We start from the raw sequence: 52,643 nt of genomic DNA on the forward strand, positions 1-52,643 counted from the left end.
CATGAACAGCGCCGTGATGACGCCGCGCAACTGGCCCTCTATGTGGTCGGACAGGATCGGCGATTCCCCGACCAGTATGCCGGCGACGAAGGCGCCGAGCACGGTGTGGACGCCGATCAGATTGGTGATCAGCGCCATCACGCCCATAATGATGATGATGACGGTGACGACAGCATACTCGCTGCGGAAGGAGTCGTTGCTCCAGCGGATCAGGGTGAACACCAGGCGGCGGCCGATGGTGAAGGAAAACACCATGAACAGCGCCACTTCGACCACCGTGATGATGAGCGGCAGCACCTGCAGGCTGCCATTGGTGGCGATGCCGAAGGTGACGGCGATGATCAGCCAGCCGATCGTGTCCTCGATGATGGCGGAGGAGACGATGACCTGACCGAGATTGCGGCGCATGAAGTTCATCTCGCGCACCACCATGGCGACGATCTTGACCGAGGAGATCGACAGCGCGGTGCCGAGGAACAGTCCGGCGACGATGCGCTCACCCGGCTCGGGCAGGAGGGAATCCGGCAGCACCTGCGCCAGCGCGAAGCCGCAGACAAAGGGCACGACGACGCCGGTGATCGAGATCGAAAAACAGGCCGCGCCCACCCGCCGCACGAGGCGCAGATCCGTCTCCATCCCGGTAAGCAGGAGAAGCAGCAGGATGCCGAGCTGCGAGACGGCATCGATCATGCTTTTCTGCGCGGGATCGGTGGAGAAGATCAGATGCTGGGCGTCCGGCCATATCCAGCCGAACAGCGACGGCCCGAGCAGGATGCCGCCGATCAGCTGGCCCATGATCGCCGGCTGGCCATAGCGCTGGAAGATTTCGCCGAGGCCACGGCCGACCAGAAGCAGGAGTACGATCTCGGCGACGAATAATCCCTCCGCCGAGCCGCCGATGCCCGAGGCGTGGCCGGCCGGCTGCGCGGCCAGCGCGTGGTTTGCCGGCGCCAGAACGAAAATGGCCAGCGAAAGGGCGGCCGCTGTACCGTGCGGCCTCGTTGCCGATGGATGGATCATGGGTCCCTTCAAGACGCCGCCGCGGACTGACCATCACAACGCGCGGCCGACGTTTGCGTTGCAGCCATCCGTCGCGAGTTGTTGGCGTCCGGCATCGAGGTCAGACGTGGACGTTACCGAAGGAGAGTTCGCCGTCGTCGCCTGGCGTCAGGAAGGCGGCCGCCAGCAGGCCGGCATAGAGGAGGGCAACCACGGCGACGATGGCCGCGCCCGGTATGGGACCGAGCGCCGCCGCGCCGACGGCCTCGCGCAACGTGCCGACAAAGCCGACCGGCACGCCTTGATCGATGAGGCTCGGGGTCGACAGTTTGAGAATCCAGGCGAGCAGCAGGATCAGCATCATGTGCACGTAGTTGCGGCGCAGACGGCGCGCCAGCGCCACGCGCTGCGAAACCAGGAATTTTGGGGTGCGCAGGCTGTCGCCGACGACCAGCAGCCAGTCGGAGGCGAAATCGGGCTGCGGCGAGAAGATCTGCGCGAAATAATGGCGCTCGAACTGGCGCACGCGGGCGCGGTAGACGTCGAAGAAGCGGTAGCGGCGCGCCTCGATCCACAACAAAAGCAGCACCAGCAGCATGGCGAACAGCAGCACGCCGTGATGGGCGCTGGCCGTCGACAGCGACACCGACAGCATCGCCGCGACAACGGTGATCGCCCAATTGCTGGTGCGGTCGAGGCGGTCGCGCCAGCCGGCCATGCGGGCGATCTCGGCGCGATGGAAATGGGACATAACGGTGACCAGTTCGCCTGGCGAAAGCGGTCTGCCGACGGGCGTTGCCGGCGCATCGTTCATGACTTCCTCCCAGCCGACAACGCTTATGAGGCAATGTCGTTCCGGCAGGCGGTCATTCCGGGCCGCCGATCCAGTCGAGCAATGCGACGAGCCCAAAGGCGCCGCCGATGGCGCAGACCGCCGGCCACCCGGCCCAGGCCCAGGCAACACCGGCCAGCAATGAGCCGATGGCGCCGCCGATGAAGAAAATGCCGACGAACAGGCCATTTAGGCGGCCGCGCGCCTCGGGCCGCAGCAGGTTGATGGCGCGGCGGCCGAGCGTCTGATCGCCGGTAACGCCGATATCGAGCAGCACGGCGCTGATGCCCATCAGCACGAGCGGCGTCCAGGACGTTCCGGACAAGAAGGAGCCGGCCCAGGCCGCCAGCGCCATCGCACCGATCAGCACGAGATGGCAGAAGATGGTGGCGGAACGCGTCCAGCCCTGATCGCCGGCGCGGCCGAACAAAGGCGTGACCACCGCACCGCCGGCGCCGACCAAAGCGAACAGCGCGATACCGCGCTGGCCAAGGCCGAAGGGTGGCTGCGCGAGGCGCAAGGCGACCGCCGTCCAGAACAGGCTGAACGCCGCCATCACCAGGGCCGCCGTCAGCGCGCGGCGCCGCAGCACCGGCTCCTCGTGCAGCAGATGGAACAGTGAAGCGATCAGCTTGCCATAAGACGATTTCGCCACCGGCCGCCGGCGCGGCAGCGTGAAGGCGAGCACGATGGCGAGCAGCGTCAGGGCGGCGGCGCTGAGGCCGTAGAAGGCGCGCCAGCCCCAGGCGTCGGCGACGAGGCTGGCCAACGGCCGCGCCAGCAGGATGCCGATCATCAGCCCGCTCATCACGTCGCCGATGACGCGGCCTGCCTCGCCGGGCGGGGCCATCGAGGCGGCGATCGGCACCAGAATCTGGATCGCCGAACAGGCGGCGCCGAGCACGAACAGGACGATCAGCAGCGAGGCGATGGTGGGCGCCAGCGCCGCCACGCCGGCCGCCAATGCCGCCGCGACCAGCATGCGCAGGATCAGGGTGCGGTTCTCGGCGAGGTCGGCCATCGGCACCAGGAAGAACAGGCCGGCGGCATAGCCGAGCAGCGTCACCATGGCGACAAGGCCAACGCTCGCGGCGCCAGCGCCGAGCGACGGGCCGATCAGCCCGACAAGTGTCTGCGGCGCGAACAGATTGGTGACGATGATGCCGGTGGAGGCGGCAAACAGCAGCGTCTGCGGGCCGGTGATGGTTTGAACCGGAAGCCGGCCGGCTGTTTGGCCGTCATTGGAATCGAGCATGAAGTCCTCAATGAAGCTGCATATCGTGCAAGGACTTTATGCCAAAGCATTATCATGCTACAATTCAATCAATTCGATAATGATTATGCGAGGTGCGCATGAACATCCATGATCTCGAAGCCTTCGTCGCCGTTGTGGAAACCGGCTCGATCGTCGGCGCCTCGGCCAGGCTCAACCTCACCCAGCCGGGTGTCACGCGCCGCATCCAGAACCTCGAGGACGGGCTGGCGACAGCACTTCTCGACCGCCAGTCGAAGCCGCTGAAGCCGACCGCCTCCGGACGCGAGGCCTATGAGCATGGCCGCCGCGTGCTGCGCTCGCTTGAGGATCTGAAGGCCGGCGTCTCGCCGCAAGGCGAGGTCAAGGGCGAGTTCCGGCTGGGCATCATGCCTTATCTCTCGGATGCAGCACTTGCGCTGCCGCTCGACAGCCTGCGCGCCGCCTTTCCGCACCTGACGCTGCGCATCAGTTCGGGCTGGTCGCCAAGGCTGGTGGAGCAGGTGGCGCGCAGCGAGCTCGACGCGGTGGCGGTGTGCCTTGCCGAAGGCCTGGCGCCGCCGGACGAACTGGTCTGCGACGATCTCGGCGCGCAATCGGTGCTGCTGGTCGCGTCCCCCAGCCTTGGCGTGCCGAAGCCGGCGAAACTCGCCGACCTGTCGCGCTTCGCCTGGGTGATGAACGAAAACGGCTGCGGTTTTCGCGCCTTCATCAAGCAGAGTTTCGAGGCCGCGAGGCTGCCGTTCCAGGTCGGTGTGGAGGCGCTCAGCGTCGACCTCCGAATGTCGCTGGTGGCGCGTGGCCACGGCATCGGCATCGTCACCCCGGGCGCCTTCGCCGACAGCCGCTGGCGCGACGCGGTAGAGGTGATCGACTGCCCCGACTTCAAGCCGCAAGTGCGCGCCTGGCTGCTGCACCGCCCGCCGGCCGGGCGGCTGGGGCGTCCGATCGCGCTGTTCCGCGACGCGCTGATCGACGGGCTGAAGGTGCCGATGCCGCTGGTGTCGTAGCTGGAGGCAAGCTGGCCGTTGCCGTGAGAAAAACTCCCCAATAGGATGGCCACGCCGGGGGAGGGGATGCCGTGTCGGTCAACATCTGCGTGTATTGGGGGGCCAGTCAACGCCCTCTCGAGGAGTTGGTACCGCAAGTCGCAGCTTATTTTCACGTGCTGGGGAAAGCCGCTGACGGGTTCTCCCGTTGGGCGCCCAAGGGCCGGTCGATTAAGCAGGCGATGCTATCCGAACCTGTCGATACATCGTCGCCGGAGGTTTTGCGAGGTTTGCTGTTGAAGGGGCAGAACAAGACGGATATTGCGCCGCGCCAGCCCATTCCGGAACTTGGGTACACGCTGTCGCTTTGGAACCAGCGCCATGGAAATCTAGAAGCGTCGACCTCGGTCCACTGCGGTGCCTATTCGCAATATCTATCCGAAGACAGCCAGTACAATGCCTTGCTCAAACTGAGTTACCTGGACGGGCGAGCTCTCGGCGCCGCGATCCTGCTCGATGTGTTCTCCAAAACGACCGAAATCTGGCGGCCGGTTTGGGGGGCGATCTGGCGATATGCCCATGGCGGGCATCCCAGTGGCGCACCTTGGGATCCGAGCTATGTCCAATACGCTTTCTACCAGTCGCAGAGCGGGCTGGGGCCGGCAGGCCGTGATATTGGAAGACAACACGCGGTACCCGGTGGAGGACGTCTTTGGATCAACGATGCGACGACGTCTTTTATGGAGACGGCATAGACATCGATCGCATTGCCCGTCTCCGAGCACTCCAGTCGGTCCGGTTGACAAGCCACTCGCTGTCGCGGACCTTCAGCCGATGAAGAACTCATGGACAAGCATCGTCGGCTCCATTCGAGACAGGAGTCCAAACGATGCAACCGGGCCATTTGCCTCCGCATTCTGCGGTGTGGAGGTGCTTGCCCTGTTCATAGCAAATGGCTCTTTAAGCTCGGTTCTGTTCGGATGGACGTCCATGTTCGACCTGTGCATCCAGCAGGTCGAAGTGGAGCCCTTTTCTGGACCATATCTTAGGGTCAGCCCGTTGCATTCGGGGCAGATCGAATTCCGGTATGTCGATACGGCAATCGCGAAACGGCAATGGCGCAGGGAAGTGATGCCTGATGCGGCCGTGGCGCGGTTCGTCGGCTTCATGGATCAGCTCGGATGGGTTGGTCAGCCGACGTCTACCATTTCGGCCGCGAGTTCAAACGCTCGGTCGGAATCTCGCCGGCCGCCTCGCGGCGCAGCGAGGTGAGCACGGCGCCGGGGTGATAGGAGAGACGGGTCCTTTCCGGCGCTTGGGTCGGATGGTTCAGGTTTTGAGACGGCGAAAGTTGGCGATTCGTCGTTGTATCCGCCGACTTCCAGCGTCATCGCCGCCCCTCACTGTCCTGCCGGACATCTCTCCTCGTAAACGGGGCGAGAGAAGCTGGCCGCGACGCTGGCGCCCTGGCGTTCAGCCAGCCCTTGAGAATCTTCGAGCCTTCGGCAACATGGCTGCCATGGCCGAGGCACGAAAATGAACAAGCCGATTTCCGCCGCACCGCGCAAACCCGCGCCACCCAAACCGCCGATGGCGCTCACCGAGGCGCTGGTGGCGCGCACCATGCGCGTGGTCGAGGATGCCGGGCCGACGCCAGGCATGGTCTATATGACCGACCAGGATTATGCGCGGTTTCGCGACGAGATCCTGGCCTCGGCACCCGCCGGGCCGCTGAAACTGTTCGCCTATGGCTCCCTGCTGTGGAAGCCGGCCGGCGAGGTGAAGGGCGGCGAACGGGCGGTGGCGCGGGGCTGGCACCGGTCGTTCTGCTTCACCGTGCAACGCTTTCGCGGCACGCTCGATCAGCCCGGCCTGATGATGGCGCTCGACCGTGGCGGCCAGTGCCAGGGCATGGTGTTCGAGATCGCCGAGCCGGTTGCCGACAATCTGGAGGCGCTGCTGCGCCGCGAAATGACCATCCTGCCCGCCGTCAACGTGCCGCGCTGGCTGCGGGTGAGGACCGAAGGCGGGATGAGCCGGGCGCTCGGCTTCGTCGTCGACCCGGCCAATTCGCGCTACGCCGGCAAACTGGACAAGCAGGCGGTCGCCGCGACGCTGGCGAGCGCCGTCGGCCATTGGGGCTCGGGCGCGCAATATCTGTTCGAGACGATCCGCCACCTCGACGCCTGCGGCATACGCGACCGCAATCTGTGGCAGCTGCAGGAGCTGGTGGCGCAGGAGATCGGGCGGGTGCATGCGGCCGGCTAGTGGTTTTGCACGAAACCAGACGCCGCGTTGACCGATCGCCTGCCTTGGCGATTGGCGGATCCGCCCACCGCTTCGTCATCCACGGGCGGAGCAAGGAGCGAAGCGACGCGGCGCAGACCCCTGGAGCTGCTTCGCAGCCCAAGGGATCCATGCCGTGACACATAAGCGCCGCCACGGTGCTGAATTCTGCTCCGCTGCACTCTACGTCCAAGGTCACGGAATGGATCCCAGGGTCTCCGCGACGGAGCTTCGCTCCTGCTTCGCCCTGGGATGACGAAGTTTGGGGGCTTCGGCTAACCGCCCATCCAATCTTCCGCTTGACGAACATATATCTCTGTGGTTATACGTCAACCAATAGCCAACGGGTTATCGATCTCGGATGCCGGACGCTCATGAAATGATATTCAGGACGCTCGCCGACCCAACAAGGCGGGCGATCTTCGAACGGCTGTGCCGCCAGGGGGAGCAGACGGTCCGGGCGCTGACGATACAGGCCGGCGTCTCGCAGCCGGCGGTGTCGAAGCATCTGGGCGTGCTCAAGCAGGCGGGGCTGGTGCGCGACCGCCATGAAGGCCGCCAGACGCATTACAGCGCGCAGCTTGCCGCGCTGGCGCCGCTGATGGACTGGACGCGTGAGATGGCCGGGTTCTGGGAAAGCCGGTTCGACGACCTCGAGGATTTACTCAAAAGGATGGACCAGTGAACGATAGGGCCCAGGAGACCCGCACTGTCGTCGTCGAGCGGCAGATTTCCCATCCGCCCGAAAAACTCTGGCGCGCCCTGACGCAACCGCATCTGATCGAGGAGTGGCTGATGAAGAACGATTTCAATCCCGTCGTCGGCCACCGCTTCAACATCAGCGCCGATTGGGGCGGCGTGCTCGATTGCGAGGTGCTTGCCGTCGAGCCGCACAGGACGCTGTCCTATACCTGGAACCTGGCGCACCAGGATCCGGCCTTCGATCTCAGGAGCGTGGTGACTTTCACGCTCACCCCGACTCCAACGGGAACCCATCTGCGCATGGAGCAGGCCGGTTTCCGGCCCGACCAGAGACGGGCCTATGGCGGCGCCAAGATGGGATGGCCGCAATTCCTGGAGAAGCTGGAAGCGCTTCTGGCCCGAACGGACTGAGAGTTCCCGGCCAGGCTGAAAACCACACAGCACTATCAAAGGGCGGTTCCGCGCCAGCAAAACCCATGGAGAAATGCGATGAAGATCAAACTGACCAGCATCTATGTCGACGACCAGGAAAAGGCGCTCGCCTTCTACACCGGCGTGCTCGGCTTCACCAAGAAGGCCGATTTCAGCAATGGGCCGTTTCGCTGGCTGACGGTCGTCTCGGCCGAAGAGCCGGACGGGACCGAATTGCAGCTGGCGCTGAACGACAATCCGGCGGCAAAAACCTACCAGCAGGCGATCTTCAAGCAGGGCCAGCCGGCGCTGATGCTGTTCACCGACGACATCAAGGGCGATCATGAGCGCATCAAGGCGAAGGGTGGTGCCTTCGCCATGGCGCCGACCGCGGTGACCGGCTCAACCATCGCGCAGGTGAACGATGGCTGCGGCAATCTCATCCAGATCACGGAGCTGGCGCGCTGGTAAGGCGCCGGGTTTCAACGAATAGTGCAAGAGGAGGCAGAATTGGACTGGAGCAAATGGATACGGCAGGCGCATCGCTGGCTGTCGATGATTTTCACGATCACCGTCGCCGCGAATTTCGCGACCATGGCGTTCGGGCAGCCGCCCGCCTGGGTGGTCTATTCGCCGCTCCCGCCGCTCTTCCTTTTGCTGTTCAGCGGCCTCTATATGTTCGTGCTGCCCCATGTCGCGAAAGCGCGCGTCGCGCAGCGCGCCAACGGATAGGAACGGATGGCGAAATCGACCAAACCAGCCGCCAAGGCTGAACCGAAGCTGCTTTCCGGCGGCAACCCGCGGATCGCCAAGGGCCATGGCGATGCGCCGGTGCAGGCCTATATCGCGGCCATGCCCGGCTGGAAGCGCGAGGTCGGCCAACGCCTCGATGCGCTCATCGAACGCGCCGTGCCCGGCGTGCGCAAGGCGGTCAAATGGAACTCGCCGCTCTATGGCGTCGAAGGCGAGGGCTGGTTCCTCGGCATCCATTGCTTCACGCAATACATCAAGGTGGCTTTCTTTCGCGGCCTAGCGCTGGACCCGGTGCCGCCGGGCGCGTCCAAGAGCGGGGATACGCGCTATCTCGACATCCGCGAGGACGACGCGTTCGACGAAGCGCGGTTCAGCGCCTGGGCGAAGCAGGCCAGCCAATTGCCTGGCGAGCGCATGTAAGCGCTCTATTTGTCAGTTCGAAGGAGAAACATCATGACGACCACGGAAGCGCAGGCGAGCAAATCTCCCTCCGAACTGATCGACGGCAGGATCAAGGAATTGGGCGACTGGCGCGGCGAGATGCTCGCCAGGTTGCGCACGCTGATTCATCAAGCCGATCCCGACGTGGCCGAGACGTGGAAATGGCGCGGCGTGCCGGTGTGGGAGGATGCCGGCATGATCTGCACGGGCGAGACCTACAAAGCCGTCGTCAAGCTGACCTTCGCCAAGGGTGCGGCGCTGCCCGATCCGGCGCGGCTGTTCAACTCCAGTCTCGAAGGCAACACACGGCGCGCCATCGACTTCCAGCAAGGCGAGGAGATCGACGAGGAGGCCTTCAAGGCGCTGGTGCGCGCCGCCGTGGCTTTGAACAAGTCGAAGGCGCGAAGGTAGTCTGCCGCGTGATAGTCATAGCGCGTGACGGTCAAAGCTGTAATGGTTTGGTCGCCGCGAGCGATCGGCCCCGTTTACGATCTGGGAAGCTTGATGGTGCTAGATAGCGCCGGATGAAGGCTGGCCTGCCGGGCCGGCCGGGTTTGGATTCGCCGCCATGAACAGCAGCCCTATGCGCATGCCGTGGGTGGACACGGCCAAAGGCCTCTCGATCATCCTCGTGGTCATGATGTACTCGGCCTACAACACCGGCGAGTACACGGGCGGGGTGGGCTTTCTCCACTATGTCATCGGCTTCGCGACGCCGTTTCGCATGCCCGAATTCTTCCTGATCTCCGGACTTTTCCTGTCGCAGGTGATCGACCGGCCATGGCGGCGCTATGTCGACCGGCGCGTCGTCCATTACCTCTATTTCTACGTGCTGTGGGCGATTATCTCGATCGGCCTGAAGATCGGCATCTTCAGCAGGGACCCCGCCGGCATGCTGCACGACCTCGCAATGGCCGTCGTGCAGCCCTATGGCGTCCTGTGGTTCATCTACATGCTGGCGGTGTTCGGCCTTGCGGCGAAACTGCTGCGCCAGTTTACGGTCCCCGCCTGGATCGTCATCCCGATCGCCGCCTGCCTGCAGATGTGGGCGCCGCATCCCGATAGCTACGCGGTCGAACAATTCGCGGCCTATTTCGTCTTTTTCTACGTCGGCTTCGTCATGGCGCCGCTGGTGTTCAGGCTCGTCGAATGGACGCAGGCCCGCCCGGCGCTGGCCGTCGCCGGGCTGCTCCTGTGGGCTGTTGTCAACGGCCTGCTGGTCTATTCGCCGGGCTATGCCATGCAGCCGGTCGGCATGCGGATGGGCTTGGCGGCATGGCCGCCGCTGCATCTCACCTTGGCGGTCGCCGGCGCGGTGGCGCTGTGCGTGCTTGGCGGCTTCCTGTCGAAATTCCCCGCCATGGAATGGCTGCGCTGGCTGGGCGAGCACTCACTGGTCGTCTATGTCGCCTTCACCATCCCGATGTCGCTGTTTCGCGGCGCGGCACTGGCAAGCGGCCTGCTGACCGACACCGGCATGCTCAGCCTGGCGGTGCTGCTGGTGTCGATCATCAGCCCGGTGATCCTCTACTTCATCGTCCAGCGCATCGGTTTCGGCATGTTCCTGTTCGAGCGGCCAGCCTGGGCGCATGTCGACGACGGCAGCGCCGCGCAAGCGGCGTCAAAAACACCGCTGCCTGCCGCCGCCACCCAGTCAAGCCGGACATAACAAAGCCGCAAGAGGCCCTGCCGCCAACCTCAGCCGTCCCGCAGCCACACCAGCATCTCGCCGGGCTCGCGGTTGTCCCAGGCGAAATAGGGGATGGCGGTCAGGCGCGTCTCGACCTTGGCCGGCGGTTCGGAGCGATAGAGCCCGTCCTGCCAGCCGTCGCCGGCATCGGCTTGCGCCGTGGCTGCAAGCGTCACCACGCCGCCGAGCAGGTCCGGTTCGTCATGCACCTCGATGCCGGCTGTGCGCGGCAGGGTCAGCCGATGCAGGCTGGTGTCATTGTCGGTCGCCTCGACGCAGTAGATCAGCGGCCCGCGCGACAGCGCGACGCGGCCGGCATCCTGCCGCACCTCGGGATTGGCATAGAGCCGCTCGATCGGCATTTCGAGATCGAGCCGGACACGGTCGCCTTTTTTCCAGTTGCGCCGGATGGCGGCGTAGCCGTCGCTGGTCACGTCCTCGATGTCGACCGTCTCGCCATTGACGGCGAGGCCCGCTCTGGAGCTCCAACCCGGCACCCGCAGATGCAGCGTGAACTCCACTGCGGCCTGCGGCTCGACCGTGATCTCGACAGCGCCGTCCCAGGGATAGCGGCTCGCCTGCGTCAGCGTCACCGGCACGCCCGCTATGTCGAAGCGGGCGGTGGAGTCGCCATAGAGGTGCACGGCCAGCGCATCGTCGGACAGGCTGTAGAAATAACTGCCGATGGAAGCGACCATGCGCCCGATATTGGGCGGGCAGCAGGGGCAGCGGTGCCATTTCCATCTGTTGTGCTTGCCCCGGCTTTCCAGCGGGTTCTCGTAGAAGAACAGCGAGCCGTCGAGCGACAGGCCGGAGATCGAGCCATTGTAGAGCGCGCGCTCCATCATGTCGGCATAGCGGGCGTTCGGTCCCATGCCGAGCATGCGGCTGGCCCAGAACACCAAACCGACCGAGGCGCAGGTCTCGGCATAGGCGGTTTCGTTGGGCAGGTCATAGTCGCTGGTGAAACCCTCATTGTGCGCCGACGGCCCGAGCCCGCCGGTGATATAGAGGTTTTTCGTGGTGAGGTCGTCCCACAGCCGGTCGAGCGCCACGCGCAGCGTGTCGTCGCCATATTCGGTGGCGATGTCGGCCATGCCAGAGTAGAGGTACATGGCCCGCACCGCATGGCCGACGACCTTGTCCTGCTCGCGCACCGGGATGTGCGACTGGCTGTATTCATAGGTCTTGAAATGATAGGCCTTCGGATCGGCGCCGCGAGCGCGGGCCTCTTCGTCGAAATAATGCGGCTCAAGGCCACGCTGGTCGATGAAGTATTTGGCCAGCTCCATGTATTTCCGCTCGCCGGTCACCCGCGCCAGCTTGACCAACGCCAGCTCGATCTCCTCATGGCCGCAATAGCCCTTTTTCTTGCCGGGCTCGGGGCCGAGTACCGAGGCGATGTGGTCGGCATAGCGGCACATGATGTCGAGCAGCTTGCGCTTGCCGGTCGCCTGGTAGTAGGCGACCGCGCCCTCGATCAGGTGGCCGGCGCAGTAAAGCTCGTGGCAGTCGCGCAGATTGGTCCAGCGCTTGCCGGGCTGGATGCGCTGGTACCAGCTGGAGAGATAGCCGTCCTCCTGCTGCAGTCTGCCATACATGTCGATGACGGCGTCGATCTTCTTCTCCAGTTCGGGATTCTTGCGCCGGTAGAGCGAATAGGCTGATGTCTCGATCGTCTTGCCGAGATCGGAATCCCAGAACATCTGCGTGGTCACCGTCGACCCGGTGAATCCGGGGGAGGCGGCCTCGTCGGGCGACGGCGAGTGGAAGGGAATGACGATGCCGGGCGAGGGACGGTCGGGGTCGATCTGCTCCAGCATGCGCGCCTCCACGCAGCGGTCGTAAAGGATGTCGGCGGTGCGCGTCGCCACCGCCTCGGCGCGGTCGCCCCAGAAGCCGCGCACGTCGACCTGCGGCACCGGCAGCGGGCGGAAGGCGAGCTTGGGCCTGGCTGTGGTGGCGGGCCGGGGGGATGGCGATGCTGTCATGAACTCACTCCATTCGATCGATTACTTGACGGCCCCGGCCATCAGGCCGCGGATGTAGAAGCGCTGCAAAGCCAGGAACAGGATCAGGCAGGGCACCATCATCACGGTGACGCCCGCCTGCACGGCGCCCCAGTCGATGGCGCCGAAGCGGCCCGACTGAAGTGCCGTCATCATCACCGGCAGCGTGAATTTGGACTGGTCGGTCATCAGCACCAGGGCAGCGAGGAACTCGTTCCAGGCGCCAAGGAAGGCAAACAGCGCGATGGTTACGACGCCAGGCCAGACCAGCGGCAGCATCACCTTTATGAGCATGGTGGCGTTGCCGGCGCCGTCCATGCGAGCGGCCTCCTCGATCTCGCGCGGCACCGCGTCGAAGGCGTTGCGCATCATGAAGATCGAGAACGGCAATTGAAGCGTCACATAGACGCCGACCAGCCCGGTCAGCGTGTTGTGCAGGCCAAGCTTGGTCAGCACCAGGAAGATCGGCGTCAGGATCGACTGGAACGGGATCATGATCGTCGACAGGATGAGGACGAAGAACAGGTCCTTGAACGGAAACCGAAACCGCGAGAAGCCGTAACCGGCGAGCACGCTGACGATGACCGACAATATGACGGTCATCACCGAGACATAGATGCTGTTCTGCGCCGAGACCCACAGGCCGTCGCCGAAACTGTTCAGCGTTTGATAGTTCTCGAGCGAGAAGCCCGTGGTCGGCCAGGGCGGCAGCGGTGGCAGGCGCGCCTCCTGCGCCGGCTTGAAGGCCGACAGCACCGTCCACACGATCGGCGCCACGAACAGCACCGAGGCGATGACGCCGGTGGAGTGCCTGGCGAGGCGGGCGGCGAGCTTGCCTCTGGCTGATATCGCCTGCGCCATCAGTCGAGCCCCTCGGGCTTGCGCAGCAGCCAGAGCTGGACGAGGCTGAGCGCCACCAGGATGACCAGCAGCACCATGGAGAGCGCGGCGCCATAGCCGAGTTTGAACGACACGAACGACTGGTTGAAGATCCAGTAGACCGCCGTCAGCGTCTGGTTACGCGGGCCGCCGCGCAGGATGATGTAGAACTGGTCGAAGGCGAGGATCGAGCCGGCCACCGACAGGATCAGCGCCAGCGCCAGCGTGCGGCGCATCAGCGGCAAGGTGATCGCCCGGAACCGCGCGAACGGCCCGGCGCCGTCGATGACGGCGGCCTCCTGCAGGTCCTGCGGGATCGATTGCAGGCCGGTCATCAGGATGATCATGGTGAAGCCGGCGACCTTCCACACCACCATGGCGATGATCGACCAGAAGGCCGGCTGGAAGGTGGCGAGCAGGTTGAACTTCCTGTCGATCAGGCCGAGGTCGTAGGCGGCGGGGCTGAACAGGCCGGAATCGACGTTGAGCAGCCACGACCAGAGCAGGCTCGCCGAGGCGAAGCCGACCACCGCCGGCATGAAGAACATGGTGCGGTAGACATTGGTGAACGGGCGCGGCCGCTCGATGAAGATCGCCAGCGGAAAGGCGACGGCGAAGATCGCGATGGTGACGACCAGCGTGTAGAAACCGGTGAACCTCAGCGCGTTCCAGAACCTGGTGTCGCGCAGGATTGCCCAGTAATTACCGAGGCCTATGAAGGAATGCTCGCCCATCAGCGGCCAATTGTGCAGCGACATCCACGCCGTCATGCCGAGCGGGATGACGAAGAACAGCATGACCAGCGCGATCGCCGGCGCGACATAGAGCAGGCCGATCCACTGCCGGCGCCCAGCGCCGACGAGCTTGCGGGCGCGGGGCGGGGCGGTGGTTGTGATGGTGGTCATGGCTGGGCGCTCGTTCTTCCTTCTCCCCTTGTGGGAGAAGGTGGATCGGCGCGCAGCGCCGAGACGGTTGAGGGGTGCGCCAAGCAATGAGGCAGGTGCGATTTCGAACTTGTTGCCAAGCTGCAGCACCCCTCATCCGACCTCGCTTCGCGAGGCCACCTTCTCCCACAAGGGGAGAAGGGAGAACCAACCTTCCGACGCTCTGAAGCGAAGATGCAACCGAGTCTTCTCAACGCGATAGCCCTGCCATTTGAACCAAAACAATTTCCGGCCGCCCGCCCAGGGAGACAGGCGAGCGGCCGGACAGGCGCCTATTTCTGCGGCGCCTGGTCGATGATCGACTGCATGGTTTCCTGGGCGTTGGCGATCGCGCCATCGACGTCGTCGCCGAAGAACACCTCGTTGATCATCTGCGTCCATGGGCCGTTGGCGGAGTTGATCAAATCGTTGAACACCACCGAGTAGGGCGTCTTGCCCTTCGCCATCGCCTCGGCGGCGATCTGGTAGCGCGGATCGAGATCCTTCAGCGCGTCCTTGGCGATGTCGCCGCGCACCGGCAGGCTGCCGTATTTGGCGAGGATGGTCTGGCCCTCGAGCGAATAGGCGAAGTCCAGGAACGCCTTCACCACGGCGAGCTTCTTGGTGCCCTTGGTGACGACGAAATTGTCGCCGCCGGCAAAGGACGACCAGTTGCCATCCTTGCCCGGCAGGAAGGTGATGCCGTAGTCGACATTGGGATACTGCGTGTTGAGCGCGCCGATGGCAAAGGCGCCAGAGGGCGAGATGCCGATATTGCCGGCGGCGAAGGCGGCGAAGAAATTGGCGCCGGTGTCGGTCTGCGCGCCCGCCGGCACCAGGTCCTTCTTGACCATGGAGCGGTAGAGATCGATGGCGCCACGCAGCTGCGGGCTGTCCAGCGTCGCCTTGGAGCCGTCCTCCGACAGGATGTCGCCGCCAGAGGCCCAGATCAGCGGCGTGAAGGTGAAGATGTTGCAGCCGCCGCAATTGCCGGAGAAATAAAAGCCCTTGATGTTGCCGCCAAGCGCGTTGACCTTCTCGGCGTCGGCTTCGATCTCGGCCCAGTTGGTCGGACCTTTCTCGGGGTCGAGGCCGGCCTGCTTGAACAGCTTCTTGTTCCAGATCAGCACCGAGGCGTCGGCCGAGAAGGGCAGGCCGTAAATATGGTCCTTGTAGGTGCCGGTCTTCACATGCGCCGGCGACAGGCTGGCGAAATAGGGCAGGGACTTGGCCCAGTCGGTGATGTCCTCGAGCTGGCCGGCGGCGGCGAAGGACGGGGTGTAGATCAGGTCGAGCGACAGCGCGTCGGGCGCCGTGCCGCCGGCGGCGGCCGCGCCATATTTTGGGATGATCTCGGCATTGGGGATGATGTCGAGCTTGACCTGGTCCTTGTTCGCCTTGTTGAAGGCGTCGACGATCCTCGGCATGAAGTTCGAGCCGTCGGCGCGCACCCAGATGTTGGCGGTCTCGGCGGCGGCAAGTTGCAGGCCGCAGCCCAGAGCGGCGGCCGTCAAGGCCAGTTTGGCAATCAAAGTCCTCATGTTCTCCTCCTCCACATTGGCCGCGATGCGCGGCTCGCCGCCGATCGCAGCGTTTCGTTCCGTCTTTCTCAGCCGTCCGGCGGACGGCCGCAGGACTGACGCACCACCAGCCGGCACGGCAGTTTTCTGATGCCTGGCGCGGCGGATTGGCCGCCGACCAGGGAAAGCAGGGTCAGCCCGGCCTCGCGGCCTAGTGCTGCCAGGTTCATGTCGACCGAGGTCAGCGGCGGGCGGGTCGCCTCGGCCACGATCTCCCAATTGTCGAAGCCGATGACGCCGACATCATTGGGCACGCCGAGGCCGCGTTCGCGCAGAGCATCGATGACGCCGCGCGCGATCTGGTCGTTGCCGCAGAAGACGGCGTCCGGTTTTTCGCCGTTGCCATCGAACAGTTTCGCCACGGCGTCATGTCCCCAGGCTTCCGACCAGGAGCCGAGCAGCGGCTCGATCACCGGCAGGCCGTTCTCCGTCAGGACGGCGCGGTAAGCCTGCGCCCGTTCGTGCACCACGGCAAAGCTCGCCGGGCCAGTGACATGGGCGATGCGCTTGCGGCCAAGCCGGCGGAAATGCTCGATCGCCAGCCGCGCCCCGCCGCCATCGTCGGAGACGAAGGCGACAGCGTCGGGATCGGGCTGGGTGAAGGCATAGATCACCGGGACGCGCAGGTTGGACAGGTCGACCGGCAAATGGCGGTCGATGCGCTTGCCGGTGGCGATGATGCCGTCGACGCGCTTGTCGAGCATGGCCTCGACATGGAGCTGGCCGAGGCGCGGATCCTCCTCGACATTGCACAGGAACACCGAAACGCCGGCATCGACCAGGGCGTCCGATATGCCCGACATCAGCGGCAGCGAGAAACGGCCATAGGTATCGTTGGTGAGCAGGCCGACGGTGAAGGAGCGCCGCCTCAGCAGGCTCTGCGCCAGGCTGTTGGGACGAAATCCCAGGCTGCGCGCCGTCTCGCGGATGCGCTCGCGGGTCTCGGCCGTCATGCGCCCCTGGCCGTTGAGCGCCTTCGAGGCGGTGGCGACGCTGACGCCGGCCCGGGCGGCCACGTCGCGCAAGGTGACGGGCTTGGGAAAGACCGGAACTGGCTGATCGTCCGATGCCATCGCGGCAAGAATCCTTAGCTGGGAAAAGGTTTTCCCTTATCGGTCGGAATAAGGCCCGGCCAATGGCCGAGCCTGATCGGGACTGTTTGGAAAAACCTTTTCTCAACTCAAGCTAGGGCACATCAAAGACCTGTTCAAGAGAAAAATTGCAGTCGCTGGCGCGATCGGATTTCGCGGGGGGCGCGGCCAATCGGTGCCGGGTTCACAGGTCGCCGTGCGCATTCATGGACTCAAGACCGCTTCGGCAGCTTCTCAGCGGAAATCATCCGATGTCAGCACATACAAGCTCTTGTGGGTGCGGCTGTAGGCCTTGGCGGCGACGTCGTGGATCGTGGAGCTCGACCTGTCGAAGGCGGCAAGATAGCCGGCCTCGTCGGCGGTGGTGTCGGGCTGCATCCTGGTCATGGCATCGGCGGCCACGGAGAAGGAAATCTGCAGCATGCCGTCATGGCCGACGAAGCGGATGCGTTGACCGGCCACGTCATAGCTGCGGCTGCGGTTGGGGAAGGTCAGGCTCATGTCTTGACCCCCGTTGCGGCGGCCTTCTTGGCCACCCGTTTCGCCTTCGGCGTCGGGTTCAGCGCTTCGGCCACGCGGTCGGCTTCTTCCTTGGCCAGCCGCAACTCCCTCAGCCGTTTCGTCTTGATCTCCCTGGCACGCGCCTCGGACATGTATTCAGCGGTCGCCTTGTTGTGCTCCGCCGTCTTCTTCTGCTTGTCGACAAAGCGGGCTTGGGCTTTTTCCATCAGAGTCTGATTGCCATCGGCCATCGAACAAATCTCCTTCATGCTGAAATCGTGAAAACGAACTTGTCCGATAAATAGGCGCTCGGCAGGAAAAATTCAATCTTTCGAATTATTTGGCGCTTTGCCGGCGCCGAGAAAGCGAGCGCTGAAATAATACTTTTGAATATTCTCCCGCGGCCAAGATTATCCTTGCCGCCGCAAAATGGAGATCGGGCCGAGGTGCCAACGGACGCTATTTCGAACGGAAATCCGTTTCGCACCTTCCTGAAATTGCCTAGGATGGTCCGGTGGTCGATTGGGGGCGTTTGCGGAAAACGGAACCGCGATTCTGTATACGGAGACAAGCCATGTTTGCCGCCAAGGCCATCGACGCCTCCAACAAGGCCGAATTCTACCGCGACCTCGCCAAGCAATTGAAGGCATTGCTGGAGGGCGAGGGCGATTCCATCGCCAACGCCGCCAACACCTCGGCGCTGATCTTCCAGATGGTGCCCGACCTCAACTGGGCTGGCTTCTACTTCCTGGCATCGGACGAGGAACTGGTGCTCGGCCCCTTCCAGGGCAAGCCGGCCTGCGTGCGCATCACTGTCGGCAAGGGCGTGTGCGGAACGGCGGTCGAGCTCGGCACTTCGATGCTGATCAAGGACGTGCATGATTTCCCCGGCCACATCGCCTGCGACGCCGACTCGCGCTCCGAACTGGTGGTGCTGCTGGAAGACGAGGAGGGTGTCTTCGGCGTGCTCGATCTCGACAGCCCGACGCCCGGCCGTTTCGACAGTGCCGACCAGGCCGGCATCGAGGCGCTGGCGGCAATCTATGTCGCGGCGAGTTCGTTCGAGGATTGAATCCGGCTCACAATCAGATTCAGACAAGGCCTCCTGGAGCGGTTCAGAGTTTGATAGAATCTCTGACCCGCTCTAACTTCTTGTTTTTACTCAACTCCCAAGGGGAAGCGCTAGGCGCTTCTCCCGGGAAAACCGCTACGCACTTTTCCTGGAATTGCTCTAAGCCCTTGTTTTGACAGATGCCGTGTGCCCCTATGCCTTCACGCGCAGGGACAGGCGGATCAGGCCAGCTTCACCAGCATCAGGCTGAAGCCGCCGATGAACAGGAAGGCGCAGAAGGCGAGCGCCAGCGGGCGCAGGCCGCGCGAGCGAAGCTGCGAAATGTCGGCCTGCAGGCCCATGGCGGCGAGCCCCATGGTCAGCATGATGGTGGTGGCAAGCACTATCGCCTGCTTCACTTCGGCCGGTACCGCGACAAGGCTGTTCAGCGCCACGACGGCGACGAAGGCGGCGACGAACCACGGCATGGGCGGGCGCGCCGCCGAGGGGTCGCCGCTCTTGCGGCGTGCCATCAGGCCGAGCGCGATGACCATCGGCGCCAGCATGGCGACGCGCGTCAGCTTGGCGACGGTGGCGATCTCGCCGGACTGGGTGCCGTTCTGGAAACCGGCGCCGATGACCTGGGCCACCTCATGGATCGAAGCGCCCGCCCACAGGCCGAAAGCGTGCTGGTCGAGGCCGAGCAAAGGCGCCAGCAGCGGGAAGCCGAGCATGGCGACGGTGCCGAACAAGGTGATCGAGGCGACGGCATAGGTGACGTCCTCATCGCGCGCGTCGGTGACGATGTTGGTGGCCACGATCGCCGAGGCGCCGCAGATCGAAGTGCCGGCGGCGATCAGCTGCGCCAGCTTGGCATCGACGCCGATCAGCCGGCCGAGCGTGATGGTGAAGAGGAAGGTGGCGCCAAGGGTCGCCGCCACGATGCCGACGCCGCTGGCGCCGATCGAAACCACCTGGCCGAGCGTCAACTGGAAGCCGAGCAGCACGATGGCGAAGCGCAGCAGGCGCTTTTGCGAGAAGGCGATGCCGGCCTTGGCGTGCGCCGGCGTGCCGAGCACATTGGAATAGACCATGCCGGCGACGACGGCCAGGATCATCGGGCTGAACAAGGCGAAGCCGGAGACATTGCGGGCGGAGAAGGCGACGGCCGTGATCATCGACACCAGCACGATCCCGGGGATGATGCCGTTCCACAGGGAATCGAGGCGCTTGCGGCCCCGCGCCAGATCGGCGGAAATCCTGCTTTTCGGAATATCGTTCGCAATGCGGGTCAGGGAAGACAATGCAATTCTCCAGGCGGGTATCTCGGGGAAATGCCATTTCATAATCGATCTTTCCAACGAATTATTGTGGTTGGAATGATCTATTTTTACGAACGAATGGCCGTCCAAACGGTCTCAAGGACGCGTGGGCGCATTGCTATGGCTTGGCGATGCATCGCACCGAGCTGCGAGAACGCAATCCGTCGGGCTACAACAAGTCCTGCCACCGCCGTGCGCCATGAATGACACGCACGATCTCCGCACCGTCGTCCGTTTGGCGATAGAGGATCAAGTAGTTTCCCGCAGGGAACGTGCGCAAGCCCGGTCGCACTTCCGGCCGGGCAATGCCCATGCCCGGCATGTCGGCGATGCGTTCGCAATGGGCATGGATTTCGTCATACCAACGCAACGCCGCCGCAGGACTGTCCTCGGCTATATAAAGCGCGATGGCTTCGATATCAGCTTCGGCCTCCGGTCGAAGGCGTAGCGTCATCGCGATGTGCGCTCGGCAATCCTCGCATCAAGCTTGCCTTTGATCCGGGCGAAGGCATCGCGGCCGTCGACCGGATCGCCGCTTGCCATGCCTTCGTCCCAAAGCCGGCCTAGCTCGTCGATGGCTTGGTCGCGTTGCATCCGACGAAACTTCCACTCGCGCAAGGCCTCGCGCATGACTTCGCTCGCCGAAGCGTATTCGCCCGCCGCAACGACCTCGCGCATCATGGTTGCCATTTCGGGCGTGAGGGCAACGCTCACTTTCTCGACATTCGCCATCGGCGGGTTCTCCTACCTGGGCAAAGTAGGCAAGTTTACCACCGGCTGCAAGGAGGCAGGTGGCGCATGACATCAAAGCTGCGCTTCGATCGCCGCCTTGTCGATCACCGACCAGACGTTCCTGATCCTGTCGTTCAGATATTCATAGAAGACGTTCTCGCTGAAGGAGACCTTTTTGCCATTGATGGGCAGGCCGAGGAACGTTCCCTTGGGCGTGCAGTTGAACTGGAGGCGGCTGGCGATGAAAGGCGGATCGGCGATCAGCAGTTGCACATCGAAATAGAGGTCGGGAATTTCCCGAAAATCCCGCTCCAGCATGTCGCGATAGCCTGACAATCCGACGCGGTCGCCATTGTAGTGCACCTCGTCATGGACGAAGCGGTGCAGCCTTTGCCAATCCTGATTGTTGAGGCAGTCGATATAGCCTCGATAGAGATCGGTTTCGGTCACGGTGATGGCTCCGTTGCTGACGCTTGGACGAGATCATGCTCGACCGGAAGATAGAACGACCGTGGGCACAGTCCAGACGTTCCAGCCCCGGTACCGCAACGCATCGACCAGCAGCGAGCAGGCTGATGTCGCAGTAGGCGTGCGCGCTCTACGACCCAGCCGGATGAGGTCGACATCAACAAGATCCTGTCTAGGCCGACGGCGCAGGAGTGTTGAAACAGCGCTGACAGTTCGACGGCTCGCTTGCGTTCATGACCCACATGCTCGGACGATCGGCGGAAACATCAACCGCGTCGTCATCCACGGGCGGAGCAGCCGCGTAGCGGCGTCGCGAAGACCCGAGGATCCATGCCGCGACCTTGGTGGCAGGTGCAGCAGAGCCCGATTCTGCACCGCTGCGGCGCCTGGAAGTCGCGGCATGGATCCTCGGGTCTGCGCCGCGTCGCTACGCTCCTTGCTTCGCCCGTGGATGACGAAGTCGGGGGCTTGGGCCAATCCCCAGATCTTGACGCACCGCTCTTCCTGCGCCAGCTTGCCGCCATGTTCGCTCGCGCGCCCGCCAACACCAAGCGACGCCGCTCCTGCATAGCGCGGAGCGGCAGGCTGATTGCGCGACGATAAATCCGGCACGATAGATCCGGTTTGTTCGTTTCCCGCCCCGCCCGCACCATCAGCCGGCGGGGTTTTCATGTCTGGAGCCTTTTGATGATTGCCAATCCTTCCATCCGGTTTCGGCCGGCCGAGCCTGCCGACGCCGCCGCGATCAGGGATATCGTGCGTGCCGCCTATGCCAGATGGGTGCCGGTGATCGGCCGCGAGCCGCTGCCGATGCGTGCCGATTACGACAAGGCTGTCGCCGAGCATCCGTTCGATCTCGCCGTCGAGGACGACCGCATCGTCGGCATGATCGAGACTTTGCTCGCCGACGATCACCTGTGGGTCGAGAATGTCTGCGTTGCGCCGCAGGCGCAGGGCAGGGGCATCGGCCGGCTGCTGCTGGAGCGCGCGTGGAAACCAAGGCGCGCGCGGCAGGACGCGCGGAGCTCCGCCTGTTGACCAACGGCGCCTTCGAAGCCAATGTGTCGCTCTATCACAAGCTTGGCTATACGATCGATCGGGAGGAGCCGTTCCTGAACGGAACGACGGTCTATATGAGCAAGCGGCTTGTTGGATGCCCACCAACCGGAGCGTGAGGATGGCTGCCAGGATCAAGCTCAAGCAACTCCCCGGCCTGTATGCGATTTCGCGGCTTCAAGCCGGTGACGGCATTCCTGCCTGGGCTGACGGACCGGGCTTCGTCAGCGTCACCAGAACCGACGACGAGCTCTCGATCACCTGCCTTCAGGATCGCGTGCCGGATGCCGTCAAGCACGATCGCGACTGGGTCGCCTTCAAGTTGCAGGGGCCGTTTGCGTTCGACGAAACCGGCATTGTGCTGTCCGTCATCAGGCCGCTGTCGGAAAACGGTTTGGGCATCTTCCTGGTATCGACCTTCGATGGCGACCACCTGCTGGTGAAAGCGACAGACGAGCCCGCGGCTAGAGGATTTCTGGGCGAAGCCGGGCATACGCTGCTCTAGGCAGCTCATCGCCGGCCGCTGATCAACGATTGGCGCTCTGGCTCAATCCCTGGCGCGCTGGCTCAACCATTTCTGGGGTTGCGTTTGACAGCGCCGTTCGCGCATCGTTATTTCTAGCCCGATATCACGGCCGGACCGGCCATGCGGCACCCCCAGGGAGAAACCATGTCACACGATCTGCAGTTCTATATCGATGGCGCGTGGGTCGATCCTGTGGTGCCCAACACGCTCGACGTCATCGATCCGTCGAATGAAGACGCCTTCGCGCAGATCTCGCTCGGCTCCAAGGCCGATGTCGACAAGGCGGTGGCCGCCGCCAAGCGCGCCTTCAACACATATGGTTTCACCTCGGTCGAGGAGCGCCTCGATATCCTGAACCGCGTCATCGAGGTCTACAAGAAGCGCAGCAAGGACCTGGCGCTTGCCGTGTCGCGCGAGATGGGCGCACCGCGCCAGATGGCGCTCGACAGCCAGGTGGGCGTCGGTCTCGCGCATTTGCAGAAGATGGCCGAGACGCTGAAGAATTTCCGGTTCCGCCATGTCAAGGGCAACCATCTCGTGGTCAAGGAGCCGATCGGCGTCGTCGGCCTGATCACGCCGTGGAACTGGCCGCTGAACCAGATCACCTGCAAGGTGGGGCCGGCACTCGCCGCCGGCTGCACCATGGTGCTGAAGCCGTCCGAAATCGCGCCGCTCGACGCCATCATCTTCGCCGAGATCATCGACGAGGCCGGGGTGCCGAAGGGCGTGTTCAACCTCGTCAACGGCGACGGCCCGGGCGTCGGCCAAGCGCTGTCCAGCCACCCCGACATCGACATGATGTCGTTCACCGGTTCGACCCGGGCCGGCATATTGGTGGCCAAGGCCGCAGCCGACACCGTCAAGCGCGTGCATCAGGAACTGGGCGGCAAGTCGGCCAACATCCTGTTTCCGGATGTCGACCTCGCTACCGCCGTTTCCAAGGGCGTCGCCGGCTGCTTCGGCAACAGCGGCCAGTCCTGCAACGCGCCGACGCGCATGTTCGTGCCGCGCGACCGCCATGACGAGGCCGCCGGATACGCCAAGGTCGCGGCTGAAAAATTCACCGTCGGCCCGGCCGACGGCGCCAACACCAAGCTCGGCCCTGTCGTCAGCCAGGTCCAGTTCGACAAGATCCAGGACCTGATCCAGAGCGGCATCGACGAGGGTGCGACGCTGGTCGCCGGCGGCCCCGGCCGCCCGGCCGAACTCAACCGCGGCTACTATGTCAGGCCGACCGTGTTCGCCGACGTCACCCACGACATGCGCATCGCGCGCGAAGAGGTTTTTGGCCCGGTGCTGGCGATCCTGCCCTACGACACGGTCGAGCAGGCGGTCGAGCAGGCCAACGATACCGTCTACGGCCTTGCCTCCTACATCCAGGCCAAGGACCTGCAGAAGGCCCGCGACGTGGCGGCGCGCATGCGCTCGGGCAATGTCTACATCAACTATCCCCAATGGGACGCCGGCCTGCCCTTCGGCGGCTACAAGCAGTCCGGCAACGGCCGCGAATATGCCGAATACGGGCTCGAGGATTTCCTCGAGATCAAGGGCATCGCGGGCTATGAGGCGGCGGAGTAGTTCTTTGGCCGCAGCGTAGCTGGAGAGGGGCCGGCGCCGCCCCTCATCTGCCTGCCGGCATCTTCTCCCCGTATAGTGACGGGAGAAGGACGCTTTCGCGGATGATTTCGCCAATCTCCAGCATTGCGAAGGCGGCGCCGGCATTGCGGCCTGCATCTTTCTCCCCGTCACTATACGGGGAGAAATGTCCGGCAGGACAATGAGGGGCGGCGCCGACCTCGGCGATTAGCGGTCTCTGTCACAAGGCCCACACTGATATTGCCCAGCCATATCCTCCATCCTTGCCAATTGGCAGATACATGCTATATATCTGCCATTAGCGAGGTCTAAACATGCAGCTTCAAGCCATCACCACCACGCCGGCCGCGGTCGGCTCAGCCATTTCGGATGAAGAGGCCGGTGCGCTGGCGCGGACCACGGTCAATCTGTTCAAGGCCTGGAACCTCACCGACTTCGAGGCCTGCGTGCTGCTTGGCGGCATTTCGGCGCGCACCTGGGCGCGGTGGAAGGAAGGCGCCGTCGGCCGGATCGACCGCGACCTGCGCACCCGCATGGCGCATCTGATGGGCATCCACAAGGGACTGCGCTACCTCTTCACCGAGCCGGCGCGCGGCTATGCATGGATCCGCAAGCCCAATGCCACCTTCGGCGGGCAATCGGCGCTCGAGCTGATGCTGCGCGGCGATATCTCCGATCTCGCGGCGATGCGCGAATGGCTCGACGCGGAGCGTGGTGCATGGTGAGTGGACTGGCGGTCCGTCGCCGCGTCCACTGGCCACAGACCTATCGCATCATCCGCTCCATCCATCCGCCGATCGACCTGTTCGAGGATATTGCCGACCCGCGCGACTGGGAGGCGCTGGCCGCCATCGAGGAGAAGACCAATCCGCGCATCCGGCTCGAGTTCGGCGATCTCGGCAAGGTGCCGGCCGCAAGGCGGGTTTCCGGTCCGGGCGCCAGCTTCGTCATGGCGCCTTTCGTGCATTGCTCGACCTTGCGGCCCGGCCGCTTCTCGGACGGCAGCTACGGCATCTATTATGCCGGCGACAGCGAGGACGTGGCGCTCGCCGAAACCATCCACCATCACCAGAAATTCATGCGCGCGACCAACGAGGCGCCGGGCTGGACGGCCGATTTCCGCGTGCTGATCGGCAGCGTCGACCGCGACCTCGACGACGTCAACGCGGTACCCGGCGTGCTCGACCCGGACGACTACACGGCGTCGCAGGCGGAAGGGCGGGCGCTGCGGGCCTCGGGAAGCGACGGGCTGGTGTGGAACAGCGTGCGCATGCCGGACGGGGAGTGTATCGGCATCTTTTGGCCCGACGTCATCGGTGTCCCGGTCCAGGGCCGCCACTACAGTTACCACTGGGACGGCGGCCGCGTCGACTTCGTGCGCCAGCACGACACCGGCAAGGTGCTCGAAGTGGTGTGAGCAGGGCAGGGCGGCTTGTCCTCACGCCAACGCCGCCGCCAGCAGTTTCGCCTGCGGCGTCAGCGCTTCGAAGCGGCGGGCGCACAGATTGAGCTGGCGCGTGGCCCAGTCATCGCCGAGCCGCAGGCTGCGCAGCGTGCGGGCCGAACGGCGCGCCGCACTTTCGGGCACGATGGCGATGCCGGCGCCTTGCGAGACCAGCCGGCAGACATTGTCGAGGCCGGGCACGCGGATGCGGAAGTGCAGGTGGCCACCGAGCCTGGCGGCCTGGCGGGTGATGTGCTCCTGCAAGGGATGGCCGGCGCTCAAGCCGACGAAGGCTTCGCCGAGAAGGTCGGCAAGGCTGGCGGTCTGGCCTTCGAGGCCGGGCCTGTTCCGCGCCGTAATCACCACCAGGCGGTCGACGAAGAACGGTTTTTGCTCGAGATGCGAAAGGCCGGCCCAGGTCGCGGCGATGCCAAGATCGGCGGCACCGTTCGCCACCGCCTCGGCGATCTCATGGCTGGGGCGTTCGTCGAGCTCGATGTCGATCCCGGGATGCGCGACCAGGAAGGCCGGCAGCGTGTCGCGCAGGAGTTCGCTGGTCGCCGCCGTGTTGGCCATCAGCCGTACGCGGGCGCGCAGGCCCGTGGCATAGGTACCGAGGTCGCCGGCCATCGCCTCGATCTGGTTCTGCACCGCGCGCGCATGGTGGAGCAGCGCCTGTCCGGCCGCCGTCGGCACCGCGCCGCGCCGGCGCCGCTCCAGAAGCGGCGCGCCGAGGCTTTCCTCCATGCCCTTGATGCGCGCGCTGGCCGAGGCGAGAGCGAGGCCGGCGAGTTCGGCGCCGTGCGTGATGCTGCCGCGTTCGGCCACCAGCAGGAACAGCCTGAGATCGGTGAGGTCGAAGCGCATTTCTCGCTCCCGCAAATCGTGTCGTGCCAGGCTCAGCCTTCGTTCACGCCGAAGGCTGGCAGCGCAACTTCCACATTGTGGGCGGCCCGCATGTCAGTCAAATCATTTGCGACGGAGATAAGCGATGCGTGAAAAAACATCAGGCCGGCAAGGGCTAGGCATTCTTGAAAGCGCGGCGATCATGCTGGCGATCGCGGTGGCCTCGCTTGCAATGGCGCAAGCGCAGCCTGGCTTGCCGGGATGCGCCGTGGCGGCGGCTTCCGTCAACCGCGATGCCGTGCCGGCAAGCCCGGATGCCGAGGCGACGGACATGTTGTTGCATGACTGAAGGAACCGGCGTGCCCGGGCTCTATCCCAAGGAACGTCCATCGATGCTGAGCGGCCATCCATGCTAAGCATCGGCGCCGTCGCCTTCATCGGTTTCGTGTTTCTCGCCGCCGGCCTCGTCAAGGGCGTCGTCGGCATGGGGCTGCCGACCGTGGCGATGGGCCTGCTGGCGGCGGCCATGCCACCGGCTGAGGCCGCCGCCTTGCTGTTGATTCCGTCGCTGGTCACCAATCTCTGGCAGCTGTTCACCGGTCAGTCCTTCGGCGGCTTGTGCAAACGGCTGTGGACGATGATGGCCGGTGTCGTCGTCGGCACCGTGACTGGCGCCGGCCTGCTGACCGGCGCACACACGATGATCGCCTCGGCCGGGCTTGGCGCCGCGCTGATGCTCTACGCGCTTGTCGGCTTGGCCAAGGCCGGCTTCACCACGCCGGCGCGCCACGAGGCCTGGATATCGCCGCTGGTCGGCGTGGCGACCGGGCTGGTCACCGGCGCCACCGGCGTTTTCGTCATTCCGGCGGTGCCCTATCTGCAATCGTTGCGGCTGGGCCGGGAAGACCTGATCCAGGCGCTTGGCCTCTCCTTCACCGTATCGACCTTGGCCCTCGGCTTCGGACTGTTCAGGGCCGGCGCGCTTGCCTCGCCGACGGCGCAACTGGCTGGGTCGGTGCTGGCCCTGGCGCCGGCGCTGGCCGGCATGGTCGTCGGCCAGGCGCTGCGCCAAAGGATGAGCGTCGAGACTTTTCGCACGGTGTTCTTCGCCGGCTTGCTGGCGCTCGGGGCCTATCTCGCGTTGGAGGCTGCGCTGCAGGGCTAGTCTAAAAAAGCCAGGCCCCAAACCTCTTTCGAGTGTTTCGGCGGGGCCCGGCATTTTGGAGGATCAAGCGGTGCGCTTGCGTGCCTGCATGACGCTCAGCCATATGGCCGAGACGAGAAAATAGAAGGCGCCGAACGCGGCATAGGGCGCGATATCGGTGATGCCGGGCGTGGCGGCGCCGATCGCCTGTTTGATGAAGAAGCCGCCGGCAAGCGCCGACTGCGCACCGCTCAGCACCATCGCCCATTGCGCGCCTGCCCGCCAACGGCGCACGCCGGTGGCGAGCTGGAACAGGCCGGAGAGAATGGCCCATGCCCCGAACACCGCCAGGACCGCGTGCGGGCCCTGTCCAAGGGCGATGAAGACCGCGATGGCCGTGATCGTGCTGACCGCCGCGTTGAGCGCCTGGCTGGGATTGGCCTTCAGGCCGCCGCTGCGCTGCGCGTCCAGAATATTGGCGATCGCGTCCCAGGCCGGGTAGGCGACCAGCAGTATCGCCGCGACCGGCGGCGCGCTTTTGCCAAGGGTGAAGGCCGCCGCCACCCACGCGACCGAAAAGCCGGCGCGGAGGAAATAATATGACTTCAGCCACTGCGATGCGGCAACGCCGCTGGGCGCCTGGATGGTTTGAGTGCTCATTGGAACGTCCTGTCTTGTTGGATGGCCCGAGGCTGAGAGGCGGCGGGTTGACCCGCTTGATCACGCCCTCAGGGTTGGATGATTGGAACAGCCCATTCTCGCGCCCTCGGCGCGGGAATGGCTTTGCGCCAAGGCGAAAACAGCGCATAATCAATGGGAATGCGCTATCCTTGCCAAGGAATGTATGAGAACCGGTCGGCCATATCCATGATTGAATCGCCTGAAAACTTGACCATTCTTCCGGATGGAGGGCCGCGTGCGGGTGTCTCCGGCGACCTTCTCTCGCATGTGCTGGCGCAGATCAGGCTTACCGGCGACGAGGTTTTTTCACGCACGCTGGCGGAGGCGGAGCAACTCGATCTCGACGAGGGGCAGGCTCATATCGTCGTGGTGACGGCCGGCGCACTGCGCATGGAGAGCGAGGACCAGGCTGCCGCCGTCATCGAGGCCGGCGACCTCGTGCTGCTGCCTCGCGGCCCCGGCGCGTCGCGGCTGGTGGCATCGCATCCACGCGTCACGATCGTCGTCTGCCGCTTCTGGTTCGATCCGGACAGCCTGCGGGGGATGATCTTTGCCTTGCCGCAATGCATTCACATCCAGCGTGCCCAGGGGGCAGGGTGGGTCGATGGAATGCTGCCTTTCCTGATGGTCGAAACCAGCGGCGCCCAGCCGGGTGCTGCCTTGATGATTTCCCGCATCATCGATCTCATGGTCATCCGCACCTTGCGCAACTGGGTCCATGAAGGGCACGCCACGGGCTGGCTCGGCGGGCTTTCCGATGCCCGCATCGCCCGTTCCCTGAAGGCCATCCACGAAAGGCCGCTGCAGCGGTGGAGCATCAATGAACTGGCCGACAAGGCCGGCATGTCACGTTCGAGCTTCTGCGAGCGCTTCGCCGCGCTCGTCGGGCGTTCACCGCTGCGCTACCAGAATGAATGGCGCCTGGGCCTGGCCCGCGATCTGCTGGCCAGGCGGGACGCGCGCGTGGGCGAGATCGGCTTGCGCATCGGCTACGAGTCCGAAGCCGCCTTCAGCCGGGCCTACAAACAGCTCTTCGGGCACCCGCCACGGGTTGAATATGCGCTGACCAATGAACCCGCCAAGCAGCCCTGACCGGAGGCGCCATTTTGTAAAAAGTGAGCTGCGGGACCTACCGCACCACCAGCACCGGAATCTCGGTGTAGGACAGCACTTCCGCCGTCTGGCTGCCCAGAAGCAGCCTGCCCAGCCCGCGGCGGCCATGCGAGGCCATGACGATCAGGTCGCAGCCTTGCGTCTTGGACAGGTCCAGGATCGCTTCGGCGGGCCGTTTGTCCTCGACATGGACCAGTTTGGCGGAGACGCCGGCGGCATCTGCGGATGCCTTGCATTTGTCGAGCACTTCCCTGCCATAGCGGCGCGATTCTTCCTGGAAGACGGCCAGTTCATCGCCGGCGGCGTAGCCGGCCATGGCGCCGCCCCAGGCGAAGATCGGGAATTGTTCCGAAACGGTGACGAAGGTGACGGCGGCGCCGAGGTCCTTGGCCAAAATGAGGCCCTGGGCGACGCCCTTGCCGGCCAGTTCCGAGCCGTCGGTGGCGATGAGCAGATGTTTGTACATGATGATCCGACCTGTGATGCCTGATTACTCTCCAACATAGATAGTTATGCCTCCGCGCTCATTCATTGAGCCAAAGCGGCGGGGATCAGGGCCAGCGAGGGATTCGATATCCAGAGCTTGGTGTCTCGGGCGGTCAATCGTTGGCGCCGGCGCCGCCCGTCATTGCCCTGCCGGGCATTTCTCCCCGTAAACGGGGAGAAAGAAGCTGCCGCAACGCCGCCGCCTCACTTGCAACGCTGCCGATTGGCGAAACCAGCGGCGACAGCGTCCTTCTCCCCGTTTACGGGGAGAAGATGGCGGCAGCCAGATGAGGGGCGGCGCCAGCGCATCGAGAAGAGGCATGAATTTCGCCGGCCGGATTCCCCTTCGCGAAATCGTCCTCTAAGGTGCCGACAACTTTGAAAGGCATTCCATGAGCAGCGCGTTTCCACAGATCCATCTGGTCCGGCATGGCGAGACCGCGTGGAGCCTTTCGGGGCAGCATACAGGCCGCACCGATATGCCGCTGACGCCGGCCGGCGAAGCGGCGGCGCGCGGTGTGGCGGACCGCTTGAAAGGCCTGTCGTTTTCGGAGGTTTGGTCGAGCCCCTCGCAGCGCGCCTACAACACCAGCGTGCTTGCCGGCTTTGGGGCCGCGAGCCTCAAGCTGGACGATCTGCAGGAGTGGGATTACGGCGCCTATGAAGGGCGTACGACCAAGGAAATCCTGGCCGAGCGGCCGGGCTGGAACGTGTTTCGCGACGGTTGCCCGCAAGGCGAGATGGCGACCGATGTCGGCGCCCGCGCCGACAGGATTATCGACCGCCTGCGCAAGGCCAATGCCGACATACTGATTTTTTCCAGCGCGCATTTGCTGCGCGTGCTCGCCGCCCGCTGGCTCGGCCTGGCGCCCGAAAGCGGGGCGCTGTTCGTGCTCGACACGGCCAGCATCAGCGTGCTGGGTTATGAGCATGATCTGACCGAGCCGGTCGTGCGCAAGTGGAACGGGAAGTAGGCAGGCCACATCAACCAGATGTGGTGACGCCTATCGTCTTCGTCATCCACGGGCGAAGCAAGGAGCGAAGCGACGCGGCGCAGACCCCTGGAGCTGCTTCGCAGCCCAAGGGATCCATGCCGCGACTTCGGGGCGCAGCCACGGTGCGGAATTCTGCTCCGCTGCGCTTCACGGCAAAGGTCCCGGCATGGATCCTAGGGTCTCCGCGACGGAGCTGCGCTCCTGCTTCGCCCTAGGATGACGACGTGTTGGGTGGCTTAGGCTAATTCCGATGCTGGACGCTAATCAACTCAAACCGCGCGCCCGCCTCCTACCTCTCGAACTTCCTGATCGCCTCGGCGGTGATGGGCTGGAAGAAATTCACCAGATTGCCGTCGGGGTCGCGGAACAGCAGCGAGCGGTTGCCCCAGGGCATGGTGGTCGGCTCCTGCACGGTTGTCTTCTTGATGAGGTCCGACAGCCGGGCGAATTCGGCATCGACGTCGCCGACGCGGAACTCGAGGATGGCGGTGTGGTTGTCGGCGGGGCGGGCGATGTCGCCGCCGAACAGCATCAGGGTGCGCGTGCTGCCGATCGCCAGCGTGCAGGCCGGGGTCGCCAGTTCGGCGAAGTCTTCCGTGTATACGGTCACCGGCATGCCGGTGATCTCACCGTAGAAGCGCACGAGGCGCTGGACATCCGACGTGATGATGCGGACAGAGACGAAATTCATCGCATTGGCTCCTTGATCTCGAAGCCGCGAGCGGGCTTCCCAGCCGATGCATAGACCAGGCCTCCTGACAGCTTTCTGTCAGGAGAGGAGTTGCGACGGTTACGCTTCGGGTTCGGACCAGACCGGCGGCAGGCCGAAAGCCGCGAACAAAGCGGGGCCGAGCGGGCCGACATAGATCGTCAGCGCGGTGATCCGGCCGTCGGCCGGCTCGATGACGTGCAGCGATTGCGCGCGCCATTCCGGGTCGTGAAATCGCTGCGCGTAGATCGCGACCGCGGGCTGGCCGTTAGCCCTTGTCGCGACCGCGCGATAGCCGGCGAAATTGTTCCACACGGTCTTGAAGAAGCCGTGGATCGCCTGGCGCCCCTGATACCAGTCGTGCCATGGCGGCATGTGGTAGGTGGCGTCTTCGCGCAGCAGTTCGATGAAGCCGTCGAGATTGGCGGCCTCCCAGGTGCTGATATAGCGTTCGAGCAGCAGGTGCTCGTCGGGGCTTGGCCGCGCGCGCTGCAGTGGCCGCCCCTTGGGAAAGCGCTCGCCGAGTGTGGCGCGCGCGCGCTGCAGGGCGCTGTTGACCGACGCCGTCGAGCCGCCCAGCAATTGAGCCGCCTCCAGCGCCGACCAGCCGAGCACGTCGCACAGCAGCAGCACGGCTCGCTGCCTGGGCGGCAGAAGCTGGATCGCCGCGACGAAGGCCAGCCGGACGGCCTCACGGGTTTCGTAGCGTGCGTCCGGCCCGGGTGCGCCATCGGCGAGATCGGGCAGCTCGGCGTCCGGGTAAGGTTCCAGCCAGGCGAGTTCGGCGGCCGGCCCGGCAGCGGCGCGGCCTTCGGTCGACGGCCGTGCGGGCTCTTCGAGAATGCGGCGCGCCGACGACCTCGCCTTGATCGCGTTGAGGCAATTGTTGGTGGCAATGGCGTAGAGCCAGCCACGCGGCGAGCCGTGGCCGCCGAATTGCGCGCGGCCGCGCCATGCCTTCAGGAACGTGTCCTGGACGAGGTCGTCGGCCTCGTGCAGCGAGCCCATCATCCGGTAGCAGTGCAGCTTGAGTTCGCGGCGGTGGGTGGTGGTCAGGCGCTCGAAGGCAGGCCGGTCGAGGACCGGCCGGCCCGATGGCCCGGAAGCGCCAGGAGCATCTGTCATTTCCAGCCCGCCATGATGATTTCGGGCCATCCTGCGCGCCTCACGCCGCCGCCGCAAGGCCGCTGCCGCTCACCGTGAAGGCGGTGCCCTTCATCTTGCCGGCAGCAAGCGTCACCACGGCGCTGGCGACATCGGCGGGCGTCTGCATATCGGTCATGCTGGCCAGGAAATCCGCCGGGCTGATGCCGAGATAGGCCGAAACGCCCGATATGCCGCGCTGGCCGACGCCGGTGCCGGCCATGATGCGCATCGGCGCCAGCGCCATGAAACGCAGGCCGAGACCAAGCCGGTCGGCTTCCTTCTGGCTGTGGGCGGCGAGGAACAACTGCATGCGCTTGGCGCCGGAGTAGCCGCCGGAATTGGGCGGGCCGCCGCTGAATGCAGCGCCGCTGGAGATCAGCACCACGCGGCTGCCGGGCTTCAGCCGGCCGCGCAGCGCCGCCTGGCAGAACAGGAAGGACGCCTTGACGTCCATTTCCCAATTGGCCGAGAACTCGTCCCAGCCTTGGTCCTGAATCGGTGCCGACGGGGCGAAGGCACCGGCGCAGATCACCAGCACGTCCGGTTCGAGAGCGGCGAAGACCGCATCGGGGGCCGCCTCCTGCGTGGCATCCGCCACGAGCGTCTTTACGCCTGACGCCTCCCAGGAGAGTTCCTTCAGAGCGTCCGCGCCCCGGGCGACGGCGAGCACGGTTGCTCCCTCGCTCAGCGCCGCCTTCACGATGGAGCGGCCGACGCCCCGGCTGCCTCCGACGACGACGACATTTTGACCTTGCAACGATCCCATGGTTCACCTCGCTGTTCCGGCCCGGAGGAATTCCGGCGCCTGATGATCAGGACAGCCGAGGCGGGTGGAATTCATCGATACGTCGGTAAAAATCTTTCCGGGGCGCCTGTCAGGCGGCTCTCATTCGTTCGCCGCATGGCCCTCGAGGGCGCGACGTTTGCTGAAGCGCGCAGCAACGCCAGAGCCGATCTATTGCCTGAAGCAAAACGCATCGGCGGTATCCAGATTCTATTCTGATAACCAAGAATTGATTGGAAGTACTGCGCCCGTGATTGGCGATTGGCTCGAAAGCCATCCTAAAACTGTCGGCGGGTGAATTAATTCATAAGGCTGAGGGGAGTTGATATGATCCGCCGCACAACGGGTATCATGACGGTGCTAGCGCTTCTGGGGTTTTCGGTCTGTCCAGCCGCCGCGTATACCCACTCGTTCAGCTATGAAAAAACGGCACTCTCCGGACAGGAGATTTTTCTCTACGGAGGATCGACCCTCAACCCCGACTGTTCGAAGGCCGGCAAGGATGATTTGAGAGCAATTTCCGGACCAAGTCATGGAAAGCTCATGATTATGAACGGGAAGACCTATGCGCACTACGCCAAGAAAGATGCGCGTGCGAAATGCGATTCGCGCAAGGTCGACGGGATCAAGGTCATGTATCGATCGGCCCCTGGTTTCAAAGGGCGAGACGAGGTGACTTTGTCCCTTCATACCTACTATGGATATGCGTCCAAGACGGTCATCAGGATCAACGTCGAATAGCAGATTCGTTTTTTGGCTGGTGGCGCCGCGCCGCTTACTCAGCCAGCAACGCCAGCTCCGGCGCCGTCAGATGCCGCGCCGTGCCCTTGGCGAGGTTGCCGAGCGGCAGGCTGCCGATGGCGATGCGGATGAGGCGCTTGACCTCGATGCCGTGGGCGGCAAGCAGGCGGCGGATGTGGCGGTTCTTGCCTTCGTCGAGCACGATCTCCAGCCAGGCGGTGCGGCCGCCGCTGCGCAGGAGTTCGATCGCGTTTGCCGCCAGGGTCTCGCCGTCGACGGTGACGCCGGCGCGCAACCTGTCCAGCAGCGTTTCATCCGGCACCGTGGCGACCTGCACGTGATAGGTCTTGGGCAGATGCGAGGCTGGATCCATCAGCCGGTTGGCGAAGCGGGTGTCGTTGGTCATCAGCAGCAGGCCTTCGCTGGCCTTGTCGAGACGGCCGACCGGCGAGACATAGGGCAAATCGAGCCCTTCGAGACAGGCATAGACGGTGTCGCGCTGTTGCGGGTCGTCGCGGGTGGTGACCAGCCCGCGCGGCTTGTTCAGCATCAGATAGACCTTGCGCTCGGCGACGACCGCATCGCCATCGACGACGATGCGGTCGCGGTTCATGTCGACGCGCAGCGCCGCGTCACGCACCACCTTGCCGCCGACGCGCACGCGGCCCGCCGCGATCAGCACTTCGGCCTGCGTGCGCGAGCACAGGCCGAGTTTTGACAGCGCACGGTTCAGGCTGACGCCGGGAGGTCCGGCGCTGCGTGGCTTGCCGGCTGGCGGCCGGCCGGGCGGTGGTGGTCGTGCTGCCATTCTGTTGCCGGCGTTCCGTTCCGGCGGACAGATGCCACGGGGGAGGCGGGCACCGCAAGCCGGGCGCGGCCGGTCTGTTCCTGTCCCAGCAACAAGCGCTTCAGGCGGATGGCTCGGCCATCACGATAAAGTTGCCGCAGGTGTCGTCGAAGAAGGCCGATGTCACCGGGCCTGTGCGTTCCGGAGGCGCGAGAAATTTCACGCCGCGCGCGGTCAGCCGATCGAACTCGGCGTGGATGTCGCTGACGGTGATGAGCGCCGCCGGGAAACGGGCTTCGTAAAGCGCTTGCTGCGCGGCACGCGCCGGCGGGGCGCTGTTGGGTTCGAGCACCAGTTCCGTGCCGGCATCGTCGGGTGCCACCACCGTCAGCCAGCGGATCGGACCGCTGTCGTGATCATGCTTTTTCACGAACCCCACGACCGAGGTGTAGAAGGCCAGCGCCTTGTCCTGGTCGTCGACCTTGATGAGGATATGGCGAAGCCGCATGGTCGATTTCCTTTCATTCGCATGGGGTTGACGCCCGTACCTAATCCTGGCCGTTGAAGAACGCCGTCAGCACCGGGGCGTGCGCGGCCGGCCTCAGCATGTGGTTCTGGCCGGGCAGCGTCTGATAGCCTGCGTTGGGCAATGCGTTGGCCAGCGCCTTGTTGCCATGCCGCATCCATGGCGGGCTCTTGCCGCCGTCGCTCACCAGTACCGGCACGCGCAGCGATGCCCAGCGGGCGGGGTCGAGCGGCTTGCCAAGCTGATCGCCGCCGACGATGGCGCCATCATGCGGCAAGGTATGCGCCATCGCCTTGAGCCGTCGCCAGATCGGCATGAGCTTCATGAAGGCGATGAGCAGGCGGGGCATGCCCACCGATTTGAGGAAGGCGCTTACGGCGTCGCCGCGCCGGCCTTCGGCGACGGCGGTCTCGATCGTCGCCCAATCGGCCTGCGTGGTGGTGCGGCTGTCGTCGACGATCAGCGGCGCTTCGTAGAGCGCGAGCTTCTTGATGCCGGGCAGGCGGGTTGCCGCCATAAGCGCAAGCATGGCGCCCGACGACATGCCCCAGACATAGGCCTCGCCGCCGGCCGCCCGCAGCACGGCCTCGATGTCGTCGACCTCGCGTTCGACCGCGTAGGGCGCGGTGTCGCCGCTGTCGCCACGGCCACGACGGTCGTAGCGGAATACGGTGAAGTTGTCCGCGAGCGCCTTGGCCAGCGGACCGCTCGGCCCCATCGTGCGCGAGCACAGCGCGCCGTCGACGAGGATGAGCGGATGGCCCTGGCCGCGGCGCTCGCAGGCGATCGGCGTCCCATCCCGCGACAGCACGGCTTGCGTGGTCGGCTTGACGTTCTCAGCCAGCATGGTCGGTCCCCGCTCTATCACCTGCTCCAGCCGGTCGAAGCTCTGCATCCAGCCGCCGCGCATGCCGAGCGCCAGCAGGCGCTCGCGGTCGGCGGCACTCGCCAGCGTCACCTCGAAATGGACATGGGTCCGCATGCCGTCGGGCGTAAAGGTCACGGTGTGGCGGCTCCGGCCCGGCGGATTGCCGGCCCATTCGCGGATTTCCGGATCCGGTTCGTCGCAATAGCTCAGCCTGACGTTCTTGACGACTTCGAGATAGCTGCCCTGGTTGCGGTAGAGCGCGCCGCTGGCGGTCAGCATATCGATGCGCCAGCGGCCGCCGACGCGCACGTCGAGCACGCAGTGAGGAATGGTGCAATCCCTGATGCCCCACCACTGCGCCACCAGCCTGGGGTCGGTCCACAGCCGAAAGACGCGTGCCACCGGAGCCGCGAACACCCGTTCGATGGCGAAGCCGCGATCGGCGGTATCTTGGACGCTCTCGTTCATGGCGCCTTGTCCGCGTCGCGCCGCAGCAGATCCTCCATGCGGTCGAAGCGGCCTTCCCAGAGTTTTCGGTAATCGTCGAGCCAGTGGTCGATGTCGCGCAGCGGCTTGAGCTCGATGCGGCTCAGATGTTTCTGCGCCGCCCGGCTGCGGGTGACGAGGCCGGCCTGCTCCAGCACACCGACATGTTTGGAAACGGCCCGCACAGTGAGCGCGAAGGGTTGCGCGAGTTCGGCGACCGAGGCCTCGCCATCGAGCAGCCGGGCAAGGATCGCGCGCCGCGTCGGATCGGCGAGGGCGGCGAATGTGTGGTCGAGGGAGAGTTCGGCAGTCATTTATGGAACCAATCAGTTCTGGAACTAGTTGGTTCTATATAGAGCTTGCCCTACCTCGTCAACAAGTTTCGGAGAGAGCGGGGCGCTCGCCGGGAAGGAGTTTCCACCCCGGCAAGCCTGGCGTTGGAAGCTCAGGCGGCTGCCTTCTCGGCCGCGATGCCGTTCAGGATCTGGATCGCATCCGCCGGCAGCTTAAGTTCGGCCGCCGCCAGGTTCTCCCTGAGATGCCCGACCGACGAGGTACCGGGGATGAGCAGGATGTTGGGCGCGCGCTGCAACAGCCAGGCGAGCGCCACCTGCATGGGTGTGGCTCCGAGCTTTTGCGCGACGTCGGCAAGCGTGCTCGACTGCAGCGGCGTGAAACCGCCGAGCGGGAAGAACGGCACATAGGCGATGCCGTCGGCGGCAAGCTCGTCGATCAGCGCGTCATCCTCGCGGTGGGCGATGTTGTACTGGTTCTGCACGCAGACGATGTCGACCATGCCGCGCCCCTGCGCGATCTGTTTGCGGGTGACGTTGCTCAGGCCGATATGGCGCACAAGCCCCTGGCGCTGCAGTTCGGCGAGCGTGTCGAGCTGGGGCTCGAGCGACCCTTCGGCGGGTCCGTGGATGCCATGCATGGAGCGCAGGTTCACCACCTCGATCACGTCCAGTCCGAGATTGCGCAGATTGTCGTGCACGGCCTGCGTCAACTCCTGGGGAGACATTGCGGGAATCCACGATGCATCCGCGCCGCGCCGGGCACTGATCTTGGTGACGATGGTGAGGTTGGCGGGGTAGGGGTGCAGCGCCTCGCGGACGATCTGGTTGGTGACGTGGGGACCGTAGAAATCCGATGTGTCGATGTGGTCGACGCTGCTGGCAATCGCCTCGCGCAGCACGGCAAGGGCTGCCTCGCGGTCCTTCGGCGGGCCGAAGACGCCCGGGCCGGCCAGTTGCATGGCGCCGTAGCCGAGGCGCTTCACGGTGCGGTCGCCGAGCTTGAAGCTTCCGGCCTTGCTGATGTCGGTCATGGTGTCGTCTCCATTGGATCAGCCAGATATAGACAAGGCGCGCCTGCACGATAATATGGTGCAATCGGCACAGCCTGTGCGGAAAGGCGAACAATGGCGGCGAATCTGGGCGACCTCCAGGCATTCATGGCGGTGGCGCGCGCCGGCGGTTTTCGCGAGGCGGCCCGGGTGGGCGGCGTCAGCGCCTCCAGCCTCTCGGAGACGGTGCGGCGGCTGGAGAGCGAACTCGGCGTGCGGCTTCTCAACCGCACCACGCGCAGCGTGGCGCCGACCGAGGCCGGCGCGCGCCTGCTCGAACGGCTCGGTCCCGCGCTCGGCGAGGTCGAGGCAGCGCTCGACGTGGTCAACGGTTTTCGCGGCCGGCCGGCCGGCACGTTGCGGCTCAACGTGCCTGTGGTGGCGGCGAAACTGGTGCTGCCGCGCCTGTTGCCGCCCTTCCTCGCGGCCTATCCCGACATTCGCCTGGAAGTGACCGCCGAGGACAGTTTCGTCGACATACTGGCGAGCGGCTGCGATGCCGGCATCCGCTATGACGAGCGGCTGGAGCGGGACATGATCGCCGTGCCGATCGGCCCGCGCCGCCAGCGCTTCGCCACCGCCGCCGCGACGGCCTATCTCGACCGGCGCGGCCGGCCCGAGCACCCGCGCGACCTGCTTGATCACGCCTGCCTGCGCGGACGCTTCGCCAGCGGCTTCACGCCGCCCTGGGAGTTCGAACGCGACGGTGAGGAGGTGAGCGTCGAGCCGACCGGCCCGCTGCTGGTCAGCACCGGCACCGCAATGGCGCTCGCGCTCGAGGTGGCCGTCGCCGGCGGCGGCATTGTCAGTCTGTTCGAGGACTGGCTGCATCCCTATTTCGACGATGGCAGGCTGGAGCCGGTGCTGGAGCCCTGGTGGCAGGAATTTTCAGGCCCGTACCTCTACTATCCCGGCCGCCGCCTGACGCCGGCGCCGCTGCGCGCGTTCATCGACTTTGTCGCTGGGATGCGGTGGGACTGATCCCGGACCGAAATCGTGCCGCACATCGCGCCGGCCTTTTCGGCGTGTCGCCGCGGTTGCTTTCGACCAAAGGGCAAATCCCCGATGTAACACTTTGTTGTCATTGAGGGCCTATCGAGGAGGCGATACGGCGAAAGCCCGGTGAAAGGAAAGGCGCGCAATGGGTTCGCCCTGGTCCGAATTGCTGGCCAATCTCGCGGTCGTCGCGATGTTCGTTTCAGTCTGGATCCACACCCATGTGTGGCTGGATCGCTGGCCGGCCGCCGCGAAGGCAGCGGCCTTCGGCCTGCTGATGGGCGCCGGCGCCATCGTCCTGATGCTGACACCCATGCAGTTGCAGCCGGGCGTGTTCGCCGATCTCAGGGCGACGATGATTGCCGTTGCCGGCTTCTTCGGCGGCCCTGTCGCCGGCATCGTCGCCGGGGTCATGGCCGGTGCCTTCCGGACTTTCGAGGGCGGCATCGGCGCCTTCGCCGGCGCCGTGGGGATCGCGGCCGCCATGCTGGTTGGCGTTGCCGGCAATCTTGCCCTGAAGGGCCGCCGCGCCACCATGATCGACATCATGATCCTTGGCGCGGCCGCCGCGGCGGCCTCACTGCTTGGCCTCAGCGTGCTGCCGCGGGATGTCCTGCAGATGGTGCTGCCGAAGGTGGCGCTGCCGTCCTCCCTGCTCATCTTCGTCTCGGTGGTGCTGTCGGGGCTGACGCTCTACCAGGAGCGGCGTCGCCTCGAAGCGCTGCAGTCCCGGCGCATCTACAAGGCCGTGGTGGAGACGCTGCCCGATTGCCTCAACGTCAAGGATCTCGACGGGCGGTTCATCGCGGCCAATCCGGCGACGGCGGAACTGATGCATGCGACCGACGCCAAGGCACTGATCGGCAAAACGGATTTCGACTTCTTTCCGCGTGAGACGGCGCAGGGCTTCCGCGAGGACGAGCTTGCCGTGCTGGCCTCGGGCGCTTCGTCGACCATCGAACAGCGCCTTCACCACGAGGACGGCACCGATGGCTGGCTGGCGACCTTGAAGGCGCCCTTTCGGGATCGGAGCGGAGCCATCATCGGCCTGATCACGCACAATCGCGACATCACCGTTCGCAAGCAGCTTGAGAACGAGCTGGCGGAAAGCCAGGCAAGGCTCGGAGACGCCCTGACGCACATGGCCGACGGCCTGGTGATGTTCGATCCGGACGGCAGGCTGGTGCTGTGCAACGCCCGGTACCGCGCCATGTTTCCGAAGACGGCGGACATGAGGGTGCCGGGTGCCGATTACCGCGACATCCTGCGCGCCTCGGCGGAGCGCGGCGAAGGGACCACGCCGCCGGACGCGGTCGAAGACTGGATCGCCGGCATCATGGCCGCGCAGAAGCTCGTCAGTCACCGCCAGGTCCAGCTTGCCGACGGGCGCTGGCTCGATGTGCGCACCCGGCCGACCGGCTATGGCGGCAGCCTCAGCGTGTTTTCCGACATCACCGAGGCCAAGCAGGTCGAGGCCGAACTGATGGCCGCCAATGAGAAGCTGAACCTTCTGGCGCACCGCGACGGCCTGACCGAACTGTTGACGCGGCGCGCCTTCGACGAAGCGCTGGCGCGCGAATTCGCCCGCACCAGCCGCAACGCAATGCCGCTCAGCCTGCTCATCATCGACGTCGATTGGTTCAAGCGGTTCAACGACTATTACGGCCATCCGGCGGGCGATGAATGCCTGCGCGTCGTCAGCCGCTGCATCGAGGCGGCAGCCCGCCGGCCGGCGGACGCCGCCGCCCGCTATGGCGGCGAGGAGTTCGCGATCATCCTGCCGGAGACCGATGCGCGGGGCGCCTTCGTCATCGCCGAAAACCTCAGGAGCAAGGTGCGCGACCTCGCTCTTGGGCATGCCGGCAGCGAAAAAGGCATTGTTACCGTCAGCATCGGTGTCGGTACATTCGATGCCGGCGGAGCCGCCATGGAGATCGCCGATCTTTTGAATCGTGCGGACGAGGCGCTCTACGGCGCCAAGGCCGCGGGGCGGGACCGAGTGCATGGATGGCGTCCTCACCTCAGCGACCAACGCGCGACCGGTTCGCGGCGCAAGACTTGAGTCTTCCTAGGCCTGGGGCCGGGCTGCCGGGTAGAATCCGAGGGTGAACTGGCGATTGCCTGAATGAGGATTCGGCGGGCGCCTCTCTCTCAGCTGCTTCAACCGTTGTGGCCTGAATCCATGCTTGCGGGATCGAGCTTCACAAGCCGAGCTTTCGCCTCGCCGACGCGTTGTTGCGCGGATCGTATCCTGTCGCAAAGCCTCAGATTGATACCGACTCCACAGTCCTCGTCCAGCATCGCGTTTGCACGTTCCAGGGCAAGTTCCGCTCGGTTGAGGCGCTGCCTCGCCCGGGCCAGTTCCAAGGTCAGAAGTTCCATTACTCCGCTTCCGTGGTTGCGGTCCCTTCCACTGGGAAACCCTTGCCGATTGGTTTGGTTCCGGGCTGTTCGGGCGCGGCTGCATTCGCTGGCGCGCATGCCCATGATGCCCGTCAGGACGGCCTCGGACGGGCAATGCTGGTGTCGAAAGTGCCTGGGAGGACAGGGGCGCCACCGCGGCCGGTCGACGATGTCGTCATCGTGTCAACCGGCACAATGATGACCATGCGAGCGTGCTGCTCCGGCCATAATGGCTTTCCGAAAAGGAAGAAGGTGCTGGCGAGAAAACAAACCAGCAAGAGGATGGCCAAGGTGTTGGCGATGATGTCACCAAGTTGCATTTTCCCTCTCCTCCAAATCACGCATCGACAATCGTGAACGGGCATCAGCGGATGCCGAGCCCTCCGCCAAAGCAGGCGGGGCTGTCTTTCTCGAAGCGGGCTGCTACCAGCTCGACGTGAAGGTGACGAGCAATGCGGGAATCAACGCCGATAACGGGACCGCCATCAGCAGCACCATCTCGATAAGACGGGTTTCCTTGTCGCCGAACATCACAACCTCCTCCCGTCTCGGCCCGATGCCGGGGAATTCAGGGTTCGCTCACCAACTGGACGCAGTGAGCGAACCCTATTGGCGCAGGAAGGGACGTAGCTGCGCCAATTCGCTAAAAACATGGGGCTGCTTACTGATATCAGTCAGCTGCCTGCCATCACGGAGCGACAACGAGTGCGAAAGGCGACCGTTCCCGGCGGGAGCGGCGGCAGGACCATTGCGTTCTTGAATGGGACCTAAGTCCGAGGTTGGCCCGACCGAAGCCCGACCGGGGAACGTTCATCCGTGCCTGAAGTTCGATCCTCAGCGCGGCGACAATCCTGTGCTGTGCCGATTTCAAATGGAGGAATTCATGAACAAGAATCTTGCCGCCGTGGCCGCGGTTCTGTTGCTCGCGGGTGTCGGCGCAGCCGCCGCCGAAGACGTCATCATCCAGCCCGAGCAGGAAACGGTGATCAAGGAATATGTGAAGAAGCAGCCGCTGGCTTCGGTGAAGGTTCCCGGCGTCGAACTCAGCCTCGGCACGGCTCTGCCCGACACGGTCGAGCTTCACGAAGTCCCCAATGTCAAATATCGCTACACCGTGATCGATGACCGGACGGTGATCGTGGATCCAGGCACCCACAAGATCATCAAGATCATCCAGTAACAACGCCCGGCCCGCCACCGGACTGGTGGCGGGCCGGCTGCAAAGCGGGTTGCCCGCGCAATCAGAACTTGCGCGGGTCGATACCCTTGGTGCCCGGCCCGTAAGGGCTTGGATAAATCTCGCCGATGGTCATGAGTTCGATTTCGCCGTCGAGCGTCGAGCCGATGATCCTGACCCCGGGATCATCGCAGCAGAACCCTGAGATCACCTGCCGGCATTCGGCGCATGGCACGCCGGAATAGGGGCCGTGGCAGACGACGCCCCCCTAACGGCTTGCCACCTTGTGGCGCAGAACGAGGCGGTATTCATGCCAGATCAGCCAGATGACGACGAGGTCGAATATGGTGAGCACGATCAGCCCCGCGGAGCGGGTATAGCTGAAGCGGTAGAGCTGGTAGACGATAAACAGCAGCAAGGCGACCAGCGAGGCCGGATAGGCCCACAGCTTCCCCCTCAGCAGCCCCGCCACCAGGGCAATCTTGATGAGGCCATGGCTGAGAAGGTAAAATGCGTAGAAATGCTGCGTGCCGACGGAGAAATGGTTCGCCGCGTCCATCAGATGGCCGGCGATGAAATCATGCGGGTCCTCGACCAGTTCTTCCTGCGTCAGCCTGTTCACCAGCGACACGATGGTGCTGGTGCTGACAAAGGCGAGCAGCAGGCCGCCGACGCATTCGATGAGCGCATGTGCGCCCTTAAGCAGCAGGCTGACTTCGAAAATCTGGTGGACACGCTGCTCGTTCATGGCTCTCCTGCCATTTGGCGTGGCGGCTCGACGGTAAGGTGAATTGATGGACGTGACGACTACACATTGGATCAATTCGGCGGCGGGAATAAGCCCGGCGCTGGATCTGATCATGATCTCGGTGACGAAATTCGGTGTCCCGCTCCTGATCGCCTGCGTGGTGCTGCAATGGTGGAGCAGGACGGACCGGACCCACGTCCGCCATGCCGCGATCGCGGCCGGATTGTCTTTCCTGATCGGACTTGGCGCCAACCAGATCATCCTGCTTTTCGTGCATCGTGTGCGTCCCTACGACGCCGGTGTGACCCACCTCATCATTCCCGCCAGCGCCGACTGGTCGTTCCCCTCGGATCACGCGACGGCGGCTTTCGCCATCGTTGCCGCATTCGCCCTGCAGGCGCTTCCTGGACGCGCGCTGATCTTCGGAGCCATGGCGGTGCTGATCTGCTGGTCGAGGCTGTTTGTGGGCACCCATTACGTCACGGATGTGCTTGGCGGTGCCTTGACCGGCATTGCCGCTGCGGTACTCGTCCGCGCCCTCTACCGTGAGGATTCGCGGCTTGACCGGCTGGCGACAAGTATCCTGTGATGGAAATCGGTCGTCGAACAGACCCGGCGTGCAATCCTGCCGGGGCAAGTTCGGAAAGATCGGTCCATAATGTTGCCCGGCGTGGTTCCGGTCGCGTCGCTGCAGCAATGTCGCTGCATTCGTGACCGGTTCCCTCGACACCACGCCGATCGTCAAGGCCATCGCCATCGATGCCGACCCGGCCAAGGTCTGGCAGGTGCTGACCACGCCGTCGATGATTGCGCAATGGATGTCCGACGAAGAGCTTGATGTCAGCCTCGAGGCGCATGCCGGCGGCGCGATCGTGATACGCGGCGTGCTGCATGGCATGCCGTTCGAGAACCACGGCGCGGTCCGGGCCTTCGAGCCGGACAAGAGCTTCGCCTACAGCTATTGGAGCACGCTGTCGGCCTCGCGCCTGGCTGATATGCCGGAAAACCACACTGTGGTCGGCTTCGCGCTCGCGCCGGCGGATCAGGGAACGCTGCTGACCTTGACGCTCAGCGGCTTCGCCGAACCGTCGATCCGTCCGCATGCCAATCTTTACTGGGGGCCGACCTTGCGGATCCTGAAGACGATGTGCGAAGGCCCCTAGAGCCGTTCCGCATTTCTCGGAATCGCCGAACGGCTCTAACTCTTTGTTTTTACGCAATCCCGAACGGAAAACCGTTTCACACTTTTCCTGGAATTGCTCTAAGGCGTGGTGGGCTTCATCGACGGGTCCGTCGCGTCTCGCTCCTTGCGGCGCCGGGCGAGGTCGCGGATGCGGTCGGCGACCTTGCTGTCCACCGGGTTGTAGACGGTCAAGCTGAGGTCCGGCCGGCCATCGACCGCGAAGGCCGAATATTCGAGCTCGATGTCGCCGAGTTCGGGGTGCTTCAGGCGCTTGGTCCCGTCGCCATGGGCGAGCACGTCGTTCTCCCGCCACAGGGTGGCGAATTCGGGGCTGGCGCCGCACAATTCCTCCACCAGTTGGGCGACCTCGGACACCGCGCCGGCGCGCGCCGCGTCGGCCCGGAACGCGCCGACCACGAAACGGGCAAGGTTCTCCCAATCGTGCTGCTTGGCGCGGATGGCGGGGCTCAGGAACATGAAGCGCAGTATGTTGCGCTGGCCGTGGGGCAAGGTGCTGTAGTCGGTCATTACGACTTGCGCGGCGCTGTTCCAGGCGACGACATCCCAGGTCGCCGTCTTGATCAGGGCAGGGCTTGCCTCGAGCGTGTCGATCAGGCGCTGCAGCCTGGGGCTGACGCCGTCGGCGCGGAGGTAGCGGACCTCGGGCGGACGCCCCAGCCCCAGCATGAAAAGATGTTCGCGCTCGGCCTCGGTCAGCAGCAGGCCCTTGGCGATGCGGTTCAGCACGTCGGCCGAGGGTGCGCCGCCGCGGCCCTGTTCCAGCCATGTGTACCAGGTCGGGCTGATGTTGGCGCGCTGGGCAACCTCTTCGCGGCGCAGCCCAGGCGTGCGCCTGCGCCCGGAGAAGCCGAACGACGAGGGGTCCAGCCGGGTGCGCCGGTCTTTCAGGAACGCAGCGAGCGAGCCGTTGGAGGCGTTGGGCATCCTGTTAGCCATTATACCATGATAAGATCACTACTTTAATGGAATAATAGAGCAGCGATATTACGCAGGCAACCCAGGAGATTTTGCATGCGTATCTTTCTCACCGGCGCGACCGGCTTCATCGGTTCGGCGCTCGTTCCCGAACTTCTTCAGGCCGGCCATCAGGTGGTCGGCGTCACCCGTTCTGAGGCGGGCGCGCAGGCGTTGGCAGCCGCCGGCGCCGAGGTGTATCGCGGAACCCTCGAGGATCCGAAAGGCTTGCGTGACGGCGCGGCCAAGGCGGAAGCGGTGATCCACACCGCGTTCGACCATGATTTCTCGCGGTTTGTCGAGAATTGCGAAAAGGACAGCCGTGTCATCGCCGCGCTTGGCGAGGCGCTCGCCGGCTCCGACCGGCCGCTGGTGATCACGTCGGGCGTCGGCATGGGCAGCCCCGGCCATGGCCAACTGGCGGTCGAGGATGTCTTCAACGCCGGTCACGCGAATCCCCGCATCGCCTCGGAACTCGCCGGCAATGCCTTGTTGGAGGCCGGCATCAATCTTTCGGTACTGCGCCTGCCGCAGGTGCATGACACGAGGAAGCAAGGCCTCATCTCGCCGCTCATCGAGATCGCGCGCCAGAAGGGCGTTTCGGCCTATGTCGGCGAAGGCCGCAATCGCTTTTCGGCGGGCCATGTGCTCGACGCCGCGCGCCTCTACCGGCTCGCGGTGGAAAAGCGCCAACCCGGCGCGCGCTATCACGCCGTCGGCGAGGAAGGCGTCGAGGTGCGCGCGATCGCCGAGGCGCTTGGCCGGGGCCTGAACCTGCCGGTCGTTTCGATCGCGCCGGAAAAGGCGGCGGAGCATTTCGGCTGGATGGCGATGTTCGCCCCCATGGACCTGCCGGCCTCCAGCGCGCTGACCCAGGCGCGGCTCGGCTGGCATCCGACCGGCCCGACGCTGATCGGGGATCTCGACGCCATGCGATACTGATGGGCCGGTAGCAACGTTCGGAAGTGGCCGAGGCTTCTAAACTTCGTCATCCCAGGGCGCAGCAGGAGCGAAGCTCCGTCGCGGAGACCCTGGGATCCATTCCGTGACCTGGGCCGAAGAGCGCAGCGGAGCAGAATTCTTCACTGTGGCGGGGCTCAGGAGTCCCGGCATGGATCCTCGGGTCTGCGCCGCGTCGCTTCGCTCCTTGCTCCGCCCGTGGATGACGAAACGATGGAGGCATGCAGTCCAAAAACGCAAGCACGAGATCAGCCAGCGCTGACAGCATAGCGCAAGTGAACAAGCCCGTGCGCCAGTGCTTCGCAACTCGTCAGCGACAGTTGCATCTTGCCCGCCAGGCCCGCCTCGCCGAACTCGACAAAGCCCTGGTTCGCTGCCCGCGCATCAAGCGCGGGAGCGATGAGAAGGCTGAGCTCATCGACAAGCCCCGCCGCCAGGAAGGAGCCGTTGATGCCGGCGCCGCCCTCGAGCAGCAGCCGGCGGATGCCGAGTTCGCGCCCTAGCACGTCGAGCGTTTCGGCGAGATCGATGTCGGCCGTTTCCGACACGATGTAGGACACGCCGTCGGCGGCGAGTTCGGCCAGATGGCTGTCCTCGACATCATGCCCAAGCAGCACGACGACATGATCGCCGCCGATGTCGGGCCTGGCAAAGTGCAGCTTGCCGGAGGCATCGAGCGCCAAGGCATAGCTGCCCACGTCGCGCCGCGCGAAATGATGCGGCCGCTCGACCTTGCCAGCATGCGCCGGCGGGTGCGCGCCGGCCTTGCTCATCTCGGCCATGGTGACGCGGCCGACGATCCAGGCGTCGCCTTCGAGGTCGTTGTGGATCTGTTCATAGAGGCCAGACCATTCGGCCCGGCTGCCGTCGGGGCTTTCGGTATAGCGGCTCGGATGAAGGCCGCCGTCGAGCGAGGCAAGCATATGGCAGATGATGTGCGGCTTCATATGGGTGTCTCCGTTTGTCGGCGTTGGCCAGTCCAAAGGTAATGCCGGGTCGGAAAAATGGAAGCCGACGTGGCGTGCCTTGAGGCTCCAAGCCCCGGCAGGTAGCATGACGGGATTTCAGCGACCCGGACCAGAGCATGGCGAACATGATCCTGTTTCACTCGGTTCTTGGCCTGCGCCAGATCGAACGTGATCTTGCCGAGCGCGTCCGCGCCAGCGGCCATGCCGTCACGCTGCCAGACCTTTATCAGGGTGCGGCGACAGACGATCTCGATGAAGGTTTCGCGATCAAGGCACGGATCGGTTGGGATGCCATCTGCCTAAAGGCACGGGAGGCTTTGGCCTCGACGCCGGGCGATGCGGTGCTGGCCGGCATCTCGATAGGCGCCGGCGTGGTGGCGGAATTCTGGGCGTCGCGTCCGCTGGCCGCGGGTGTCCTTCTGTTGCATGGTTTGGCGACCTTGCCTGCGAACACGCGCCCGGGCCTGCCGGTTCAACTACATGTCGCGGACACCGATCCACTTTTCCCCGAGCCGGATGTCCGCGCCTGGCAGGAAAGCGCGGAGGCAGCGAGAGCGGATGTGCAGGTCTTCCGCTATCCAAACTCGGGACACTATTTTTCCGACCCGGCACTGCCCGACTATAATGGAACGGCCGCCGCGCAGCTTTGGAGCCGCACTTTGACGTTCCTGACATAGAAGGGCCTTCAGGCCCCAAGAATCCAAAATTCAGACAATTCCGACAAGTCGCTGTCCGGCTCTGTTATATCGATGTTGCACAAACGGTTGACCCTGGGTTAGCATCCTCTTGTTGACGCCGATCGGAGGAGTTTTGGCGGCGGTCAGCTGGAGCGGCATGCGTTCTTGGCGCAAGGAGGATGCTCCAACACTTTAACCGGCGCATGATCCTTCCTGAAACCGGTCCCGGTTTTTAGGGACAGTGCGCTTCTGTGGAGGAGGAACCCATGAACAGACGCGAATTCCTGATGACGTCCGTGGCCGCGGGCGCCATGATGCTGGCCGCACGCTCGGCTTTCGCCGAGGACAAACTCACCATTCTCGGCTCGGTGCCCAGTCTCGGCTTTCCGTTCTTCGTGCACATGCTGAACGAGATCAAGGCCGAAGCGCAGGCGCAAGGCGTCAACCTGACCGAGAGCGACGGCCAGAACTCGGCCACCAAGCAGACCGCCGACATCGAGGCGGCCCTGGTGCAGAAGGTCAACGCCATCGTCATCTCGCCGCTCGACGTCAACGCGCTGGCGCCAGCCATCGAGGAAGCGGTCAAGGCCGGCGTTCCCGTGGTGACGATCGACCGCCGCGTCGACGGTGTCCAGGGCATCCTTGCCCATGTCGGCGCCGACAATGTGAAGGGCGGCGAGGCGGAAGCGAGCGCCGTGGTGGCGGCATTCCCCAATGGCGCCAAGCTGTTCCACCTGCAGGGCCAGCCGGGCGCGGGTCCCGCGATCGACCGCAACAAGGGCGTGCACAATGTGCTCGATCCGCTGAAGGACAAGTACCAGATCATCTATGAGCAGACCGCCAACTTCGCCCGCGCCGAGGCGCTGACGGTGACGGAAGCCGGCCTTGCCGCCAACGGCAAGCCGGACGCCATCATCTGCGCCAATGACGACATGGCGCTGGGCGCGCTCGAAGCGTGCGCCGCGCGCAACTTCACCGACGTCAAGATCTACGGCTTCGACGCGCTGCCCGAAGCGCTGGTCGCCGTGCGCGACGGGAAGCTCGCCGGCACGGTCGAACAGTTCCCCGGCAAGCAGTCGCGCACCGCCGTGCAGATCGCGGTCGCCTACGCCAAGGACAAGACCGAGCCGAAGGAAAAGCTGGTACTGTTGACGCCCATCGTTATCGGCAAGGACAATTTGGATAAGGCGGAGCGTCTGAACGAGACGAAGTAGGCTGGATTGGTGAGGCCGGTGGGGCACGCCCCCCTCTGGCCTGCCGGCCATCTCCCCCACGAGGGGGGAGATCAGCAGCTTCTTTCGACCGCGCCTCTCTTGCAACGTTTGAGATTGGCGAAAGCCTTCACGACATCCAATCTCCCCCCTCGTGGGGGAGATGTCCGGTAGGACAGAGGGGGGCGTGCCCCGCTGCCTGCCGCAATCCGGGAGCCATCCTTGCCAGCTGAAGCCGCATCCCCCGTCCTGCTTGCCGTCGAAGGCGTCACCAAGCATTTCGCCGGCGTCACCGCGCTGAGCGATGTTTCGCTCGATGTCCATCCCGGCGAAATCCTCGGCCTGCTTGGCGAAAACGGCGCCGGAAAATCGACGCTGTTGAAAATCCTGTCCGGCGTCATGCCGCCGTCCAGCGGCCGCATCACCTTCGACGGCGCCGACTATCAGCCGGCGAGCCCGCAGGACGCCAAGCGGCTGGGCATCGTCACCATCTACCAGGAGCTCAGCCTGATCCCGACGCTGACCGTGGCGGAGAACATCTTCATCGGCCGCGCGCCGACCGGGCCGCTTGGCCTGGTGAGCTGGCGCAGGATGGAACAGGAGTCCCGCGCCATCATTGCCCGCGTCGGTCTTTCCATCGACCCGATGACGCCGGTGTCGGCGCTGTCGGTGGCCGAACAGCAACTGGTCGAGATCGCCCGCGCACTGTCGCTGAAAAGCCGGCTGATCATCATGGACGAACCGACCTCGGCGCTGACCGAGACCGAGGTGCAGCGGCTGCTGTCGATCATGGACCGGCTGCGCAAGGACAAGGTCGCGATCATGTTCGTCACCCACCGGCTGGAGGAGGCATCCGCCATCTGCGACCGCATGACGGTGCTGCGCGACGGCAGGCTGGCGGGGCATCTCGACCGTCAGGGCGGGCCGATCAAGCTGCCCGCCATCATCGAGAAGATGGTCGGCCGCGCCGCTTCCGAACTTTACGCGCGGCCCGCCCAACGCGCGGTGGCCGGCGATGTGGTGCTGTCCGTCCGGGGCTTGCGCACCGTGCGCGACCCCGAGGCGCCGCATGCCATCGTGCTCGACGGCGTCGACATCGACCTCAAGGCCGGCGAGATACTCGGCGTTGCCGGGCTCGTCGGCTCGGGCCGCACGGAGCTCGCCCGCGCCATTTTCGGCGCCGACCGCATCGCGGCGGGCACGATCACGCTCGACGGCAAGGAAATAGCACCCGCATCGCCGGCCGACGCCATCAAGCTCGGCATCGGCCTGGTGCCGGAGGACCGCAAACACCAGGCGATCTTCGCCGCGCTCGGCATCCTGCCGAATTTCTCCGTCGCCTCGCTTGGGCGCTTCAGCAACGGCTTCGGCTTCATGGCCGAGCGGCGCGAGCGCGACGCGCTGTCGGGTTTCCGCAAAATGCTGTCGATCCGCATGGCTTCGGCCGAACAGGCGATCGAGGGCCTGTCGGGCGGCAACCAGCAGAAGGTGATCCTGGCGCGCTGGCTGGCGCGCGACCCGAAGGTGCTGATCGTCGACGAGCCGACGCGCGGCGTCGATGTCGGCGCCAAGGCGGAGGTGCACCAGATCCTGGTGCAACTGGCGGCGCGGGGCATCGCGGTGATGATGATCTCGTCCGAACTGCCCGAGGTGCTGGCGGTGTCGGACCGCATCGTCACCATGCGCAAGGGCCGCATCACCGGGCAGATGCCGGGCGTCGAGGCAAACGAGGAAAGACTGATGGAATTGATGGCGCTCGACAGGCAGGATACGCCGGCACAGGACGCGGGGGGGCAGGCACGATGAGCATCGCCGAGGAGCAGAACCAGCGCGGCGGCGTGACGATCGCGCGGCTTTTGATGAGCTTCGGGCCGCTGCTGTTCCTGGCCGCCCTCGTCGTCGTCTTCACCGTGCTGAAGCCGAGCTTCATCGACCCGATCAACCTGTTCAACATCACGCGCCAGATCTCGATCACCGGGCTGATCGCGCTCGGCATGACCTTCGTCATCCTCACCGCCGGCATCGATCTTTCGGTCGGCTCGCTGCTCGCCTTCTGCGGCATGGTGGCGGCCGTGGTCGCCAAGGGCGGCACCGCCAACACGCTGTCGCTGTCGACATCAGGCACGCAGGGCTATGGCTGGTTCGCGGCGCTGCTGGCCGCCGTCGTGGTCGGCGCTCTCGCCGGCGGCGTGCAGGGGTTCGCCATCACGAGGCTGAAAGTACCGCCCTTCGTCGTCACGCTGGGCGGGCTGACGGTGTTTCGCGGGCTGACGCTGACCATCTCCAATGGCGGCCCGATCTCCGGCTTCGATGCCTCCATGCGCTGGTTCGGCACGGGGCTGATCGGCCCGGTTCCGGTGCCGGCGCTGATCTTCGCCAGCGCCGCCATATTGTGCCACATCGTGCTGCGCTACACCCGCTATGGCCGTGCCGTCTACGCCGTCGGCGGCAATGCCGAGGCGGCACGGCTGTCGGGCCTGCGCGTCGACCGCATCCTGGTCTCGGTCTATGTCATCGTCGGCTTCTTCGCCGGGCTCGCCGCCTTCGTGCTGTCGGCCAGGCTGAATTCTTCCGAAGCGGTCGCCGGCATCGGCTACGAGCTGACGGTGATCTCGGCCGTCGTCATCGGCGGCACCTCGCTGTTCGGCGGCATCGGCTCGGTCGGCGGCACGGTGGTGGGGGCTGCCCTGATCGGCGTGCTGCAGAACGGGCTGCAGTTCAACAACGTGTCGTCCTACACGCAAAGCATCGTCATCGGCCTGATCCTGATCCTGGCGGTGGCGTTCGACCGCTGGCTGAAGTCGCGGGTGAGACGGTAGGGGTGCGCGGCACCATGGCCGCGTGCAGCGGATGCGCGGCCAGTTCCCGGCCCGGTTGCAAAACATCGGCGCCTTGCTAGAAAGGCTTGGGCGGGTGGCGTCATGAGGGATGCTCATGGTTGCCGACATCATCAGGCCGATCAGCTTGAGTTTTTCGCTGCTGCGGCGCTTCTGGCCGCAGCTCGTGGCGCTGGTGCTGGCCGGGGTGCTGACCGGCGATCTCCTCCTGCAACTGGCGGCCAAGGTGGCGCTCGCCAACCATTTCGCCGGGCTTGCCATGCTCACTTTGGTGGCGCTGGCGCAGCTGGTGGTGACGGTGGCGATGTTCCATGTGCT

The 52,643-nt window shown here is 64.8% G+C and carries 66 protein-coding genes (2 of these 66 running past the window's edge); 34 read left to right on the forward strand and 32 right to left on the reverse strand.

Going from position 1 to position 52,643, the window contains the following annotated elements; genetic code table 11:
- From EN850_RS13355 to EN850_RS13365, 3 genes are all read right to left on the reverse strand, one after another.
- Positions 1-1,020, reverse strand: the 5' portion of a protein-coding gene (locus EN850_RS13355) for a cation:proton antiporter (RefSeq protein WP_246689197.1). The gene continues 1,314 nt to the left of window position 1, outside the view; the window shows 1,020 of its 2,334 coding nt (coding positions 1-1,020); its start codon is at positions 1,018-1,020; its stop codon lies beyond the left edge, outside the window.
- Positions 1,021-1,120: 100 nt separating this feature from the next.
- The gene (locus EN850_RS13360) at positions 1,121-1,813 is read right to left on the reverse strand and encodes a DUF2270 domain-containing protein (RefSeq protein ID WP_136091475.1); all 693 of its coding nucleotides are present in this window, start codon (positions 1,811-1,813) and stop codon (positions 1,121-1,123) included.
- 52 nt (positions 1,814-1,865) lie between these two features.
- Complete coding sequence (locus EN850_RS13365; protein WP_136091476.1) at positions 1,866-3,086, reverse strand: MFS transporter; 1,221 nt, start codon at positions 3,084-3,086, stop codon at positions 1,866-1,868.
- A gap of 98 nt (positions 3,087-3,184) precedes the next feature.
- On the opposite strand from EN850_RS13365, the gene EN850_RS13370 reads away from it, so the two are divergent.
- Entirely contained in the window at positions 3,185-4,093 is a 909-nt protein-coding gene (locus EN850_RS13370; protein WP_136091477.1) for a LysR family transcriptional regulator, read from the forward strand.
- Between the two features lie 71 nt (positions 4,094-4,164).
- Entirely contained in the window at positions 4,165-4,827 is a 663-nt protein-coding gene (locus EN850_RS13375; RefSeq protein WP_136091478.1) for an Imm52 family immunity protein, read from the forward strand.
- Between the two features lie 72 nt (positions 4,828-4,899).
- Here EN850_RS13375 and EN850_RS13380 read toward each other — a convergent pair whose 3' ends face one another.
- A complete protein-coding gene (locus tag EN850_RS13380) occupies positions 4,900-5,241 on the reverse strand; it encodes a hypothetical protein (RefSeq protein ID WP_136091479.1) in 342 nt (113 codons plus the stop codon).
- A gap of 367 nt (positions 5,242-5,608) precedes the next feature.
- Between EN850_RS13380 and EN850_RS13390 the strand changes: the two genes are divergently transcribed.
- The 8 genes from EN850_RS13390 (at position 5,609) to EN850_RS13425 (ending at position 10,334) form a co-directional block, all read left to right on the forward strand.
- The gene (locus EN850_RS13390) at positions 5,609-6,340 is read left to right on the forward strand and encodes a gamma-glutamylcyclotransferase (protein WP_136091480.1); all 732 of its coding nucleotides are present in this window, start codon (positions 5,609-5,611) and stop codon (positions 6,338-6,340) included.
- Between the two features lie 379 nt (positions 6,341-6,719).
- Positions 6,720-7,043 (forward strand): metalloregulator ArsR/SmtB family transcription factor, encoded by a 324-nt coding sequence (locus EN850_RS13395; RefSeq protein ID WP_136091481.1) that lies wholly within the window; start codon positions 6,720-6,722, stop codon positions 7,041-7,043.
- Positions 7,040-7,471 carry an SRPBCC domain-containing protein gene (locus tag EN850_RS13400; protein WP_136091482.1) on the forward strand — a complete coding sequence of 144 codons (432 nt, stop codon included), beginning with the start codon at positions 7,040-7,042 and terminating at the stop codon, positions 7,469-7,471. Before EN850_RS13395 ends, EN850_RS13400 begins: the two co-directional genes overlap by 4 nt.
- A gap of 78 nt (positions 7,472-7,549) precedes the next feature.
- Entirely contained in the window at positions 7,550-7,942 is a 393-nt protein-coding gene (locus EN850_RS13405) for a VOC family protein (protein ID WP_136091483.1), read from the forward strand.
- Positions 7,943-7,981: 39 nt separating this feature from the next.
- Positions 7,982-8,203: a hypothetical protein gene (locus tag EN850_RS13410; protein ID WP_135930457.1), complete on the forward strand. Its 222-nt coding sequence runs from the start codon at positions 7,982-7,984 to the stop codon at positions 8,201-8,203.
- Positions 8,204-8,209: 6 nt separating this feature from the next.
- Entirely contained in the window at positions 8,210-8,644 is a 435-nt protein-coding gene (locus EN850_RS13415; RefSeq protein ID WP_136091484.1) for a DUF1801 domain-containing protein, read from the forward strand.
- Between the two features lie 33 nt (positions 8,645-8,677).
- Positions 8,678-9,076, forward strand: a complete 399-nt coding sequence (locus EN850_RS13420; protein ID WP_136091485.1) for a DUF1801 domain-containing protein — start codon at positions 8,678-8,680, stop codon at positions 9,074-9,076.
- 157 nt (positions 9,077-9,233) lie between these two features.
- A complete protein-coding gene (locus tag EN850_RS13425; protein WP_135867370.1) occupies positions 9,234-10,334 on the forward strand; it encodes an acyltransferase family protein in 1,101 nt (366 codons plus the stop codon).
- 29 nt (positions 10,335-10,363) lie between these two features.
- Here the strand turns inward: EN850_RS13425 and EN850_RS13430 are convergent, their stop codons facing one another.
- The 7 genes from EN850_RS13430 to EN850_RS13460 form a co-directional block, all read right to left on the reverse strand.
- On the reverse strand, positions 10,364-12,346 hold the full coding sequence (locus EN850_RS13430) for a glycoside hydrolase family 127 protein (RefSeq protein WP_136091486.1): 1,983 nt from the start codon (positions 12,344-12,346) through the stop codon (positions 10,364-10,366).
- A gap of 21 nt (positions 12,347-12,367) precedes the next feature.
- Positions 12,368-13,225 carry a carbohydrate ABC transporter permease gene (locus EN850_RS13435; protein ID WP_136091487.1) on the reverse strand — a complete coding sequence of 286 codons (858 nt, stop codon included), beginning with the start codon at positions 13,223-13,225 and terminating at the stop codon, positions 12,368-12,370.
- Positions 13,225-14,148: a sugar ABC transporter permease gene (locus tag EN850_RS13440; RefSeq protein ID WP_136091698.1), complete on the reverse strand. Its 924-nt coding sequence runs from the start codon at positions 14,146-14,148 to the stop codon at positions 13,225-13,227. Before EN850_RS13440 ends, EN850_RS13435 begins: the two co-directional genes overlap by 1 nt.
- Before the next feature lie 311 nt (positions 14,149-14,459).
- Positions 14,460-15,707: a sugar ABC transporter substrate-binding protein gene (locus EN850_RS13445; RefSeq protein ID WP_136091488.1), complete on the reverse strand. Its 1,248-nt coding sequence runs from the start codon at positions 15,705-15,707 to the stop codon at positions 14,460-14,462.
- A gap of 68 nt (positions 15,708-15,775) precedes the next feature.
- The gene (locus tag EN850_RS13450) at positions 15,776-16,819 is read right to left on the reverse strand and encodes a LacI family DNA-binding transcriptional regulator (RefSeq protein WP_136091489.1); all 1,044 of its coding nucleotides are present in this window, start codon (positions 16,817-16,819) and stop codon (positions 15,776-15,778) included.
- Between the two features lie 252 nt (positions 16,820-17,071).
- Entirely contained in the window at positions 17,072-17,338 is a 267-nt protein-coding gene (locus EN850_RS13455) for a DUF1488 domain-containing protein (RefSeq protein WP_127280275.1), read from the reverse strand.
- Positions 17,335-17,589 carry a hypothetical protein gene (locus EN850_RS13460; protein WP_127280276.1) on the reverse strand — a complete coding sequence of 85 codons (255 nt, stop codon included), beginning with the start codon at positions 17,587-17,589 and terminating at the stop codon, positions 17,335-17,337. The genes EN850_RS13455 and EN850_RS13460 overlap by 4 nt, the downstream gene beginning before the upstream one ends.
- A 323-nt stretch (positions 17,590-17,912) precedes the next feature.
- Here EN850_RS13460 and EN850_RS13465 point away from each other — a divergent pair, with 323 nt between their 5' ends.
- The gene (locus EN850_RS13465) at positions 17,913-18,410 is read left to right on the forward strand and encodes a GAF domain-containing protein (protein WP_135882528.1); all 498 of its coding nucleotides are present in this window, start codon (positions 17,913-17,915) and stop codon (positions 18,408-18,410) included.
- A gap of 221 nt (positions 18,411-18,631) precedes the next feature.
- On the opposite strand, the gene EN850_RS13475 is transcribed toward EN850_RS13465, so the two are convergent.
- The 4 genes from EN850_RS13475 to EN850_RS13490 form a co-directional block, all read right to left on the reverse strand.
- The gene (locus EN850_RS13475; protein ID WP_135920701.1) at positions 18,632-19,693 is read right to left on the reverse strand and encodes a YeiH family protein; all 1,062 of its coding nucleotides are present in this window, start codon (positions 19,691-19,693) and stop codon (positions 18,632-18,634) included.
- Positions 19,694-19,880: 187 nt separating this feature from the next.
- Positions 19,881-20,165: a type II toxin-antitoxin system RelE/ParE family toxin gene (locus EN850_RS13480; RefSeq protein ID WP_127280279.1), complete on the reverse strand. Its 285-nt coding sequence runs from the start codon at positions 20,163-20,165 to the stop codon at positions 19,881-19,883.
- Entirely contained in the window at positions 20,162-20,443 is a 282-nt protein-coding gene (locus EN850_RS13485; protein ID WP_127280280.1) for a type II toxin-antitoxin system ParD family antitoxin, read from the reverse strand. The genes EN850_RS13480 and EN850_RS13485 overlap by 4 nt, the downstream gene beginning before the upstream one ends.
- A gap of 72 nt (positions 20,444-20,515) precedes the next feature.
- Entirely contained in the window at positions 20,516-20,893 is a 378-nt protein-coding gene (locus EN850_RS13490) for an ester cyclase (protein WP_135882532.1), read from the reverse strand.
- Positions 20,894-21,598: 705 nt separating this feature from the next.
- Between EN850_RS13490 and EN850_RS13495 the strand changes: the two genes are divergently transcribed.
- From EN850_RS13495 to EN850_RS13520, 6 genes are all read left to right on the forward strand, one after another.
- Positions 21,599-21,949 carry a GNAT family N-acetyltransferase gene (locus EN850_RS13495; protein ID WP_246689198.1) on the forward strand — a complete coding sequence of 117 codons (351 nt, stop codon included), beginning with the start codon at positions 21,599-21,601 and terminating at the stop codon, positions 21,947-21,949.
- Positions 21,946-22,086, forward strand: coding sequence for a hypothetical protein (locus tag EN850_RS37125; RefSeq protein ID WP_246689199.1), 141 nt, complete (start codon positions 21,946-21,948; stop codon positions 22,084-22,086). The genes EN850_RS13495 and EN850_RS37125 overlap by 4 nt, the downstream gene beginning before the upstream one ends.
- Before the next feature lie 2 nt (positions 22,087-22,088).
- On the forward strand, positions 22,089-22,472 hold the full coding sequence (locus EN850_RS13500; protein ID WP_135867378.1) for an ACT domain-containing protein: 384 nt from the start codon (positions 22,089-22,091) through the stop codon (positions 22,470-22,472).
- Positions 22,473-22,637: 165 nt separating this feature from the next.
- A complete protein-coding gene (locus tag EN850_RS13505; protein WP_136091490.1) occupies positions 22,638-24,071 on the forward strand; it encodes an aldehyde dehydrogenase family protein in 1,434 nt (477 codons plus the stop codon).
- 332 nt (positions 24,072-24,403) lie between these two features.
- Positions 24,404-24,814: an MbcA/ParS/Xre antitoxin family protein gene (locus EN850_RS13515; RefSeq protein WP_136091491.1), complete on the forward strand. Its 411-nt coding sequence runs from the start codon at positions 24,404-24,406 to the stop codon at positions 24,812-24,814.
- The gene (locus EN850_RS13520) at positions 24,808-25,506 is read left to right on the forward strand and encodes an RES family NAD+ phosphorylase (protein ID WP_136091492.1); all 699 of its coding nucleotides are present in this window, start codon (positions 24,808-24,810) and stop codon (positions 25,504-25,506) included. Before EN850_RS13515 ends, EN850_RS13520 begins: the two co-directional genes overlap by 7 nt.
- Positions 25,507-25,527: 21 nt before the next feature.
- On the opposite strand, the gene EN850_RS13525 is transcribed toward EN850_RS13520, so the two are convergent.
- Positions 25,528-26,400, reverse strand: coding sequence for a LysR substrate-binding domain-containing protein (locus tag EN850_RS13525; protein WP_136091493.1), 873 nt, complete (start codon positions 26,398-26,400; stop codon positions 25,528-25,530).
- Positions 26,401-26,524: 124 nt separating this feature from the next.
- Between EN850_RS13525 and EN850_RS13530 the strand changes: the two genes are divergently transcribed.
- Both EN850_RS13530 and EN850_RS13535 read left to right on the forward strand, forming a co-directional pair.
- Positions 26,525-26,728 carry a hypothetical protein gene (locus EN850_RS13530; protein ID WP_136091494.1) on the forward strand — a complete coding sequence of 68 codons (204 nt, stop codon included), beginning with the start codon at positions 26,525-26,527 and terminating at the stop codon, positions 26,726-26,728.
- Positions 26,729-26,788: 60 nt separating this feature from the next.
- The gene (locus EN850_RS13535; protein WP_136091495.1) at positions 26,789-27,544 is read left to right on the forward strand and encodes a sulfite exporter TauE/SafE family protein; all 756 of its coding nucleotides are present in this window, start codon (positions 26,789-26,791) and stop codon (positions 27,542-27,544) included.
- A 63-nt stretch (positions 27,545-27,607) separates the two neighbouring features.
- Here EN850_RS13535 and EN850_RS13540 read toward each other — a convergent pair whose 3' ends face one another.
- Entirely contained in the window at positions 27,608-28,183 is a 576-nt protein-coding gene (locus EN850_RS13540; protein WP_135920682.1) for a DUF308 domain-containing protein, read from the reverse strand.
- Positions 28,184-28,390: 207 nt separating this feature from the next.
- Between EN850_RS13540 and EN850_RS13545 the strand changes: the two genes are divergently transcribed.
- Positions 28,391-29,296, forward strand: a complete 906-nt coding sequence (locus tag EN850_RS13545) for an AraC family transcriptional regulator (RefSeq protein WP_135931730.1) — start codon at positions 28,391-28,393, stop codon at positions 29,294-29,296.
- A 37-nt stretch (positions 29,297-29,333) separates the two neighbouring features.
- On the opposite strand, the gene EN850_RS13550 is transcribed toward EN850_RS13545, so the two are convergent.
- Positions 29,334-29,783 (reverse strand): universal stress protein, encoded by a 450-nt coding sequence (locus tag EN850_RS13550; protein WP_135916456.1) that lies wholly within the window; start codon positions 29,781-29,783, stop codon positions 29,334-29,336.
- A gap of 412 nt (positions 29,784-30,195) precedes the next feature.
- Here EN850_RS13550 and EN850_RS13555 point away from each other — a divergent pair, with 412 nt between their 5' ends.
- Positions 30,196-30,777 carry a histidine phosphatase family protein gene (locus tag EN850_RS13555; RefSeq protein ID WP_136091496.1) on the forward strand — a complete coding sequence of 194 codons (582 nt, stop codon included), beginning with the start codon at positions 30,196-30,198 and terminating at the stop codon, positions 30,775-30,777.
- Positions 30,778-31,087: 310 nt separating this feature from the next.
- Here EN850_RS13555 and EN850_RS13560 read toward each other — a convergent pair whose 3' ends face one another.
- The 3 genes from EN850_RS13560 to EN850_RS13570 all read right to left on the reverse strand — a co-directional run bounded on the left by EN850_RS13560 (position 31,088) and on the right by EN850_RS13570 (position 33,419).
- Positions 31,088-31,489 carry a VOC family protein gene (locus EN850_RS13560; protein WP_127280128.1) on the reverse strand — a complete coding sequence of 134 codons (402 nt, stop codon included), beginning with the start codon at positions 31,487-31,489 and terminating at the stop codon, positions 31,088-31,090.
- A gap of 99 nt (positions 31,490-31,588) precedes the next feature.
- A complete protein-coding gene (locus EN850_RS13565; protein ID WP_136091497.1) occupies positions 31,589-32,632 on the reverse strand; it encodes an RNA polymerase subunit sigma-70 in 1,044 nt (347 codons plus the stop codon).
- Positions 32,633-32,672: 40 nt separating this feature from the next.
- Complete coding sequence (locus tag EN850_RS13570; RefSeq protein WP_136091498.1) at positions 32,673-33,419, reverse strand: SDR family NAD(P)-dependent oxidoreductase; 747 nt, start codon at positions 33,417-33,419, stop codon at positions 32,673-32,675.
- 42 nt (positions 33,420-33,461) lie between these two features.
- Between EN850_RS13570 and EN850_RS13575 the strand changes: the two genes are divergently transcribed.
- Positions 33,462-33,656, forward strand: coding sequence for a hypothetical protein (locus EN850_RS13575; protein ID WP_136091499.1), 195 nt, complete (start codon positions 33,462-33,464; stop codon positions 33,654-33,656).
- A gap of 108 nt (positions 33,657-33,764) precedes the next feature.
- Entirely contained in the window at positions 33,765-34,178 is a 414-nt protein-coding gene (locus EN850_RS13580; RefSeq protein ID WP_135931734.1) for a hypothetical protein, read from the forward strand.
- Positions 34,179-34,212: 34 nt separating this feature from the next.
- Here the strand turns inward: EN850_RS13580 and EN850_RS13585 are convergent, their stop codons facing one another.
- From EN850_RS13585 to EN850_RS13610, 5 genes are all read right to left on the reverse strand, one after another.
- Positions 34,213-34,986 (reverse strand): pseudouridine synthase, encoded by a 774-nt coding sequence (locus EN850_RS13585; RefSeq protein WP_189591096.1) that lies wholly within the window; start codon positions 34,984-34,986, stop codon positions 34,213-34,215.
- A 100-nt stretch (positions 34,987-35,086) separates the two neighbouring features.
- Positions 35,087-35,473, reverse strand: a complete 387-nt coding sequence (locus EN850_RS13590; RefSeq protein WP_136091500.1) for a VOC family protein — start codon at positions 35,471-35,473, stop codon at positions 35,087-35,089.
- A 40-nt stretch (positions 35,474-35,513) separates the two neighbouring features.
- Positions 35,514-36,827, reverse strand: coding sequence for an alpha/beta fold hydrolase (locus EN850_RS37130; RefSeq protein WP_246689200.1), 1,314 nt, complete (start codon positions 36,825-36,827; stop codon positions 35,514-35,516).
- On the reverse strand, positions 36,824-37,159 hold the full coding sequence (locus EN850_RS13605; RefSeq protein ID WP_136091501.1) for a metalloregulator ArsR/SmtB family transcription factor: 336 nt from the start codon (positions 37,157-37,159) through the stop codon (positions 36,824-36,826). The genes EN850_RS37130 and EN850_RS13605 overlap by 4 nt, the downstream gene beginning before the upstream one ends.
- A gap of 131 nt (positions 37,160-37,290) precedes the next feature.
- Positions 37,291-38,172, reverse strand: a complete 882-nt coding sequence (locus EN850_RS13610) for an aldo/keto reductase family oxidoreductase (protein ID WP_136091502.1) — start codon at positions 38,170-38,172, stop codon at positions 37,291-37,293.
- Positions 38,173-38,265: 93 nt separating this feature from the next.
- On the opposite strand from EN850_RS13610, the gene EN850_RS13615 reads away from it, so the two are divergent.
- The gene (locus tag EN850_RS13615) at positions 38,266-39,171 is read left to right on the forward strand and encodes a LysR family transcriptional regulator (RefSeq protein WP_136091503.1); all 906 of its coding nucleotides are present in this window, start codon (positions 38,266-38,268) and stop codon (positions 39,169-39,171) included.
- 160 nt (positions 39,172-39,331) lie between these two features.
- A complete protein-coding gene (locus EN850_RS13620) occupies positions 39,332-41,248 on the forward strand; it encodes a diguanylate cyclase (RefSeq protein ID WP_136091504.1) in 1,917 nt (638 codons plus the stop codon).
- A gap of 98 nt (positions 41,249-41,346) precedes the next feature.
- On the opposite strand, the gene EN850_RS13625 is transcribed toward EN850_RS13620, so the two are convergent.
- Together EN850_RS13625 and EN850_RS13630 are read right to left on the reverse strand one after the other, a co-directional pair.
- Positions 41,347-41,568: a hypothetical protein gene (locus tag EN850_RS13625; protein ID WP_136091505.1), complete on the reverse strand. Its 222-nt coding sequence runs from the start codon at positions 41,566-41,568 to the stop codon at positions 41,347-41,349.
- Between the two features lie 113 nt (positions 41,569-41,681).
- A complete protein-coding gene (locus EN850_RS13630) occupies positions 41,682-41,909 on the reverse strand; it encodes a polymerase (RefSeq protein ID WP_127278833.1) in 228 nt (75 codons plus the stop codon).
- 563 nt (positions 41,910-42,472) lie between these two features.
- Here EN850_RS13630 and EN850_RS13635 point away from each other — a divergent pair.
- Complete coding sequence (locus EN850_RS13635) at positions 42,473-42,769, forward strand: DUF1236 domain-containing protein (RefSeq protein ID WP_135867398.1); 297 nt, start codon at positions 42,473-42,475, stop codon at positions 42,767-42,769.
- Between the two features lie 61 nt (positions 42,770-42,830).
- Here the strand turns inward: EN850_RS13635 and EN850_RS36345 are convergent, their stop codons facing one another.
- Together EN850_RS36345 and EN850_RS13640 are read right to left on the reverse strand one after the other, a co-directional pair.
- Positions 42,831-42,977 carry a hypothetical protein gene (locus tag EN850_RS36345; protein ID WP_189591098.1) on the reverse strand — a complete coding sequence of 49 codons (147 nt, stop codon included), beginning with the start codon at positions 42,975-42,977 and terminating at the stop codon, positions 42,831-42,833.
- Positions 42,978-43,034: 57 nt separating this feature from the next.
- On the reverse strand, positions 43,035-43,514 hold the full coding sequence (locus EN850_RS13640; protein WP_127278847.1) for a DUF2127 domain-containing protein: 480 nt from the start codon (positions 43,512-43,514) through the stop codon (positions 43,035-43,037).
- 46 nt (positions 43,515-43,560) lie between these two features.
- On the opposite strand from EN850_RS13640, the gene EN850_RS13645 reads away from it, so the two are divergent.
- Complete coding sequence (locus EN850_RS13645) at positions 43,561-44,103, forward strand: phosphatase PAP2 family protein (protein ID WP_136091506.1); 543 nt, start codon at positions 43,561-43,563, stop codon at positions 44,101-44,103.
- A gap of 121 nt (positions 44,104-44,224) precedes the next feature.
- Entirely contained in the window at positions 44,225-44,677 is a 453-nt protein-coding gene (locus EN850_RS13650) for an SRPBCC domain-containing protein (protein WP_136091507.1), read from the forward strand.
- Positions 44,678-44,775: 98 nt separating this feature from the next.
- Here the strand turns inward: EN850_RS13650 and EN850_RS13655 are convergent, their stop codons facing one another.
- The gene (locus tag EN850_RS13655; protein WP_246689201.1) at positions 44,776-45,642 is read right to left on the reverse strand and encodes a helix-turn-helix transcriptional regulator; all 867 of its coding nucleotides are present in this window, start codon (positions 45,640-45,642) and stop codon (positions 44,776-44,778) included.
- A gap of 87 nt (positions 45,643-45,729) precedes the next feature.
- Here EN850_RS13655 and EN850_RS13660 point away from each other — a divergent pair, with 87 nt between their 5' ends.
- A complete protein-coding gene (locus EN850_RS13660; RefSeq protein ID WP_136091509.1) occupies positions 45,730-46,614 on the forward strand; it encodes an SDR family oxidoreductase in 885 nt (294 codons plus the stop codon).
- 266 nt (positions 46,615-46,880) lie between these two features.
- On the opposite strand, the gene EN850_RS13670 is transcribed toward EN850_RS13660, so the two are convergent.
- Positions 46,881-47,579 carry a RibD family protein gene (locus EN850_RS13670; protein ID WP_136091510.1) on the reverse strand — a complete coding sequence of 233 codons (699 nt, stop codon included), beginning with the start codon at positions 47,577-47,579 and terminating at the stop codon, positions 46,881-46,883.
- Positions 47,580-47,716: 137 nt separating this feature from the next.
- On the opposite strand from EN850_RS13670, the gene EN850_RS13675 reads away from it, so the two are divergent.
- From EN850_RS13675 to EN850_RS13695, 5 genes are all read left to right on the forward strand, one after another.
- Positions 47,717-48,277, forward strand: a complete 561-nt coding sequence (locus EN850_RS13675) for a dienelactone hydrolase family protein (protein WP_136091511.1) — start codon at positions 47,717-47,719, stop codon at positions 48,275-48,277.
- 266 nt (positions 48,278-48,543) lie between these two features.
- Complete coding sequence (locus tag EN850_RS13680; protein WP_127278840.1) at positions 48,544-49,491, forward strand: substrate-binding domain-containing protein; 948 nt, start codon at positions 48,544-48,546, stop codon at positions 49,489-49,491.
- Between the two features lie 219 nt (positions 49,492-49,710).
- On the forward strand, positions 49,711-51,294 hold the full coding sequence (locus tag EN850_RS13685) for a sugar ABC transporter ATP-binding protein (RefSeq protein ID WP_136091512.1): 1,584 nt from the start codon (positions 49,711-49,713) through the stop codon (positions 51,292-51,294).
- Positions 51,291-52,307 carry an ABC transporter permease gene (locus tag EN850_RS13690; protein ID WP_136091513.1) on the forward strand — a complete coding sequence of 339 codons (1,017 nt, stop codon included), beginning with the start codon at positions 51,291-51,293 and terminating at the stop codon, positions 52,305-52,307. The genes EN850_RS13685 and EN850_RS13690 overlap by 4 nt, the downstream gene beginning before the upstream one ends.
- A gap of 115 nt (positions 52,308-52,422) precedes the next feature.
- On the forward strand, positions 52,423-52,643 hold the 5' end (the start) of the coding sequence (locus tag EN850_RS13695) for a hypothetical protein (RefSeq protein ID WP_136091514.1). The gene runs 1,114 nt beyond the window's last position; the window shows 221 of its 1,335 coding nt (coding positions 1-221); it begins with the start codon at positions 52,423-52,425; the stop codon falls past the right edge of the window.

The organism is Mesorhizobium sp. M8A.F.Ca.ET.207.01.1.1 (genome assembly GCF_004794715.1).
Lineage (GTDB): Bacteria > Pseudomonadota > Alphaproteobacteria > Rhizobiales > Rhizobiaceae > Mesorhizobium.

Excerpts from the sequence above, each read along its gene's own strand:
- EN850_RS13360 (WP_136091475.1), bottom strand. The coding sequence starts at position 1,813 with ATGAACGATGCGCCGGCAACGCCCGTCGGCAGACCGCTTTCGCCAGGC.
- EN850_RS13365 (WP_136091476.1), bottom strand. The coding sequence starts at position 3,086 with ATGCTCGATTCCAATGACGGCCAAACAGCCGGCCGGCTTCCGGTTCAA.
- EN850_RS13370 (WP_136091477.1), top strand. The coding sequence starts at position 3,185 with ATGAACATCCATGATCTCGAAGCCTTCGTCGCCGTTGTGGAAACCGGC.
- EN850_RS13380 (WP_136091479.1), bottom strand. The coding sequence starts at position 5,241 with ATGAAGCCGACGAACCGCGCCACGGCCGCATCAGGCATCACTTCCCTG.
- EN850_RS13390 (WP_136091480.1), top strand. The coding sequence starts at position 5,609 with ATGAACAAGCCGATTTCCGCCGCACCGCGCAAACCCGCGCCACCCAAA.
- EN850_RS13395 (WP_136091481.1), top strand. The coding sequence starts at position 6,720 with ATGCCGGACGCTCATGAAATGATATTCAGGACGCTCGCCGACCCAACA.
- EN850_RS13405 (WP_136091483.1), top strand. The coding sequence starts at position 7,550 with ATGAAGATCAAACTGACCAGCATCTATGTCGACGACCAGGAAAAGGCG.
- EN850_RS13415 (WP_136091484.1), top strand. The coding sequence starts at position 8,210 with ATGGCGAAATCGACCAAACCAGCCGCCAAGGCTGAACCGAAGCTGCTT.
- EN850_RS13420 (WP_136091485.1), top strand. The coding sequence starts at position 8,678 with ATGACGACCACGGAAGCGCAGGCGAGCAAATCTCCCTCCGAACTGATC.
- EN850_RS13425 (WP_135867370.1), top strand. The coding sequence starts at position 9,234 with ATGAACAGCAGCCCTATGCGCATGCCGTGGGTGGACACGGCCAAAGGC.
- EN850_RS13430 (WP_136091486.1), bottom strand. The coding sequence starts at position 12,346 with ATGACAGCATCGCCATCCCCCCGGCCCGCCACCACAGCCAGGCCCAAG.
- EN850_RS13435 (WP_136091487.1), bottom strand. The coding sequence starts at position 13,225 with ATGGCGCAGGCGATATCAGCCAGAGGCAAGCTCGCCGCCCGCCTCGCC.
- EN850_RS13440 (WP_136091698.1), bottom strand. The coding sequence starts at position 14,148 with ATGACCACCATCACAACCACCGCCCCGCCCCGCGCCCGCAAGCTCGTC.
- EN850_RS13445 (WP_136091488.1), bottom strand. The coding sequence starts at position 15,707 with ATGAGGACTTTGATTGCCAAACTGGCCTTGACGGCCGCCGCTCTGGGC.
- EN850_RS13450 (WP_136091489.1), bottom strand. The coding sequence starts at position 16,819 with ATGGCATCGGACGATCAGCCAGTTCCGGTCTTTCCCAAGCCCGTCACC.
- EN850_RS13455 (WP_127280275.1), bottom strand. The coding sequence starts at position 17,338 with ATGAGCCTGACCTTCCCCAACCGCAGCCGCAGCTATGACGTGGCCGGT.
- EN850_RS13460 (WP_127280276.1), bottom strand. The coding sequence starts at position 17,589 with ATGGCCGATGGCAATCAGACTCTGATGGAAAAAGCCCAAGCCCGCTTT.
- EN850_RS13465 (WP_135882528.1), top strand. The coding sequence starts at position 17,913 with ATGTTTGCCGCCAAGGCCATCGACGCCTCCAACAAGGCCGAATTCTAC.
- EN850_RS13480 (WP_127280279.1), bottom strand. The coding sequence starts at position 20,165 with ATGACGCTACGCCTTCGACCGGAGGCCGAAGCTGATATCGAAGCCATC.
- EN850_RS13485 (WP_127280280.1), bottom strand. The coding sequence starts at position 20,443 with ATGGCGAATGTCGAGAAAGTGAGCGTTGCCCTCACGCCCGAAATGGCA.
- EN850_RS13495 (WP_246689198.1), top strand. The coding sequence starts at position 21,599 with ATGATTGCCAATCCTTCCATCCGGTTTCGGCCGGCCGAGCCTGCCGAC.
- EN850_RS13500 (WP_135867378.1), top strand. The coding sequence starts at position 22,089 with ATGGCTGCCAGGATCAAGCTCAAGCAACTCCCCGGCCTGTATGCGATT.
- EN850_RS13505 (WP_136091490.1), top strand. The coding sequence starts at position 22,638 with ATGTCACACGATCTGCAGTTCTATATCGATGGCGCGTGGGTCGATCCT.
- EN850_RS13515 (WP_136091491.1), top strand. The coding sequence starts at position 24,404 with ATGCAGCTTCAAGCCATCACCACCACGCCGGCCGCGGTCGGCTCAGCC.
- EN850_RS13520 (WP_136091492.1), top strand. The coding sequence starts at position 24,808 with ATGGTGAGTGGACTGGCGGTCCGTCGCCGCGTCCACTGGCCACAGACC.
- EN850_RS13525 (WP_136091493.1), bottom strand. The coding sequence starts at position 26,400 with ATGCGCTTCGACCTCACCGATCTCAGGCTGTTCCTGCTGGTGGCCGAA.
- EN850_RS13530 (WP_136091494.1), top strand. The coding sequence starts at position 26,525 with ATGCGTGAAAAAACATCAGGCCGGCAAGGGCTAGGCATTCTTGAAAGC.
- EN850_RS13535 (WP_136091495.1), top strand. The coding sequence starts at position 26,789 with ATGCTAAGCATCGGCGCCGTCGCCTTCATCGGTTTCGTGTTTCTCGCC.
- EN850_RS13540 (WP_135920682.1), bottom strand. The coding sequence starts at position 28,183 with ATGAGCACTCAAACCATCCAGGCGCCCAGCGGCGTTGCCGCATCGCAG.
- EN850_RS13545 (WP_135931730.1), top strand. The coding sequence starts at position 28,391 with ATGATTGAATCGCCTGAAAACTTGACCATTCTTCCGGATGGAGGGCCG.
- EN850_RS13550 (WP_135916456.1), bottom strand. The coding sequence starts at position 29,783 with ATGTACAAACATCTGCTCATCGCCACCGACGGCTCGGAACTGGCCGGC.
- EN850_RS13555 (WP_136091496.1), top strand. The coding sequence starts at position 30,196 with ATGAGCAGCGCGTTTCCACAGATCCATCTGGTCCGGCATGGCGAGACC.
- EN850_RS13560 (WP_127280128.1), bottom strand. The coding sequence starts at position 31,489 with ATGAATTTCGTCTCTGTCCGCATCATCACGTCGGATGTCCAGCGCCTC.
- EN850_RS13565 (WP_136091497.1), bottom strand. The coding sequence starts at position 32,632 with ATGACAGATGCTCCTGGCGCTTCCGGGCCATCGGGCCGGCCGGTCCTC.
- EN850_RS13570 (WP_136091498.1), bottom strand. The coding sequence starts at position 33,419 with ATGGGATCGTTGCAAGGTCAAAATGTCGTCGTCGTCGGAGGCAGCCGG.
- EN850_RS13575 (WP_136091499.1), top strand. The coding sequence starts at position 33,462 with ATGATCAGGACAGCCGAGGCGGGTGGAATTCATCGATACGTCGGTAAA.
- EN850_RS13580 (WP_135931734.1), top strand. The coding sequence starts at position 33,765 with ATGATCCGCCGCACAACGGGTATCATGACGGTGCTAGCGCTTCTGGGG.
- EN850_RS13585 (WP_189591096.1), bottom strand. The coding sequence starts at position 34,986 with ATGGCAGCACGACCACCACCGCCCGGCCGGCCGCCAGCCGGCAAGCCA.
- EN850_RS13590 (WP_136091500.1), bottom strand. The coding sequence starts at position 35,473 with ATGCGGCTTCGCCATATCCTCATCAAGGTCGACGACCAGGACAAGGCG.
- EN850_RS37130 (WP_246689200.1), bottom strand. The coding sequence starts at position 36,827 with ATGAACGAGAGCGTCCAAGATACCGCCGATCGCGGCTTCGCCATCGAA.
- EN850_RS13605 (WP_136091501.1), bottom strand. The coding sequence starts at position 37,159 with ATGACTGCCGAACTCTCCCTCGACCACACATTCGCCGCCCTCGCCGAT.
- EN850_RS13610 (WP_136091502.1), bottom strand. The coding sequence starts at position 38,172 with ATGACCGACATCAGCAAGGCCGGAAGCTTCAAGCTCGGCGACCGCACC.
- EN850_RS13615 (WP_136091503.1), top strand. The coding sequence starts at position 38,266 with ATGGCGGCGAATCTGGGCGACCTCCAGGCATTCATGGCGGTGGCGCGC.
- EN850_RS13620 (WP_136091504.1), top strand. The coding sequence starts at position 39,332 with ATGGGTTCGCCCTGGTCCGAATTGCTGGCCAATCTCGCGGTCGTCGCG.
- EN850_RS13625 (WP_136091505.1), bottom strand. The coding sequence starts at position 41,568 with ATGGAACTTCTGACCTTGGAACTGGCCCGGGCGAGGCAGCGCCTCAAC.
- EN850_RS13630 (WP_127278833.1), bottom strand. The coding sequence starts at position 41,909 with ATGCAACTTGGTGACATCATCGCCAACACCTTGGCCATCCTCTTGCTG.
- EN850_RS13635 (WP_135867398.1), top strand. The coding sequence starts at position 42,473 with ATGAACAAGAATCTTGCCGCCGTGGCCGCGGTTCTGTTGCTCGCGGGT.
- EN850_RS13640 (WP_127278847.1), bottom strand. The coding sequence starts at position 43,514 with ATGAACGAGCAGCGTGTCCACCAGATTTTCGAAGTCAGCCTGCTGCTT.
- EN850_RS13645 (WP_136091506.1), top strand. The coding sequence starts at position 43,561 with ATGGACGTGACGACTACACATTGGATCAATTCGGCGGCGGGAATAAGC.
- EN850_RS13655 (WP_246689201.1), bottom strand. The coding sequence starts at position 45,642 with ATGCCCAACGCCTCCAACGGCTCGCTCGCTGCGTTCCTGAAAGACCGG.
- EN850_RS13660 (WP_136091509.1), top strand. The coding sequence starts at position 45,730 with ATGCGTATCTTTCTCACCGGCGCGACCGGCTTCATCGGTTCGGCGCTC.
- EN850_RS13670 (WP_136091510.1), bottom strand. The coding sequence starts at position 47,579 with ATGAAGCCGCACATCATCTGCCATATGCTTGCCTCGCTCGACGGCGGC.
- EN850_RS13675 (WP_136091511.1), top strand. The coding sequence starts at position 47,717 with ATGGCGAACATGATCCTGTTTCACTCGGTTCTTGGCCTGCGCCAGATC.
- EN850_RS13680 (WP_127278840.1), top strand. The coding sequence starts at position 48,544 with ATGAACAGACGCGAATTCCTGATGACGTCCGTGGCCGCGGGCGCCATG.
- EN850_RS13690 (WP_136091513.1), top strand. The coding sequence starts at position 51,291 with ATGAGCATCGCCGAGGAGCAGAACCAGCGCGGCGGCGTGACGATCGCG.